This is a genomic window from Pseudomonas sp. B6(2017) (assembly GCF_002112765.1).
Taxonomy (GTDB): Bacteria; Pseudomonadota; Gammaproteobacteria; order Pseudomonadales; family Pseudomonadaceae; genus Aquipseudomonas; species Aquipseudomonas piscis.
On the sequence record NZ_NEIQ01000002.1, the window covers coordinates 109,048 to 165,278 of the forward strand.

General features: G+C 62.0%; 54 protein-coding genes and 1 other RNA gene (2 of these 55 only partly in view). 39 read left to right on the forward strand and 16 right to left on the reverse strand.

The features are described from left to right. The 5 genes from CAG11_RS03775 to CAG11_RS03795 all read left to right on the forward strand — a co-directional run. Window positions 1–218, forward strand: partial view of an MFS transporter gene (locus CAG11_RS03775; protein WP_085594810.1) — the final stretch only. It extends 967 nt beyond the left edge of the window; only the last 218 of its 1,185 coding nucleotides appear in the window; its start codon lies beyond the left edge, outside the window; the stop codon is at window positions 216–218. A 145-nt stretch (window positions 219–363) separates the two neighbouring features. Continuing rightward, the gene (locus CAG11_RS03780; protein ID WP_085594812.1) at window positions 364–2,046 is read left to right on the forward strand and encodes a fatty acid--CoA ligase; all 1,683 of its coding nucleotides are present in this window, start codon (window positions 364–366) and stop codon (window positions 2,044–2,046) included. A 337-nt stretch (window positions 2,047–2,383) separates the two neighbouring features. Continuing rightward, complete coding sequence (locus tag CAG11_RS03785; protein WP_085594814.1) at window positions 2,384–4,273, forward strand: DUF1302 domain-containing protein; 1,890 nt, start codon at window positions 2,384–2,386, stop codon at window positions 4,271–4,273. A gap of 30 nt (window positions 4,274–4,303) precedes the next feature. Further along, on the forward strand, window positions 4,304–5,668 hold the full coding sequence (locus CAG11_RS03790; protein WP_085594817.1) for a DUF1329 domain-containing protein: 1,365 nt from the start codon (window positions 4,304–4,306) through the stop codon (window positions 5,666–5,668). 311 nt (window positions 5,669–5,979) lie between these two features. Further along, complete coding sequence (locus CAG11_RS03795; protein ID WP_085594825.1) at window positions 5,980–8,715, forward strand: LuxR C-terminal-related transcriptional regulator; 2,736 nt, start codon at window positions 5,980–5,982, stop codon at window positions 8,713–8,715. Here the strand turns inward: CAG11_RS03795 and CAG11_RS03800 are convergent. The 3 genes from CAG11_RS03800 to CAG11_RS03810 all read right to left on the reverse strand — a co-directional run bounded on the left by CAG11_RS03800 (window position 8,712) and on the right by CAG11_RS03810 (window position 11,818). Next, window positions 8,712–9,638 carry a LysR family transcriptional regulator gene (locus CAG11_RS03800; RefSeq protein WP_085594828.1) on the reverse strand — a complete coding sequence of 309 codons (927 nt, stop codon included), beginning with the start codon at window positions 9,636–9,638 and terminating at the stop codon, window positions 8,712–8,714. The two genes, CAG11_RS03795 and CAG11_RS03800, sit on opposite strands and share 4 nt — an antisense overlap. A gap of 172 nt (window positions 9,639–9,810) precedes the next feature. Further along, window positions 9,811–11,151, reverse strand: coding sequence for a HAMP domain-containing sensor histidine kinase (locus tag CAG11_RS03805; RefSeq protein ID WP_085594830.1), 1,341 nt, complete (start codon window positions 11,149–11,151; stop codon window positions 9,811–9,813). Further along, the gene (locus CAG11_RS03810) at window positions 11,144–11,818 is read right to left on the reverse strand and encodes a response regulator transcription factor (protein ID WP_022640849.1); all 675 of its coding nucleotides are present in this window, start codon (window positions 11,816–11,818) and stop codon (window positions 11,144–11,146) included. The genes CAG11_RS03805 and CAG11_RS03810 overlap by 8 nt, the downstream gene beginning before the upstream one ends. Window positions 11,819–11,955: 137 nt before the next feature. Between CAG11_RS03810 and CAG11_RS03815 the strand changes: the two genes are divergently transcribed. From CAG11_RS03815 to CAG11_RS03835, 5 genes are all read left to right on the forward strand, one after another. After that, entirely contained in the window at window positions 11,956–12,138 is a 183-nt protein-coding gene (locus tag CAG11_RS03815; RefSeq protein WP_031320500.1) for a hypothetical protein, read from the forward strand. Continuing rightward, window positions 12,119–12,367, forward strand: coding sequence for a hypothetical protein (locus tag CAG11_RS03820; RefSeq protein WP_022640847.1), 249 nt, complete (start codon window positions 12,119–12,121; stop codon window positions 12,365–12,367). Before CAG11_RS03815 ends, CAG11_RS03820 begins: the two co-directional genes overlap by 20 nt. A 147-nt stretch (window positions 12,368–12,514) precedes the next feature. Next, a complete protein-coding gene (locus tag CAG11_RS03825) occupies window positions 12,515–13,015 on the forward strand; it encodes a methylated-DNA--[protein]-cysteine S-methyltransferase (RefSeq protein WP_085594832.1) in 501 nt (166 codons plus the stop codon). 55 nt (window positions 13,016–13,070) lie between these two features. Beyond that, window positions 13,071–13,715, forward strand: coding sequence for an MBL fold metallo-hydrolase (locus CAG11_RS03830; RefSeq protein WP_085594834.1), 645 nt, complete (start codon window positions 13,071–13,073; stop codon window positions 13,713–13,715). A 110-nt stretch (window positions 13,716–13,825) separates the two neighbouring features. Next, window positions 13,826–14,569 (forward strand): OmpA family protein, encoded by a 744-nt coding sequence (locus CAG11_RS03835; RefSeq protein ID WP_085594837.1) that lies wholly within the window; start codon window positions 13,826–13,828, stop codon window positions 14,567–14,569. Window positions 14,570–14,650: 81 nt separating this feature from the next. On the opposite strand, the gene CAG11_RS03840 is transcribed toward CAG11_RS03835, so the two are convergent. Continuing rightward, a complete protein-coding gene (locus CAG11_RS03840) occupies window positions 14,651–15,085 on the reverse strand; it encodes a YhcB family protein (RefSeq protein ID WP_011063336.1) in 435 nt (144 codons plus the stop codon). Window positions 15,086–15,229: 144 nt separating this feature from the next. On the opposite strand from CAG11_RS03840, the gene CAG11_RS03845 reads away from it, so the two are divergent. From CAG11_RS03845 to zapE, 3 genes are all read left to right on the forward strand, one after another. Then, window positions 15,230–15,859: an alpha/beta hydrolase gene (locus tag CAG11_RS03845; protein WP_085594839.1), complete on the forward strand. Its 630-nt coding sequence runs from the start codon at window positions 15,230–15,232 to the stop codon at window positions 15,857–15,859. A gap of 24 nt (window positions 15,860–15,883) precedes the next feature. Next, window positions 15,884–17,239, forward strand: a complete 1,356-nt coding sequence (locus CAG11_RS03850) for a tryptophan--tRNA ligase (protein WP_053131940.1) — start codon at window positions 15,884–15,886, stop codon at window positions 17,237–17,239. Window positions 17,240–17,327: 88 nt separating this feature from the next. Next, complete coding sequence (gene zapE, locus CAG11_RS03855) at window positions 17,328–18,422, forward strand: cell division protein ZapE (RefSeq protein ID WP_031320484.1); 1,095 nt, start codon at window positions 17,328–17,330, stop codon at window positions 18,420–18,422. Window positions 18,423–18,465: 43 nt separating this feature from the next. On the opposite strand, the gene CAG11_RS03860 is transcribed toward zapE, so the two are convergent. Next, the gene (locus CAG11_RS03860) at window positions 18,466–19,365 is read right to left on the reverse strand and encodes a GlxA family transcriptional regulator (protein WP_177409096.1); all 900 of its coding nucleotides are present in this window, start codon (window positions 19,363–19,365) and stop codon (window positions 18,466–18,468) included. A gap of 243 nt (window positions 19,366–19,608) precedes the next feature. Here CAG11_RS03860 and CAG11_RS03865 point away from each other — a divergent pair, with 243 nt between their 5' ends. Further along, window positions 19,609–20,745 (forward strand): acyl-CoA dehydrogenase family protein, encoded by a 1,137-nt coding sequence (locus CAG11_RS03865; protein WP_031320481.1) that lies wholly within the window; start codon window positions 19,609–19,611, stop codon window positions 20,743–20,745. A 68-nt stretch (window positions 20,746–20,813) separates the two neighbouring features. On the opposite strand, the gene CAG11_RS03870 is transcribed toward CAG11_RS03865, so the two are convergent. Further along, on the reverse strand, window positions 20,814–21,854 hold the full coding sequence (locus tag CAG11_RS03870; RefSeq protein ID WP_085594843.1) for an NADP(H)-dependent aldo-keto reductase: 1,041 nt from the start codon (window positions 21,852–21,854) through the stop codon (window positions 20,814–20,816). Between the two features lie 246 nt (window positions 21,855–22,100). Between CAG11_RS03870 and rplM the strand changes: the two genes are divergently transcribed. From rplM to CAG11_RS03905, 7 genes are all read left to right on the forward strand, one after another. Continuing rightward, window positions 22,101–22,529 (forward strand): 50S ribosomal protein L13, encoded by a 429-nt coding sequence (gene rplM / locus CAG11_RS03875; protein WP_022640822.1) that lies wholly within the window; start codon window positions 22,101–22,103, stop codon window positions 22,527–22,529. A gap of 14 nt (window positions 22,530–22,543) precedes the next feature. Further along, window positions 22,544–22,936 carry a 30S ribosomal protein S9 gene (gene rpsI / locus CAG11_RS03880; RefSeq protein WP_022640821.1) on the forward strand — a complete coding sequence of 131 codons (393 nt, stop codon included), beginning with the start codon at window positions 22,544–22,546 and terminating at the stop codon, window positions 22,934–22,936. Between the two features lie 254 nt (window positions 22,937–23,190). Beyond that, entirely contained in the window at window positions 23,191–23,784 is a 594-nt protein-coding gene (gene petA, locus CAG11_RS03885) for a ubiquinol-cytochrome c reductase iron-sulfur subunit (RefSeq protein WP_031320479.1), read from the forward strand. Beyond that, on the forward strand, window positions 23,784–24,995 hold the full coding sequence (locus tag CAG11_RS03890) for a cytochrome bc complex cytochrome b subunit (protein ID WP_053131929.1): 1,212 nt from the start codon (window positions 23,784–23,786) through the stop codon (window positions 24,993–24,995). Before petA ends, CAG11_RS03890 begins: the two co-directional genes overlap by 1 nt. Then, on the forward strand, window positions 24,995–25,777 hold the full coding sequence (locus tag CAG11_RS03895; RefSeq protein WP_085594846.1) for a cytochrome c1: 783 nt from the start codon (window positions 24,995–24,997) through the stop codon (window positions 25,775–25,777). Before CAG11_RS03890 ends, CAG11_RS03895 begins: the two co-directional genes overlap by 1 nt. 152 nt (window positions 25,778–25,929) lie before the next feature. Beyond that, complete coding sequence (locus tag CAG11_RS03900; RefSeq protein WP_085594848.1) at window positions 25,930–26,547, forward strand: glutathione S-transferase N-terminal domain-containing protein; 618 nt, start codon at window positions 25,930–25,932, stop codon at window positions 26,545–26,547. 16 nt (window positions 26,548–26,563) lie between these two features. Further along, window positions 26,564–26,977 carry a ClpXP protease specificity-enhancing factor gene (locus CAG11_RS03905; RefSeq protein ID WP_022640817.1) on the forward strand — a complete coding sequence of 138 codons (414 nt, stop codon included), beginning with the start codon at window positions 26,564–26,566 and terminating at the stop codon, window positions 26,975–26,977. Between the two features lie 49 nt (window positions 26,978–27,026). On the opposite strand, the gene CAG11_RS03910 is transcribed toward CAG11_RS03905, so the two are convergent. The 4 genes from CAG11_RS03910 to CAG11_RS03925 form a co-directional block, all read right to left on the reverse strand. Beyond that, window positions 27,027–27,605 (reverse strand): BON domain-containing protein, encoded by a 579-nt coding sequence (locus CAG11_RS03910; RefSeq protein ID WP_022640816.1) that lies wholly within the window; start codon window positions 27,603–27,605, stop codon window positions 27,027–27,029. Beyond that, complete coding sequence (locus CAG11_RS03915) at window positions 27,602–28,195, reverse strand: phosphoheptose isomerase (RefSeq protein WP_085594850.1); 594 nt, start codon at window positions 28,193–28,195, stop codon at window positions 27,602–27,604. Before CAG11_RS03915 ends, CAG11_RS03910 begins: the two co-directional genes overlap by 4 nt. A gap of 103 nt (window positions 28,196–28,298) precedes the next feature. Continuing rightward, a complete protein-coding gene (locus CAG11_RS03920) occupies window positions 28,299–28,670 on the reverse strand; it encodes a YraN family protein (protein ID WP_085594852.1) in 372 nt (123 codons plus the stop codon). Next, window positions 28,670–30,481 carry a penicillin-binding protein activator gene (locus tag CAG11_RS03925; protein ID WP_085594854.1) on the reverse strand — a complete coding sequence of 604 codons (1,812 nt, stop codon included), beginning with the start codon at window positions 30,479–30,481 and terminating at the stop codon, window positions 28,670–28,672. The genes CAG11_RS03920 and CAG11_RS03925 overlap by 1 nt, the downstream gene beginning before the upstream one ends. A 216-nt stretch (window positions 30,482–30,697) precedes the next feature. Here CAG11_RS03925 and rsmI point away from each other — a divergent pair, with 216 nt between their 5' ends. From rsmI to lpxC, 18 genes are all read left to right on the forward strand, one after another. Further along, window positions 30,698–31,552, forward strand: a complete 855-nt coding sequence (gene rsmI / locus CAG11_RS03930; RefSeq protein WP_177409095.1) for a 16S rRNA (cytidine(1402)-2'-O)-methyltransferase — start codon at window positions 30,698–30,700, stop codon at window positions 31,550–31,552. A 72-nt stretch (window positions 31,553–31,624) separates the two neighbouring features. Continuing rightward, window positions 31,625–31,978: RNase P RNA component class A (gene rnpB, locus CAG11_RS03935), an RNA gene on the forward strand. Window positions 31,979–32,287: 309 nt separating this feature from the next. Then, window positions 32,288–32,743: a division/cell wall cluster transcriptional repressor MraZ gene (gene mraZ, locus CAG11_RS03940; protein WP_011063319.1), complete on the forward strand. Its 456-nt coding sequence runs from the start codon at window positions 32,288–32,290 to the stop codon at window positions 32,741–32,743. After that, the gene (gene rsmH / locus CAG11_RS03945) at window positions 32,740–33,687 is read left to right on the forward strand and encodes a 16S rRNA (cytosine(1402)-N(4))-methyltransferase RsmH (protein ID WP_022640810.1); all 948 of its coding nucleotides are present in this window, start codon (window positions 32,740–32,742) and stop codon (window positions 33,685–33,687) included. Before mraZ ends, rsmH begins: the two co-directional genes overlap by 4 nt. Next, window positions 33,684–33,977 (forward strand): cell division protein FtsL, encoded by a 294-nt coding sequence (ftsL, locus tag CAG11_RS03950; RefSeq protein ID WP_003171871.1) that lies wholly within the window; start codon window positions 33,684–33,686, stop codon window positions 33,975–33,977. The genes rsmH and ftsL overlap by 4 nt, the downstream gene beginning before the upstream one ends. Further along, window positions 33,974–35,710, forward strand: a complete 1,737-nt coding sequence (locus tag CAG11_RS03955; RefSeq protein ID WP_022640807.1) for a penicillin-binding protein 2 — start codon at window positions 33,974–33,976, stop codon at window positions 35,708–35,710. Before ftsL ends, CAG11_RS03955 begins: the two co-directional genes overlap by 4 nt. Then, window positions 35,710–37,173, forward strand: coding sequence for a UDP-N-acetylmuramoyl-L-alanyl-D-glutamate--2,6-diaminopimelate ligase (locus tag CAG11_RS03960; RefSeq protein ID WP_085594858.1), 1,464 nt, complete (start codon window positions 35,710–35,712; stop codon window positions 37,171–37,173). The genes CAG11_RS03955 and CAG11_RS03960 overlap by 1 nt, the downstream gene beginning before the upstream one ends. Further along, window positions 37,166–38,548 carry a UDP-N-acetylmuramoyl-tripeptide--D-alanyl-D-alanine ligase gene (gene murF / locus CAG11_RS03965; RefSeq protein WP_085594860.1) on the forward strand — a complete coding sequence of 461 codons (1,383 nt, stop codon included), beginning with the start codon at window positions 37,166–37,168 and terminating at the stop codon, window positions 38,546–38,548. Before CAG11_RS03960 ends, murF begins: the two co-directional genes overlap by 8 nt. Then, window positions 38,548–39,630 (forward strand): phospho-N-acetylmuramoyl-pentapeptide-transferase, encoded by a 1,083-nt coding sequence (mraY, locus tag CAG11_RS03970; protein WP_022640804.1) that lies wholly within the window; start codon window positions 38,548–38,550, stop codon window positions 39,628–39,630. The genes murF and mraY overlap by 1 nt, the downstream gene beginning before the upstream one ends. A gap of 5 nt (window positions 39,631–39,635) precedes the next feature. Next, on the forward strand, window positions 39,636–40,982 hold the full coding sequence (murD, locus tag CAG11_RS03975; protein ID WP_085594862.1) for a UDP-N-acetylmuramoyl-L-alanine--D-glutamate ligase: 1,347 nt from the start codon (window positions 39,636–39,638) through the stop codon (window positions 40,980–40,982). Then, window positions 40,979–42,196 (forward strand): putative lipid II flippase FtsW, encoded by a 1,218-nt coding sequence (gene ftsW, locus CAG11_RS03980; RefSeq protein WP_022640802.1) that lies wholly within the window; start codon window positions 40,979–40,981, stop codon window positions 42,194–42,196. The genes murD and ftsW overlap by 4 nt, the downstream gene beginning before the upstream one ends. Further along, entirely contained in the window at window positions 42,186–43,256 is a 1,071-nt protein-coding gene (murG, locus tag CAG11_RS03985; RefSeq protein ID WP_022640801.1) for an undecaprenyldiphospho-muramoylpentapeptide beta-N-acetylglucosaminyltransferase, read from the forward strand. Before ftsW ends, murG begins: the two co-directional genes overlap by 11 nt. Further along, on the forward strand, window positions 43,249–44,706 hold the full coding sequence (murC, locus tag CAG11_RS03990) for a UDP-N-acetylmuramate--L-alanine ligase (protein ID WP_085594864.1): 1,458 nt from the start codon (window positions 43,249–43,251) through the stop codon (window positions 44,704–44,706). The genes murG and murC overlap by 8 nt, the downstream gene beginning before the upstream one ends. Beyond that, window positions 44,703–45,659, forward strand: coding sequence for a D-alanine--D-alanine ligase (locus CAG11_RS03995; protein ID WP_022640799.1), 957 nt, complete (start codon window positions 44,703–44,705; stop codon window positions 45,657–45,659). The genes murC and CAG11_RS03995 overlap by 4 nt, the downstream gene beginning before the upstream one ends. Window positions 45,660–45,663: 4 nt before the next feature. Next, window positions 45,664–46,530, forward strand: coding sequence for a cell division protein FtsQ/DivIB (locus CAG11_RS04000; protein WP_016966667.1), 867 nt, complete (start codon window positions 45,664–45,666; stop codon window positions 46,528–46,530). 14 nt (window positions 46,531–46,544) lie between these two features. Next, window positions 46,545–47,804 (forward strand): cell division protein FtsA, encoded by a 1,260-nt coding sequence (ftsA, locus tag CAG11_RS04005; RefSeq protein WP_053131918.1) that lies wholly within the window; start codon window positions 46,545–46,547, stop codon window positions 47,802–47,804. 102 nt (window positions 47,805–47,906) lie between these two features. Next, on the forward strand, window positions 47,907–49,103 hold the full coding sequence (gene ftsZ, locus CAG11_RS04010) for a cell division protein FtsZ (protein WP_022640798.1): 1,197 nt from the start codon (window positions 47,907–47,909) through the stop codon (window positions 49,101–49,103). Window positions 49,104–49,215: 112 nt separating this feature from the next. Next, window positions 49,216–50,127 (forward strand): UDP-3-O-acyl-N-acetylglucosamine deacetylase, encoded by a 912-nt coding sequence (lpxC, locus tag CAG11_RS04015; protein WP_011063304.1) that lies wholly within the window; start codon window positions 49,216–49,218, stop codon window positions 50,125–50,127. A gap of 69 nt (window positions 50,128–50,196) precedes the next feature. Here lpxC and CAG11_RS04020 read toward each other — a convergent pair whose 3' ends face one another. The 6 genes from CAG11_RS04020 to CAG11_RS04045 form a co-directional block, all read right to left on the reverse strand. Further along, window positions 50,197–51,720, reverse strand: a complete 1,524-nt coding sequence (locus CAG11_RS04020; protein ID WP_085594866.1) for a sensor domain-containing diguanylate cyclase — start codon at window positions 51,718–51,720, stop codon at window positions 50,197–50,199. Window positions 51,721–51,858: 138 nt separating this feature from the next. After that, window positions 51,859–53,190 carry an OprD family porin gene (locus CAG11_RS04025; RefSeq protein WP_085594868.1) on the reverse strand — a complete coding sequence of 444 codons (1,332 nt, stop codon included), beginning with the start codon at window positions 53,188–53,190 and terminating at the stop codon, window positions 51,859–51,861. 190 nt (window positions 53,191–53,380) lie between these two features. Next, on the reverse strand, window positions 53,381–53,605 hold the full coding sequence (locus tag CAG11_RS04030) for a hypothetical protein (protein WP_085594870.1): 225 nt from the start codon (window positions 53,603–53,605) through the stop codon (window positions 53,381–53,383). A gap of 175 nt (window positions 53,606–53,780) precedes the next feature. After that, on the reverse strand, window positions 53,781–55,145 hold the full coding sequence (locus CAG11_RS04035; RefSeq protein WP_085594872.1) for a heavy metal sensor histidine kinase: 1,365 nt from the start codon (window positions 55,143–55,145) through the stop codon (window positions 53,781–53,783). Beyond that, complete coding sequence (locus CAG11_RS04040) at window positions 55,135–55,812, reverse strand: heavy metal response regulator transcription factor (RefSeq protein WP_053131907.1); 678 nt, start codon at window positions 55,810–55,812, stop codon at window positions 55,135–55,137. Before CAG11_RS04040 ends, CAG11_RS04035 begins: the two co-directional genes overlap by 11 nt. A gap of 8 nt (window positions 55,813–55,820) precedes the next feature. Further along, window positions 55,821–56,231, reverse strand: partial view of a multidrug efflux RND transporter permease subunit gene (locus CAG11_RS04045; RefSeq protein WP_085594874.1) — the final stretch only. It continues 2,685 nt past the right edge of the window; only the last 411 of its 3,096 coding nucleotides appear in the window; the start codon falls outside the window, past its right edge — the gene reads right to left on this strand; it ends in the stop codon at window positions 55,821–55,823.

Below are 56,231 nucleotides of genomic sequence, written 5' to 3' on the forward strand. Positions count from 1 at the left end.
TCGTCGCCCCCCAGTGGCAGGCCCGGGTATTCGCCTTGCGTTACTGCCTGTCGTTCGGTGCCAGCGCCACGGCGATTCCGCTGATCGCCCTGGTGGAGCCACGCCAGGGCCTGGCCGGGCTGTACCTGATCCTGGGTGCGATCGCGGCGCTGACCTTCGTCGCCGCCCTGGCTTTCCCCCGCACGCCAGCCGAAGCGGCGCTGGGCCAGCAGGCGTGATGGCACGCGGGGCCGCGCCGATGCTGGCCTGGAGCTAGTATCAGGCGTCCCTGCAAATCATTCCTTTGGCTGATTTGGCTGGCGCGCAGGCACTCTAGAGTGAGTATTCTCCAGTTACGACCGAGCCGTCAGAAAAGGGATTCTTATGTTGCAGACTCGCGTTATCCCCCCTGCTGAGGGGGCCTACCAATACCCGCTCCTGATCAAGCGGCTGCTGATGTCCGGCAGCCGCTACGAGAAGACCCGCGAGATCATCTACCGCGACCAGCTGCGCTACACCTATCCGACCCTGATCGAGCGGGTGGCGCGCCTGGCCAACGTGTTGACCGCGGCCGGGGTCAAGGCCGGGGACGCCGTGGCGGTGATGGACTGGGACAGCCATCGTTACCTGGAGTGCATGTTCGCCATCCCGATGATCGGCGCGGTCATCCACACCATCAACGTACGCCTGTCGCCGGAGCAGATCCTCTACACCATGAACCACGCCGAGGACCGCTTCGTGCTGGTCAACAGCGAGTTCGTCGGCCTGTACCAGGCGATTGCCGGGCACTTGACCACGGTGGACAAGACCCTGCTGCTCACCGATGGCGAACAGAAGACCGCCGACCTGCCGAACCTGGTGGGCGAGTACGAGACCTTGCTGGCGGCCGCCAGCCCGCACTACCAGTTCGAGGACTTCGACGAGAACTCGGTGGCCACCACCTTCTACACCACCGGCACCACCGGTAATCCCAAGGGTGTGTACTTCACCCACCGCCAACTGGTGCTGCACACCATGGGCGTGTCCACCATCATGGGCGCCATCGACAGTGTGCGCCTGCTGGGCACCAACGACGTCTACATGCCCATCACCCCGATGTTCCACGTGCATGCCTGGGGCCTGCCCTACGTGGCCACCATGCTGGGCCTCAAGCAGGTCTATCCGGGGCGCTACGACCCCGAGTACCTGGTGGAGCTGTGGCGCCGGGAAAAAGTCACCTTCTCCCACTGCGTGCCGACCATCCTGCAGATGGTGCTCAATGCCAAGGCGGCCCAGGGCACGGATTTCGGCGGCTGGAAGATCGTCATCGGCGGCAGCGCCCTGAACCGCGCGCTGTACGAGGCCGCCAAGGCCAGGGGCGTGCAATTGACCGCCGCCTACGGCATGTCCGAGACCGGGCCGCTGGTGTCCTGCGCCCACCTCAACGATGAACTGATGGCGGGCAGCGAGGACGAGCGCACCACCTACCGGATCAAGGCCGGCGTGCCCGGGCCCCTGGTGGAGGCGGCGATCGTCGACGCCGAGGGCAACTTCCTGCCGGCGGACGGCGAATCCCAGGGTGAGCTGGTACTGCGCGCACCCTGGTTGAGCGAGGGTTATTTCAACGAACCGCAAAAGGGCGCCGAGCTCTGGGAAGGCGGCTGGCTGCATACCGGCGACGTGGCGACCCTGGACGGCATGGGCGTGATCGATATCCGCGACCGGATCAAGGATGTGATCAAGACCGGCGGGGAGTGGATCTCGTCCCTGGACCTGGAGGACCTCATCAGCCGCCATGGGGCGGTACGCGAAGTAGCAGTGGTGGGCATCCCCGATCCGCAATGGGGAGAGCGGCCGTTCGCCTTGCTGGTGGTCCGTGAAGGCCACGAGATCGGCGCCCGGGAGCTCAAGGAACACCTCAAGCCATTCGTCGAACTGGGGCACCTGAGCAAGTGGGCCATTCCCACCCAGATCGCCCTTGTTACGGAAATTCCCAAGACCAGCGTCGGCAAGCTCGACAAGAAGCGCATCCGCGTCAACATCAGCGAGTGGCAGGCCAGCAACAGCGCCTTTCTTTCCACCCTCTGAGTCTTTCCCGCCGTGTCCGTCCGGGCACGGCGCGCCCACCCTGCAAGCCTTTGCCTTGTACTCGCGGATTTTTCCGTCATCCTTGCCGGCCATTTTTCAGCGGTTATGGCAACGGGCCGTTCCAGCACGGCCGGATGGCTGCAAATCACACTTTAGAGGGATCAAGCAGTAATCCTTGCTGGCTATAGTCCGTTAACAGTCTTTTTCGAGGGACGGGGCATTGCGGGGTATTGGCGCCACGCAACCCCAGGGCCTGCGCCAGTGTGCTGGCGCCGCTACCCGGGGCGGTCTCGGAAAAACCAACTGCCATAACAATAATGCACATGGAGTAGCGTCGATGACATCAGCAAACCAGTTCTGGCGCCGGGCGAAACTGCCCCTGGCCGTCGGTCTCGCCTCCACGCTCGCCGGGCCCGCATTCGGCGTCACCTTCAACGTCGGTGAAATCGAAGGCAGCTTCGATTCGTCCCTTTCCCTGGGGGCCAGCTGGTCGACCGCAGGGCGCAACAAGGATCTGATCGGGGTCAACAACGGCGGCAAGGGCTTGTCCCAGACCACCGACGACGGCCACTTGAACTTCAACAAGGGGCAGACCTTCTCGAAGATCTTCAAGGGCATCCATGACCTGGAGCTCAAGTACGGCGATACCGGTGTCTTCGTCCGGGGCAAGTACTGGTACGACTTCAAGCTCAAAGACGAAGACATGGACTTCAAGAACATCAGCGACAGCAACCGCAAGGAAGGCGCCAAGTCCTCCGGCGGGCAGATCCTCGATGCCTTCGTCTACCACAACTACTCCATCGGCGATGAGCCGGGTTCGGTGCGCCTGGGCAAGCAGGTGGTGAGCTGGGGCGAGAGCACCTTCATCGGCGGCGGCATCAACTCGATCAACCCGATCGACGTCTCGGCGTTCCGCCGTCCCGGTGCCGAAATCAAGGAAGGCCTGATTCCGGTCAACATGTTCTACATCTCGCAGAACCTGACCGAAAACCTGTCGGCCGAAGCCTTCTACCAACTGGAATGGGACCAGACCGTCACCGACAACTGCGGGACCTTCTTCTCCCAGCCGGACAACATTTCCGACGGCTGCGATGACAATCTGCGCTTGCTGGCCAAGCGCTCGACCATCGCCGCCACGGCCCCGGGACGAGCTGCGCTGGCGGCGATGCAGGCCCGTGGCGTCGATACCAACGAAGAGGGCACCCTGGTACGCCGCAGCGGCGACCGCGATGCCCGTGACGGCGGCCAATTCGGCGTGGCCTTCCGCTACAACTTCGAGCCGCTGGACACCGAGTTCGGCGCCTACTTCATGAACTACCACAGCCGCGCGCCGATCTTCAGCGCTACCGCAGCACCGCAGTCAGCCTATGCCATGGCCCCGGGCTTCGGCACCCTGGCTCCGGTATGGATCGCCGGCAACTCGAAGTACTTCGTCGAGTATCCCGAGGACATCCGCCTGTACGGCCTGAGCTTCTCCACCACCCTGCCCACGGGGACCGCATGGAGCGGCGAGATCAGCTACCGGCCGAACGCGCCGGTTCAGCTCAACTCCACCGACATCCTGTATTCCGCCGTGCGTCCCTTGAAGGGAGCCTTCACCAACGCGTCGTTGCTGGAGGGGGTTGCAGGGCAGGACCTCAATGGCTATCGGCGCAAGGAAATCACCCAGTTCCAGACCACGCTCACGCATTTCTTCGATCAGGTCATGGGCGCCAGCCGCCTGACCCTGGTAGGTGAACTGGGCATCACCCGCGTGGGAGGCCTGGAGAGCAAATCGAAAGTGCGGTATGGCCGCGATCCAGTGTTCGGCCCAGGCAAGCTGCCGGCGACGTTCGGCCAGAACACCTGCGCCGGGCTCAACAACACTACCATCGCCGGGGCGGGTCCTGGCGCGGATGCCAGCAACGCCACCAGCAATTGCAACAACGATGGCTTCACCACGACCACCTCTTGGGGCTACCGCGGCCGGGCGATCTGGGAATACCCGGATGTGTTCGCCGGCGTGAACCTCAAGCCCAACGTGGCCTGGTCCCATGACGTCAAGGGTTACTCACCTGGTCCTGGCGGCAACTTCGAGGAAGGGCGCAAGGCCATCAGCCTGGGGCTGGACGCCGAGTACCAGAACACCTACACCGCGAGCCTGGCCTACACCAACTTCTTCGGTGGCGACTACAGCACCGTGGATGACCGGGATTTCCTCGCCTTGAGCGTTGGCGTGAACTTCTAAGCACATTGTATTTTCAGGAAGAACAACAATATGAAAATCACCAAGAGTCTGTTGCACGTCGGTGTGCTGGGACTGTCGCTGCTGGCTACCGCAGTCATGGCCGCGGTATCGGCCGACGAGGCTGCCAAGCTGGGCAGCAGCCTGACGCCGATGGGCGCCGAGATGGCCGGTAACGCCGCCGGCACCATCCCGGCCTGGAAGCCGCTGGCGACCAACGCCGGCAGCGTGGATGGCAAGGGTTTCCTGTCCAACCCCTATGGCAACGAACAACCGCAGTTCACCATCACTGCGCAGAACGTCGAGCAGTACAAGGACAAGCTGGCACCCGGGCAGTACGCGATGTTCAAGCGCTACCCGGACAGCTACAAGATGCCGGTATATGCCACCCACCGCGGCGCTACCGTGCCGGCTGATGTGTTCGCCGCCATCAAGCGCAACGCCACCAAGACCAACCTGGTCTCCGGCGGCAACGGCCTGGAGAACTTCGAGACGGCGATTCCGTTCCCTATCCCGAAAAGCGGGGTCGAGGTGATCTGGAACCACATCACCCGCTATCGCGGCGGCAGCGTGACCCGCCTGGTGACCCAGGCCACTCCGCAAGCCAACGGCTCCTATAGCCTGGTGTACTTCCAGGACCAGTTCGTGTTCCGCGACAAGATGAAGGACTACGATCCGAAGAACCCGGGCAACATCCTGTTCTACTTCAAGCAGAAGGTCACCGCCCCGGCGCGCCTGGCCGGTGGCGTGCTGCTGGTGCACGAAACCCTGGACCAGGTGAAGGAGCCGCGTTCGGCCTGGGTCTACAACGCCGGCCAGCGCCGCGTGCGTCGCGCCCCGCAAGTCTCCTATGACGGCCCGGGTACCGCCGCCGACGGCCTGCGTACTTCCGACAACCTGGACATGTACAACGGCGCTCCGGATCGCTACGACTGGAAGTTGGAAGGCAAGAAGGAGATGTACATCGCCTCCAACAGCTACAAGATCGACTCGCCGACCCTCAAGTACGCCGACATCATCAAGGCCGGCCACATCAACCAGGACCTGGCTCGCTACGAGCTGCGCCGGGTCTGGCATGTGGTCGCGACCCTGAAGGAAGGCCAGCGCCATATCTATGCCAAGCGTGACTTCTACATTGACGAGGACACCTGGCAGGCCGCGGTGATCGACCATTACGACGGTCGTGGCCAACTGTGGCGCGTGGCCGAGGCCCATGCCGAGGACTACTACGACAAGCAAGTGCCGTGGTACGCCCTGGAAACCCTCTACGACCTGCAGTCCGGCCGCTACTTGGCGCTGGGCATGAAGAACGAAGAGAAACAGGCGTATGACTTCGGCTTCACCGCCACCACCAGCGATTTCACCCCGGCCGCCCTGCGTCAGGACGGAGTTCGCTGATCCGCGTTACCCCTTAGAGGCCGCATCCTCGAAAATTGCCCCGGCTGGTTCGGGGCTTTTTTTTGCCTGTGGGATAGGTCCGGGCCGGCTGACGTAGAAATCAGTGGCAATGCGACTATCTTTCTCGGGACGAATTGGGAGCTTGTCTAAATAAGCAAACGAAATATCGCCCAATAATTGCGGAATATCTGACCGATTTGGTCATAGTCTTTTTCGCGCGAATGGTCGCAAAAATCTTCAACAGGTGGCCTTTTACCGCTAGTCTGCGGACATCTGCTACGCCGACAACCGTACACCAATAAGAGTTGGCCATGACTGATCTGTTCTTCCTCCAGCGGTCTGACAGTGCAGTGATTCCTGCACTGGAAGGGCGTTTCTATCGGCCCCCATTGCCGGATGGCTATGTGTCGCGGCCGCGCCTCTGTGAGCGCTTGAAGGGAGGGCTGAAAGGGCGCCTGTTGCTGGTCTGCGCACCGGCCGGGTTCGGCAAGAGCTCCCTGGCGATCGAGTTCTGCCAAAGCCTGCCCGGCAATTGGCAGAGCCTGTGGCTGGGCCTGAGCCGGCGGGATAGCGATCCGGGGCGTTTCCTCGAGCGCCTGCTGGCCGGCTTGCAGCAGTATTTTCCGCAGCTGGGCCGGCAGTCCCTGGGGTTGTTGAAAATGCGCCAGCGTCACCAGCCGTTCGCCTTCGAGGAGTGGCTGGACGGTTTGCTGGACGAGTTGGCGGAGCAGTTATCCAGTGCCAGCCCGGTGTTGCTGGTGCTGGACGACTACCACCTGGCCCAGGGGCCGGTGCTCGATCGTTGCCTGCAGTTCTTCCTCAACCACCTGCCCGATGGCCTGTTGGTGATGGTCACCAGCAGGCAGCGCCCGGATTGGCACCTGGCGCGCCTGCGCCTGTCACGGCAATTGCTGGAGCTGCATGAGCAGGACCTGCGGTTGACCCACGACGAGTCCCTGAGCCTGCTGGACCGACACAGCAGCGCCTTGCGCGGCGAGGCCCTGGAAAACCTGATCGAACGTAGCGAGGGCTGGGTCGCGGGGCTGCGCTTCTGGCTGCTCGCCGCCTCCGAAGCCGGTGCCGTGGGGACCTTGCCCCAGGGCTTGCATGGTGGCGAGGGGTTGATCCGCGATTACCTGCTCGAAGAAGTCATCGATTGCCTGCCCGCCGAGGTCCAGGCCTTCCTGTATGACACCGCCCCCCAGGAGCGCTTCTGCGCCGAGCTGTGCGATGCCCTGCGCGAGGCCCACGACAGCGCCGAGATCCTCGGCTTCCTGCAGGCGCACCAGGTGTTCCTGGTGCCGCTGGACGAGCATGGGCACTGGTACCGTTATCACCATCTGTTCTCCGACCTGTTGCGTAGCCGCCCAGCGGCCAGTGCCCTGGTGCCGGCCGCCAGCCTGCACTTGCGTGCCTGTCGCTGGTTCAACGCCCAGGGCCTGCTGGATGAAGCGGTGGAACAGGCACTGCGTGCCGGGCACCTGGACGTGGCCGCCAACCTGGTGCAGAACTTGTCCGAGGAACAACTGCTGGCGGAGCAGAACATCGGCATGCTGTTGCGCTGGAAGATGGACCTGCCCGACAGCTTGCTGGTCAGCACGCCGCGTCTGATCGTGCTGTATAGCTGGGCCCTGGGCCTGGCTTGCCAGCTGGATGCGGCCCAGGAGCTGGCGGCCCAGCTGAGCCGCTTCCTGCCGGCGCCTTCGGCGACGGCGCAAAAGTCGATGCTGGCGCAGTGGCTGGCCCTGAGCGGGATCATCGCTCGCGGGCGCGGCCAGCGGGAGCAGACCCTGGCCTATTGCAGCGAGGCCCTGGAGAGCCTGCCCCTCAAGCGTTATGGACAGCGGTTGATGTGCCTGTCGACCTTGTCCAACCTGGCCATCACCGATGCCGACCTGTGGCGTGCCCGCAGCCTCAATCGTGAGTCGCTGGAGCTGGCGCAGCGGGTCGGCAACCCGCTCTTCGAGGCCCTGGCCCACTACGACCGGGCGCGGGTCCTGCAGGCCCGGGGCGAAGTGCTGCGGGCGATGGATGAAGTGAAGCAAGGGCTGGCCCGCTTGCAGGGGCTGTCGGCCCAGCGGTTGTACGCGGTGCGGGCCCGGTTGACCTTGTATGAAGGCTACCTGCTGACCCTGAGGCTCGAGCCCGAGACCGGCCTGGCCAGGTTGCAGGCCGGGCTGGTGGAAGCTCGGGCCTGTCGTGATATCAGCGTGCTGATCGGTCATTGCGTGATCGCCAAGCAGGACGGCATGCGCGGCGAATTCGCCCGGGCCTTCGCCGAACTGGCCGAGGCCGAGCGCCTGATGCATATCTGGGACGTGCCGCCGATCTACTACCTGGCGATGATCACCCTGGTGAAATGCGAGCTTTGGTTGGCCCAGGGCCGTACCGACCTAGCCGAAGCCTGGCTGGCGCGCCTGGGGCAGACCTACACCGGCGGGCAGGCGGCGGCTCCGCCGGAATTCCATCCTCAACTGCCCTTGCATATCGAGTTGCAGCAGGCTCGCTTGGAAGTCATCAAGGGTGACGCTGCCCAGGCCGAGCTGCGCCTGGCGCGGTTGGTGGAGCATGGGCAGAACAGCGGCCGGCAGTTGCTGTGTGCCATGGCCCTGACCCAGAAGACCGCTCTGTTGCTGGCCCTCGGTCGAAGCCAGGAGGCACGCCAGGATCTGCTCCTGGCCCTGGAGGCGGCAGTGGGGGGAATCCTCCAGCCGTTCGCCGGGCTGATCCTCGACTATCCCGGCTGGATGCGCGAGCAACTGGAGCAGCGTACCGGCACCGCGTTGACCCAGGCCCTGCTCGCACGCCTGCCCTCGGCGCCCCGTGAGTTGCACGAAGCCGGCGCCCATAGCGAGAGCCTCAGCTCCCGGGAGCTGGCAGTGCTGCAACTGATTGCCCGAGGCTGCTCCAACCAGGAGATCAGCGAGCGTCTGTTCATTTCCCTGCACACCGTGAAGACCCACGCCAGCCACATCAACAGCAAGCTGGGTGTCGAGCGCCGGACCCAGGCGGTGGCCCGGGCCCAGGAGCTGGGCCTGCTGGGCTAGGGCTCGGCGTGCGGCTTGGCGACCAGGGCCAGGTGCTGCTTGCAGTAGTCGGCGAACAGGCGTGCCGGTTTGGTCAATTGACCACGCTTGAGCCAGGCCGCCACCAGCCCGGAGCCGGTCACCTCCTCGACTATCTCCACGCACACCACGGGCTTGCCGTCGTAGGAGCATTGGCAGTGGGGGCGGGTGACCAGGATCGAGAAGCCGAAGCCCTGGCCCACCATGCCCCGGACCATCTCGATGGACGGTGAGCTGAAGGCAATCTGCGGAGTCAGGCCCAGCTCCTCGAACAAGCTGACGAAGTAGGTCCGGCTCGGCTGCACATCCAGCAGGATCATCGGTTCCAGGCAGAGGTCGCGCAGCGAAACCCGGGCTTGCTGGGCGTAGCGGTGGTCGGCCGGTAGCAGGGCATAGGGACTTTGCGGCGGCATCAGCGGCTCGGTCTCGATGGTGCCGTCCAGCTCATGCTCGTACAGGATCACCAGGTCGTAGGCACCGCCGGTCAGGCCCTGCACCAGTTCCTGCTGCTCGCCATCGCGGATGCGGATCTCCACCCCGGGATAGAGCGCGCCGAAACCGGCGATCAATTGCGGCAGGTACAGCGGTGCCACGGTCTCGAAACAACCGATGTCGATCTGCCCGCAAACCACATCGTTGTCCGCCAGGGCGTTCTGCTCGAACTCCCTGGCCATGCGCAGCAGCTCCTGGGCCTTGCGGTAGAAGCGCGCGCCACTGGGGGTCAGGGAAACGCCCTGGGCGTGATGGCGGATCAGCAACTGCACGCCGAAGCTGTCCTCCAGGCCCTTGATCGCGGTGGAGATCGAGGGCTGGGCGATGTACAGCTTGCGCGATGCTTCGGCGACACTGCCGCATTCGACGGTGGTGATGAAGTACTTCAACTGACGCAGATTGTAGGCGGCCACGGCGAACCTCGTTCTTTGCCCGGGGCGCAAGGGGAGGGCAGGACCGGTGGCTGGCCTCCCGAGCGCGATTGTCGTGCGCCCACGATACCCACAAGCGATGCTGTACAGGGCCTGGGCGGCCGAGCTTTTTCATCGCCTGCGAGCATATTTTTCCTCGCTTGCCCAAGGCCGCCTAGGCCAGTGGCCCGGCCTCGCCGTCTTCTTCGGCAGGTGGCTGCTCGGCGACCGGTGCGGGCTCGAATGCCAGGGTGACGATGTAGCACTGTTCTTCGACTACCACCTCGATGTGCCAGCCCAGGCGTGCCGACAGCTGGCGCATCAACTCCAGCCCCAGGCCGTAGCCGAAATCGCTGGAGGTCTCGCTTTGCAGGGTTTCGCGGATGCGATTGACCAGGCGCAGTTGCGGGTAGCCGAAGCTGATCTCGACGACGCCGTCATCGGCGTACTGCAGGGCGTTGCGCAGGAAGTTGCCGACCACGATGCGGCAGGCCGTGAGTGGCAGGCGACAAGGCTCGTCGCTGATGTCGAGGATCAGCTCGATATCCCGGGTGCCGATCAGGTAACGATGTTCCTCGATCAGGTCGTTGACCAGCCCGCTCATGTCGATGGGTTCCTCGGGCAAGGGCTCGGGCAGTTCGCGGCTCATCCACAACAGGGTCTCGGCGATGCGCTGCATGTTCAGCACCGAGCGTTCGATCCTTTGCAATGGCGGCGGCAAGACCCCGCCGGACTGCAGGGCCAAGAGTTCGATGTTGGCCTTGAGCACCGCCAGCGGGGTGCGCAGTTCGTGGCTGGTGTAGCGCAGCAGGCGACCTTCGCGCACGCTGGCGGCCTGTACTTGTTGCACGCTCTGGGCCAGGGCATCTGCCAACATGTTGAACTCCTTGAATCCGAAATTCGGACGTTCGCCGGACACGGCTTCCGGGTCCTCGAGGGTGGTGGACCACTGGGCCAGTCGTCCCAGGGGGCGAACCACCCACCAGACCAGCAGGGCGATGATGATCAGGGCCGGTATGAACACCGCGAGGCTGATGAAGATGACGCCACGCAGTTCATGATCCAGGTAGGCATCGGAGCGTGGGGTTTCCACCTCTCCGCCTTCCTCCTGGTCATGATCGATGTCGTACATGTACAGGGTCTTGCCGTCGCTCAGGGGCTGGGCCAGGACCGCCCGGCCTTCGTCCTCGTCGTCGGAGTCCAGGTCGCCGAACACCTGTACCGCGCCGAAGGACATGCTCGGCGGGGTATCGAGCATGTGGCGGATCTTCTCCGGCAATGCTTCCTTGCCGATGACGCTGGTATAGAAATAGTTGCTCGGTGGCGGCGTGTTCGGATCCTTGGCGTAGTGCCTGGAGAAATACTGCGCCTCCTCTTCCATCATCGCGCTGGCGGTATAGAGCAGGCCGCGCACGCTGTATTCGGGCAGCAACAGGCTGTAGATCAGCAACACGATGGCGATCAGCAACAGGAAGCTGCCGCTGATCACCCATTTCAGAGCCAGGCGCTTACCCATGGGACCTCAACTGTATGCCGACGCCGGGGAGCGTGTGGATCAGCGGCTGGCCGAAGGACTTGTCCACGGTCTTGCGCAGCCGGTGCATGTGCACCTTGAGCGTGTTGCTGTCTGGCGGTTCGTCCCCCCAGATGGTCGCTTCCAGGCGTTCGCGGGTGACCGGCTCGGGACTGGCGCGCATCAGGCATTCCAGCAAGGTCCAGCAAATCGGCGACAGGTGCAGTTCCTGGCCGGCCCGACTGACCTTGCGAGTACTCAGTTCCATGACCAGGTCGGCCACCTGCAAACGGCTGGCCTGGCCACTGCGACGTAGGCTCAGGGCGCGGATCCGGGCGACCAGCTCGGCCAGTTCGAAGGGCTTGACCAGGTAGTCGTCGGCGCCGGCGGCGAAGCTGGCCAGCTTGTCCGGCAGGGCATCGAGGGAGGTGAGCATCAGGATCGGGGTCTGGCTGCCTTGCTGGCGCAGTTGCGCACAGAGCTGCTGGCCGTCCAGGCGCGGCAGCATGATGTCCAGGAGAATGACGTCGTAATGCTGGTTGAGGGCCAGATTGAGTCCGGCCTGGCCATTGCTTGCGTGATCGCAGACGATGCCGCTGATTTCCAGGTATTCGATGACGGTATTGGCTAGATCGAGATTGTCCTCGACCAGCAGCAGGTTAATGTGCACGGGAGTGTCCCTCAGGGCCTGTGTCGCTCATTGGTGCGAAGGATAGCGAACTCCATTCGGGCTCCGCCGATGTTTACCTGCTGTTAACCCGTGGCTCGCTAGTCTGCAATCCTACTTCTCTTGAGCGTGGCGCTGCCATGAACCTGTCTTCGGTAATCAGAGGTCTCTTGCTGGTCTTGATTCTTCTGGGCCTGATGGCCTCCGTCCTGCCCTCCAAGGCGCCTTTGGTGCGCCTGGGCGAGGGTGGCCCGCTGAGCTGGTTCCTGATTGGGCAGAGCGCCGAGCGTGCAGGTCCGGATTATGTTGCCAGCGCATTCTGATGACGCCAGCTACACCGATCAGTTGGTGTTGTGCCTGGTGTTGATTCTCTGTGTTTCGATTTCCCTGGGCGCCTACATCATGCGTTTCAATGCGCAGATCGATAAGCAGCGCGAGCTGTCTCCCGTGCACCTGCTCGAGTGTGGCAAGGGGCGTGGAGCCTTTATCGTCGACCCTTATGGCCAGCGCAGCAGCAGTGACAACTGCTACGTGATCGAAGACGATAACTAGCCCGGGGGGCGTATGGTTCTCCGTCGAGTTCGAGCGCAAGAATCGTAGTTCTTGCGCCCGAACCGCGATTTACAGTGAAGGCGTATCCAGGCTCGAACCCCGCAAGGGGCCGCCTGATTGCCTTGGTGGATTGAAGGAGACCCCGACATGTCCTGTGCATTCAAGATCATTCCCTCCCCTGTCGGCGAGCTGACCCTGGTAGCCAGGGGCGCGAAGCTGGCCGCGATTCTCTGGGAGCAGGAGCGCGAGAATCGGGTGCGCCTCGGCCCGCTCGAGCAAGCCCCCGAACACCCGCAACTGCTGGAGACCGAGCGCCAGTTGCAGGAATACTTCGCCGGCACGCGCAAGCGTTTCGAACTCGAACTGGATTTCGTCGGTACCGAGTTCCAGTGCAAGGTCTGGCAGGCGCTATTGACCATTCCCTTCGGTGAAACCCGCAGCTACAGCCAGATCGCCCAGCAGGTCGGCAGCCCCAAGGCGGTGCGTGCGGTAGGCGCGGCCAATGGGCGCAACCCGATTTCCATCGTCACTCCCTGTCACCGGGTGATCGGGGCTTCGGGCAGCCTTACCGGCTTTGCCGGGGGGCTCGAGGCCAAGCAGTTCCTGCTGGCGCTGGAAGGTGGGGAAACCCTGCCGCTGGGGTTCTGAGTGAGCGGTGGCGGTAGCTGTGCCAGAATGTCCCATCGTTTTTCTGGACATTCCCATGGACGCCGCCAAACCCAGCCTCATCCGCGAGACCTTCCCCGTCGGCCCGTTGCAGTGCAACTGCACCATCATCGGCGATCCGCTGACCAAGAAAGCCATAGTCGTCGATCCGGGCGGCAATCCGGACTTGATCATGGCGCGCCTCGATGCCCTGGGCCTGAAGGTGGTCAGCATCATCCACACCCATGCTCATCTGGATCATTTCCTGGCCTCCGGGCAGATGAAGGAAAAGACCGGCGCCACCTTGCACCTGCACAAGGATGACCAGTTCCTCTGGGACAACCTGGAGATGCAGTGCAGCATGTTCGGCGTGCCCTATGCCCCAGTACCAGCCCCGGACCGCTGGTTGGGCGACGACGAGGAGCTGGCCTGCGGCTGCGGCGTGGCCCTGCATACCCCGGGACATACTCCAGGTTCCATGAGCTTTTGGTTTTCCGAGGCTAAGCTTCTGATTACCGGCGACACCTTGTTCAAGCGTGGGGTCGGGCGCACGGATCTGTGGGGCGGCGACCAGGCCACCCTGGTGCGTTCGATCCAGCAGCGTCTGTATACCCTCGACGAAGACGCCACGGTGGTTGCCGGGCACGGTCCGGACACCCGGCTGGGCGATGAAATGCGTCAGAACCCGTTCGTGAGAGCTTGAGTTTTTGCTCGGCGTTCCACGGAATTTTTGCCGTTCTGTGTGTTCCAACGCCGGCACAGGTCCGTTGCCAACGTCCTCTGCATTACAGAATGCATATGTAGGAGCTTTCCATGTTCACCTCGCGTCGTTTGATTGTTGTCGCTACTGCTGTGGCCTTGTTATCCGGCTGCGCTTCGCCTAACCCCTATGACAACCAGGGGCAGGCCGACGGCGGTTCGTCGGGCATGAGCAAAACTGCGAAATATGGTGGCCTGGGTGCCTTGGCCGGCGCCTTGGCCGGTGCCGCGATCAGCCACAACAACCGTGGCAAGGGCGCGCTGATCGGCGCCGCGGTAGTCGGTGCATCCGCCGCCGGTTATGGCTACTACGCCGACCAGCAGGAGAAGAAGCTGCGCGCCAGCATGGCCAATACCGGGGTCGAGGTGCAGCGCCAGGGGGACCAGATCAAGCTGATCATGCCGGGCAATATCACCTTCGCCACCGACTCGGCGAACATCGCCCCAAGCTTCTATCAGCCGCTGAACAACCTGGCCAACTCCCTGCGCGAGTTCAACCAGAACCAGATCGAGATCGTCGGCTATACCGATAGCACCGGCAGCCGCCAGCACAACATGGACCTGTCCCAGCGTCGTGCGCAAAGCGTGGCCACCTACCTGACTTCCCAGGGTGTGAGTGGCGCCAACCTGTCTTCGCGCGGTGCCGGCCCGGACAATCCGATCGCCAGCAACGCCGACGTCAACGGGCGGGCCCAGAACCGTCGGGTAGAGGTCAACCTCAAGGCAATCCCTGGCCAGCAGTACCAGCAGCCAACCCAGCAGCAATATCAGCAGCCCTACCAGCAGCAGGGTTACTGATCGAACCGGCTTGAGCCGCAGGCATAAAAAAGCCCGCCCGATGAAGATCGGGCGGGCTTTTTGTTGGCTGGCTGTAGCCGCTTACTTCTTCAGGCCATATTGCTCGTCGAGCATGCCCGGGGCGTTCGGCGTCTTTGGCGCGTAGTCCCGTGGTGGTTCCTGGTCCCGTGGTGGGGTCAGGCGTTCACGTGGCGCCTGCACCGACTCGGAGTGCAGGGCGGCCAGCAGGCGCTGGCGGGTCAGTTCGTCCAGGGCCAGGCGATTGGCGCCTTCGGCCAGGTGATCCTGTACTTCCTGATAGCTCTGGGTGAGTTTTTTCACCAGGGTGGCGGTGCTGTTGAAGTGCGTCACCACTTCGTTCTGGTAATTGTCGAAACGCTCCTGGATATCGTCCAGCTGACGCTGCGTGCGGTTAGGCGCGGCGTTGGGCAGCAGGCGCGCGACCAGGAATCCAATGGCGACACCCGCGACCAGGGCAAGAGTCGGCAACAACCAAACTAAGAGCGAGTGTTCCACGAGTCCTTCCTCTATAAACGGCTTTGCTTTACGTTAACGGCTCGAACCTGCGCTGTATACCGCGATTCACTCGCAATAGATTGGCACAGACCATTTGCTAGACGAGTCGACCCCCTTCGAGGTCACGGAGTTCCTTCCTTGCTTATGCGTGAAACCCCTGTAGTGATTGCCGGCCCCGTGGGCCAACTGGAAGCCCTGTATCTGGAGGTGCCCGACGCCCGCGGCGTGGCCCTGATCTGCCACCCGAACCCGGTACAGGGCGGCACCATGCTCAACAAGGTGATCTCCACCTTGCAGCGCACGGCACGGGATGCCGGGCTGATCACCCTGCGCTTCAACTACCGTGGCGTCGGGGCCAGCGAAGGCAGCCACGACATGGGCACGGGTGAAGTCGACGATGCCGAGGCGGCTGCCCACTGGCTGCGGGCCAAGCATCCACAGCTGCCACTGACGCTGCTGGGCTTTTCCTTCGGCGGCTTCGTCGCGGCGAGCCTCGGTGGACGCCTCGAGGCCCAGGATATACGGCTCAAGCACCTGTTCATGGTGGCCGCGGCGGTGACTCGCCTGCGCGATACCGATACCTTGCCCCACGACTGCCCGCTGACCCTGATCCAGCCGGAGACCGACGAGGTCATCGATCCGCAGGCGGTCTATGACTGGTCCGCGGCCCTGGTTCGTCCCCATGAGCTGCTGAAAGTGGCAGAATGTGGGCACTTTTTTCATGGCAAGCTCACCGATCTGAAGGATCTGGTGCTGCCGCGACTTTCGAATTGATTGCAGTCTGATAAGCGATTACCCATGACTACTCGTACGCGCATCCTCACCGGCATTACCACCACCGGCACGCCGCACCTGGGCAACTATGCCGGGGCGATCCGTCCGGCGATCCTCGCCAGCCGCGATAGCAATGCCGATTCCTTCTATTTCCTGGCTGACTATCACGCCCTGATCAAGTGCGATGATCCGTTGCGCATCCAGCGTTCGCGCCTGGAGATCGCTGCCACCTGGCTGGCCGGTGGCCTGGATGTGGAGCGCGTGACCTTCTATCGCCAGTCCGACATCCCGGAAATCCCGCAACTGACCTGGCTCTTGACCTGTGTCGCCGCCAAGGGCCTGCTCAATCGTGCCCACGCCTACAAGGCCTCGGTGGACAAGAACGTCGAGGCCGGTGAAGACCCGGATGCCGGCGTCACCATGGGTCTGTACAGCTATCCGGTGCTGATGGCCGCCGACATCCTGATGTTCAACGCGCACAAGGTGCCGGTGGGCCGCGACCAGATCCAGCACGTGGAGATGGCCCGGGATATCGGCCAGCGTTTCAACCACCTGTTCGGCCAGGGCAAGGAGTTCTTCGCCATGCCCGAAGCGCTGATCGAGGAAAGCGTCGCCACCTTGCCGGGCCTGGACGGTCGCAAGATGTCCAAGAGCTACGACAACACCATCCCGCTGTTCACCAGCGCCAAGGACATGAAGGATGCGATCTCGCGGATCGTCACCGACTCCAAGGCACCGGGCGAGGCCAAGGATCCGGACAACTCCCACTTGTTCACCCTGTTCCAGGCGTTCTCCACTGCCGAGCAGGCCGCCGAGTTCCGTAGCGAACTGCTGCAGGGCCTGGGCTGGGGCGAGGCCAAGAGCCGCCTGTTCCAGTTGCTGGACGGCGAGTTGGGCGAGGCCCGCGAGCGCTATCACCAATTGATCGCCCGCCCGGCGGATCTGGAGGACATCCTCCTGGCTGGCGCGGCCAAGGCCCGTAGCGTGGCGACGCCATTCCTGGCCGAGTTGCGCGAAGCGGTAGGCCTGCGCTCCTTCGAAAACCAGGTCCAGGTGGCGGCCACCACCAAGAAGAAGGCGGTCAAGGCTGCACGTGTCGTGAGCTTCCGCGAGGACGATGGCAGCTTCCGCTTCCGTTTGTTGTCCGCCGATGGCGAGCAACTGCTGCTGTCGCGCAACTTTGCCGACGGCAAGGCTGCCGGTGCGGCGAGCAAGCAGTTGCAATCGGGCCAGGAGCTGGACCTGCGTGCCGAAGCCAACAGCTTCAGTATCTGGCTGGACGGCGCCAGCGTGGCTGACAGCCCGGTCTTTGCCGACGCTGCTGCCCGTGATGCGGCCATCGAAGAAGTACGGATCGCCTTGGCCCCGGCCCAGGATTGAGCGGAATCTTCCCGACCAAGGGCTGATTGCCATTCCCCAGGGCCGTCGCTAAAGTGACGGCCCGTTTTTGTTGCCTTGCTAACGAATTATGACGCCCCTAGAACGATACCAAGCAGATCTGAAACGCCCGGATTTCTTTCATGACGCTGCACAGGAAACCGCTGTGCGTCATCTGCAGCGCCTGTATGACGATCTGATCGCGGCCGAGCACAACAAGCCGGGTCTGCTCGGCAAGCTCTTTGGCAAGAAAGACCAGGCGCCGGTCAAGGGCCTGTATTTCTGGGGTGGCGTGGGGCGCGGCAAGACCTACCTGGTCGACACTTTCTTCGAAGCCTTGCCCTTCAAGGAAAAGGTTCGTACGCACTTCCACCGATTCATGAAGCGCGTCCACGAGGAAATGAAGACCCTGGGTGGCGAGAAGAACCCGCTGACCATCATCGCCAAGCGTTTCTCCCAGGAGGCGCGGGTGATCTGTTTCGATGAGTTCTTCGTATCCGATATCACTGACGCGATGATTCTCGGCACCCTGATGGAGGAGCTGTTCAAGAACGGCGTGACCCTGGTGGCCACTTCCAACATCGTGCCCGACGGCCTGTACAAGGATGGCTTGCAGCGTGCCCGCTTCCTGCCGGCCATTGCCCTGATCAAGCAGAACACCGAAATCGTCAACGTCGACAGTGGTGTCGATTATCGCCTGCGTCACCTGGAGCAGGCCGAGCTGTTCCATTATCCATTGGACGAAGTGGCCCACGAGAGCTTGCGCAAGAGCTTCCGGGCGCTGACGCCTGAGTGCACCCAGGCCGTGGAAAACGATGTGCTGATCATCGAGAACCGCGAGATCCGTGCGTTGCGCACCTGTGACGATGTGGCCTGGTTCGACTTCCGCGAGTTGTGCGACGGCCCACGCAGCCAGAACGATTACATCGAGCTGGGCAAGATCTTCCACGCGGTGCTGCTCAGCGGCGTGGAGCAGATGGGGGTCGCCACCGATGACATCGCCCGGCGTTTCATCAACATGGTCGACGAGTTCTACGACCGTAACGTCAAGTTGATCATCTCCGCCGAGGTGGAGCTCAAGGATCTCTATACCGGTGGCCGGCTGACGTTCGAGTTCCAGCGGACCCTCAGCCGTTTGCTGGAGATGCAGTCCCACGAGTTCCTGTCGCGGGCGCACAAGCCGTAAATCCCGACTCAATGAAGAAGGGCCTGCAATGCAGGCCCTTTTTTCATGCCGCCAGTTGCTGGAACTGCTGGCGGTACTGGTTGGGGGAAAGCTCGGTGTGCTGGCGAAACAGTCGGGCGAAGAAGCTGGCGTCGTCATAGCCGACTTCGTAGCTGATGGTCTTGATGCTCTTGCGTGTGCCTGACAGCAGGCCTTTTGCGGTTTCGATCCGCAGGCGCTGCAGGTAGTGCAGGGGCTTGTCGCCGGTGGCGGTCTGGAAGCGCCGCATGAAGTTGCGGATGCTCATGCCATGCTCGCGGGCGACGTCCTCGAAGCGGAACTTGTCGGCGAAGTGTTCTTCGAGCCAATGCTGGATCTGCAGGATGATCACGTCCTGATGCAGCTTCTGGCCGCCAAAACCCATGCGTCCCGGAGCGTAGCTGCGCTGGACCTCATAGAGAATGTCCCGGGCTACGGCCTGGGCCACGCTGGCGCCACAGAAGCGCTCGATGAGGTAGATGTAGAGGTCGCAGGCCGAGGTGGTGCCGCTGGCGCAGTAGAGGTTGTCGGCGTCGGTCAGGTGCTTGTCCTGGTTGAGCTGGACCTTGGGGAAGCGCTCGCTGAAGGTGTTGAAGAAGCGCCAGTAGGTGGTGGCCTCCTTGCCATCGAGCAACCCGGCCTCGGCCAGCCAGAAGACCCCGGTAGCCTCGCCGCATAGCACGGCGCCACGGGCGTGTTGGGCGCGTAGCCAGGGCAATATCTGGGGATAACGCTGGCACAGGGTGTCGAAGTCGTCCCAGAAGGCCGGGAGGATGATTACGTCGGCATCTCCCAGTGGGCCATCCACTGGCATGATCACATCGCTGAAGCTGCGCACCGGCTGGCCATCAGGGCTGACCAGGCGGGTCTCGAAGGCTGGCGTCAGGCCATGGCCCAGTTGTTTGCCGTAGCGCAGGCTGGCCAGGTGGAAGAAGTCCTTGGCTTGCATGAGGGTGGAAGCGAAAACCCGGTCGATAGCCAGGATGCTGACGCGCCGCAAGGGCGTGGAAGTTTGGTTAGACATAATTCGATTGTTCTTATAGGGGAAAGTGGTCACCAGACGGCTGGATCGTCTTATTTTTTGTCGGATGTGTCCAGTGTCCCGTGCCGGTGGCTGGGCTTAGGCTCTGGCAGCCAGACCCGATAAATGACAACCACAGGTGGCTGCATGATCCCCAGAACCTTGTTCAGTTCCGAGCACGAACTCTTCCGTGACAGCGTGCGTACCTTCCTTGAAAAAGAAGCGGTGCCTTTCCATGGCGAATGGGAAAAGCAGGGCTACATCGACCGCAAGTTGTGGAGCAAGGCCGGGGAAGCGGGGATGCTGTGCTCGCACATCCCCGAGGAGTACGGCGGGCTGGGGGCGGACTTCCTGTATAGCACGGTGGTGATCGAGGAGGTCAGCCGCCTGGGCTTGAGCGGCATTGGCTTCTCCCTGCACTCGGATATCGTTGCGCCTTACCTCCTGCATTACGGCAGTGAGGCGCTGAAGCAGAAATACCTGCCACGGATGGTCTCGGGCGAGCTGGTCACGGCGATCGCCATGACCGAGCCCGGAACCGGGTCCGACTTGCAGGGCGTGAAGACCACGGCAGTGCTCGACGGCGATGAGTATGTGCTCAACGGTTCCAAGACCTTCATTACCAACGGTTACTTGGCGGAGTTGGTGATCGTGGTGGCCAAGACCGATCCCAAGGCTGGGGCCAAGGGCACCAGCCTGTTCCTGGTTGAAGCCGATTCGCCAGGCTTCACCAAGGGCAAGCGCCTGGAAAAGGTCGGTATGAAGGCCCAGGACACCTCGGAACTGTTCTTCCAGGATGTTCGAGTGCCCAAGGAGAACCTCCTGGGCCAGGCCGGGATGGGTTTCGTCTACCTGATGCAGGAGCTGCCCCAGGAGCGCCTGAGCGTGGCCATCGGTGGCCTGGCCAGTGCCGAGGCGGCGTTGAAATGGACCCTGGACTACACCCGCGAGCGCAAGGCCTTCGGCAAGGCGATCGCCGACTTCCAGAACAGCCGGTTCAAGCTGGCGGAGATGGCCACGCAAATCCAGATTGGCCGGGTGTTCGTCGATCGCTGCCTGGAGCTGCACCTGAAGGGCAAGCTCGACGTACCGACGGCGGCCATGGCCAAGTACTGGGGAACCGACCTGCAGTGCAAGGTCCTGGATGAGTGCGTGCAGCTGCATGGCGGCTACGGTTTCATGTGGGAGTACCCGATTGCCCGGGCGTGGGCCGACTCCCGGGTGCAGCGGATCTACGCCGGGACCAACGAGATCATGAAGGAAATCATCGCCCGTTCTCTATGAAGGCGGGTGGAGCGCTTGCCGGCGAACGGGGCGGTTACCTGTTGGCCGGCAAGCGGAACGCCGGCTGCTTATGGGGCAGGGTTGGGCTGGTCCTTGTGGATGGCCTCGATTCCGGCCAGGACTTCTTCCGACAACTTCAGCCCGGCGCTGGCGATGTTGCTGTCCAGTTGTTCCAGGGTGGTGGCGCCGATGATGTTGCTGGTCACGAAGGGTTGTCGGGTCACGAAAGCCAGGGCCATCTGCGCCGGGTCCAGGCCGTGCTCGCGAGCCAGCGCCACGTAGCGGCTGCAAGCGACTTCCGACTGCGGATTGAAATAGCGGCTGAAGCGGCTGTAGAGGCTCAGGCGGGCCTTGGCGGGGCGGGCGCCATCTTCGTACTTGCCGGACAGGAAGCCGAAGGCCAGGGGTGAGTAGGCCAGCAAGCCGCATTGTTCACGGATGGCGATTTCCGCCAGGCCCACTTCAAAGCTGCGGTTGAGCAGGTTATAGGGGTTCTGGATCGACACCGCCCGTGGCCAGCCACGGCTCTCGGCCAGGGCCAGGAACTTCATGGTGCCCCACGGAGTTTCGTTGGACAGGCCGATATGGCGGATCTTCCCGGCCCTGACCTGTTCGTCCAGGGCTTCGAGGGTTTCCTCCAGCGGGGTGAAGTCTTCGTCTGCCTTGTGCTTGTAGCCGAGCTGCCCGAAGAAGTTGGTGCTGCGTTCCGGCCAGTGCAACTGGTAGAGGTCGATCCAGTCGGTTTGCAGGCGCTTGAGGCTGGCATCCACGGCTTCGACTATGTGCTTGCGGTTGTGCTTGAGCTGCTTGTCGCGGATGTAGTCGATGGTGTTGCCCGGGCCGGCGATCTTGCTGGCCAGGATCCAGTCGGCACGGTCCCCGCGCTCCTTGAACCAATTGCCGATGTAGCGCTCGGTGGTGGCGTAGGTCTCGGCCTTGGGGGGCACCGGATACATCTCGGCAGTATCGATGAAGTTGATCCCGGCCTGCTTGGCCCGCTCGATCTGGGCGAAGGCCTCGGCCTCGGTGTTCTGTTCGCCCCAGGTCATGGTGCCCAGGCAGATGGCGCTCACTTTCAGATCGGTCCGGCCCAGTTGGCGGTAGTCCATGGGTACTTCCTCGGTAAAACAATCATAAAAGCAGGTTGAATTTTTTTTCGCAATCTGGATAATTCTGCAGCTCTTTCTGCGGTGGAAGTGATGCCCCGCCTGCCGAAGATTCTTGCCGCATGCCAGGCGCGCTGACCCGAGCCCCCGAAAGCGTCTGTATTCGGCTGCCTTTGACCTTGTCAAAGTAAGCACTATTCAGTAAGATCCGCCGTCTATTTTGCTGGGCGGCCCCTGAGGCTATAAAGAATGAAAACTTTTACTGCTAAACCGGAAACAGTAAAGCGCGATTGGTTCGTCATCGACGCCGCTGGCCAGACCCTGGGTCGTCTGGCTACCGAAATCGCGAGCCGTCTGCGTGGCAAGCACAAGCCTGAGTACACTCCTCACGTTGACACCGGCGACTACATCGTCGTGATCAATGCCGAGCAGGTACGTGTTACTGGTGCTAAAACCACTGACAAAATGTACTACTCCCACTCCGGTTTCCCGGGCGGCATCAAGTCGATCAACTTCGAGAAGCTGATCGCTAAAGCCCCTGAGCGCGTGATCGAGACCGCGGTAAAAGGCATGCTGCCTAAGAACCCGCTGGGTCGCGACATGTACCGTAAGCTGAAAGTATATGCGGGCGCTGCTCACCCTCATACTGCTCAGCAGCCCCAAGAACTGAAGATTTAACGGAATAGTTCATTATGTCGGCGACTCAAAATTACGGCACTGGCCGTCGCAAGACTGCAACCGCACGCGTATTCCTGCGTCCGGGTACTGGCAATATCTCCATCAACAACCGTTCCCTGGATAGCTTCTTCGGTCGCGAAACTGCCCGCATGGTAGTTCGTCAGCCGCTGGAACTGACCGAGACCGTTGAGAAGTTCGATATCTACGTTACCGTTATCGGCGGTGGTGTAAGTGGCCAGGCTGGCGCAATCCGCCACGGTATCACTCGCGCCCTGATGGATTACGACGAGACTCTGCGCAGCGCCCTGCGTAAAGCCGGCTACGTAACCCGTGACGCACGTGAAGTTGAGCGTAAGAAAGTGGGTCTGCGTAAAGCGCGTAAGCGTCCGCAATACTCCAAGCGTTAATTCGCAACTGCGTTCAAAAAAACGCCCAGCCTCCTTTGGAGCTGGGCGTTTTTTATTGCTCAAAATTTGCCGTGTGACAACTTGCCACATCCGTGGAGGCCCTATACTACAAGGCCTGGCGCAGAGTCCGCCTGGTAATTACCTTGTCAGAATTGGGGGTTTTCATTACCATTCGGCAAAATTTTTATAAGTTCAGATTTTTACTTAGTAGATGCCTGATTTAACAGGCCACAAAGCTGATGGGAGAGGACTGAATGAGCAATGACGGCGTGAATGCAGGCCGGCGTCGCTTCTTGGTGGCAGCCACATCCGTGGTGGGTGCTGCTGGAGCGGTGGGGGCTGCGGTCCCGTTCGTGGGGTCATGGTTTCCCAGTGCCAAGGCGAAAGCCGCAGGTGCACCGGTGAAGGTGAATATCAGCAAGATCGACCCAGGTCAGCAGATGGTTGCTGAGTGGCGTGGTCAACCGGTATTCATCGTCCGCCGTACAGAGGAAATCCTGGGGAATCTTAAAAAGATCGAGGGCCAGTTGTCTGACCCTGACTCCAAGAACTCGGTACAACCAACCTACGTCGACCCCGAAGTGCGTTCGATCAAGCCAGAGATTCTTCTGTTGATCGGTATCTGCACCCACTTGGGTTGTTCTCCTACCTTCCGTCCTGAAGTGGCGCCTGCGGATCTGGGCAAGGACTGGGTAGGTGGCTATTTCTGCCCTTGCCACGGCTCCCACTACGATCTGGCTGGTCGTGTCTACAAGTCGCAGCCCGCGCCATTGAACCTGCCAGTACCCCCGCATTCCTATGAGTCGGATGACATCATCGTCATTGGCGTCGACACGGAGAAAGCGTGATGAGCAAGTTCATGGATTGGGTAGATGCGCGCTTCCCCGCCACCAAGATGTGGGAAGACCATCTGAGCAAGTATTACGCTCCGAAGAACTTCAACTTCTTCTATTTCTTTGGTTCCCTGGCACTGCTGGTTCTGGTCAACCAGATCGTTACCGGTGTCTGGCTGACCATGAGCTATACCCCTTCGGCAGAAGAAGCCTTCGCTTCCGTCGAATACATCATGCGCGACGTCGAGTACGGCGCGATCTTGCGTCTGCTGCACTCCACAGGCGCTTCGGCGTTCTTCATCGTGGTCTACCTGCATATGTTCCGTGGCCTGCTCTACGGTTCCTATCAGAAGCCTCGTGAGTTGGTGTGGCTGTTCGGCATGCTGATCTACCTGGCGCTGATGGCAGAGGCCTTCATGGGCTACCTGCTGCCGTGGGGGCAGATGTCCTATTGGGGCGCCCAGGTGATCATCTCGCTGTTCGGCGCCATCCCGGTCATCGGCGACGACCTGACCCAGTGGATCCGCGGTGACTACCTGATCTCCGGCATTACCCTCAACCGCTTCTTCGCCCTGCACGTCGTGGCCCTGCCTATCGTGATCCTGGGGCTTGTGGTGCTGCACATCCTGGCACTGCACGAAGTGGGTTCGAACAATCCGGATGGCGTCGATATCAAGAAGCACAAGGATGAAAACGGCGTACCGCTCGACGGCATCGCATTCCATCCGTACTACACTGTGAAAGATATCGTCGGCGTAGTGGTATTCCTGTTCATCTTCTGCTCGATCGTGTTCTTCTTCCCGGAAATGGGTGGTTATTTCCTCGAGAAGCCGAACTTCGAGCAGGCCAACCCGTTCAAGACGCCTGAGCATATTGCCCCGGTTTGGTACTTCACTCCGTTCTACGCAATCCTGCGTGCGGTGCCGGACAAGCTCATGGGCGTTATCGCCATGGGTGCTGCGATTGCCGTGCTGTTCGTGCTGCCATGGCTTGACCGCAGCCCGGTCAAGTCCATGCGCTACAAAGGCTGGCTGAGCAAGATCTGGCTGCTGGTGTTCTGCATCTCGTTCGTGATCCTGGGCGTGCTGGGCGTACTGGCGCCGACTCCGGGTCGTACGTTGCTGTCGCAGGTATGTACCTTCCTGTACTTCGCCTACTTCATTTTGATGCCGTTCTACACCAGGCTCGAGAAGACCAAACCGGTTCCGGAAAGGGTGACTGGCTGATGAAAAAGCTATTTGCTGTACTGATTCTTGCTGCTATGCCTGTATTGTCTTTCGCAGCCGAGCACGGTGGTCCTGAGTTGGAAAAGGTCGATATCGACCTGGCCGACAAGGCTGCAATGCAGGACGGTGCGCGTACCTTTGCCAACTATTGCATGGGCTGCCACAGCGCCAAGTTCCAGCGGTACGAGCGGGTTGCCGATGACCTTGGCATCCCTCATGACCTGATGATGAGCAAGCTGGTCTTCACCGGTGCGAAGATCGGTGACCACATGAACATCGGGATGCAGCCAGCCGACGCGAAGACCTGGTTCGGTGCTGCTCCGCCAGACCTGACCCTGGTGGCTCGTGTTCGTGGTACCGATTGGCTGTATGGCTACCTGAAGTCCTTCTACGAAGACCCAACACGCCCCTGGGGTGTGAACAACAAGGTATTCCCCAACGTGGGCATGCCTAACGTTCTGGTCGGACTTCAGGGTCGTCAGGTGATCGGTTGCAAGCAGGTGCAGATTGTCGAAGACGGCAAGAAGCAGTTCGACCCGCTGACCGGCACTCCGCTGACCCACGAGGCTTGCGATCAGTTGACCGTCAAGGAAAACACCGGGACCCTCAACGAGGCGCAATTCGATGAGAAGGTCAAGAACCTGGTGACTTTCCTGGCCTACTCGGCTAACCCGGTCAAGCTGCAGCACCAGCGTATCGGTACCTACGTGCTGTTGTACCTGGCCTTCTTCTTCGTATTCGCCTATCTGCTCAAGCGCGAATACTGGAAAGATGTGCATTGATAGCGTTTTAAGCATCAGTTGTTGAACGTGCGCGCCCAAGGGCGTCTCTGAAGCTGTAACAACCCTGTATCATTCGGGGGTTACCAGAGGCGCCCTCAGGGCGCGTTCGTTTTTTCTGCTTTCGATAATTTCAACACGCGAGGAGGATCGCCATGGGCGTGACCAATCGGTTGGCCTGTTACTCCGACCCCGCCGACCACTATTCCCATCGGGTGCGCATTGTACTTGCGGAGAAAGGTGTCAGCGCCGAGATCATCAGTGTGGAGGCGGGCCGTCAGCCGCCGAAGCTGATCGAAGTGAATCCCTACGGGAGCTTGCCTACGCTGGTCGATCGTGATCTTGCGCTGTGGGAGTCGAGCGTAGTGATGGAATACCTGGATGAGCGTTATCCACATCCACCATTGCTGCCGGTCTATCCTGTAGCTCGAGCCAACAGTCGCTTGCTGATGCATCGGATCCAGCGTGACTGGTGCGGGCACGTGGATCTGATACTCGATTCGCGGACCAAGGAAGCGGTGCGTGCGCAGGCGCGCAAGGAGCTGCGAGAAAGCCTGACCGGTGTTTCACCGCTGTTCGCCGACAAGCCGTTCTTCCTCAGCGAGGAACAAAGCCTGGTGGATTGCTGCCTACTGCCCATACTCTGGAGGTTGCCGGTCCTGGGTATTGAACTGCCGCGGCAAGCCAAGCCGTTGCTCGATTATATGGAGCGCCAATTTGCGCGTGAGGCTTTCCAGGCAAGTCTGTCTGGTGTCGAACGCGACATGCGCTAAGGCTTAAGGAGCCGTTATGAACTCCAGTCGACCTTATCTGGTCCGCGCGCTCTATGAGTGGATTGTGGACAATGATTGCACCCCGCATTTGCTGGTCAACTCCGATTATCCAGCGGTGCAGGTGCCTCAGGGGTTTGCCAGTGATGGACAGATCGTCCTGAATATTTCTCCCAGTGCCGTGCGTCATCTGCACATGGATAACGACGCAGTCACCTTTGAAGGGCGCTTTGGTGGCGTGCCTCATAGCTTGTTTGTGCCGGTTGGCGCGATTCTGGGAATCTATGCCCGGGAGAATGGCCAAGGCATGGTTTTCGACCTGGAGTCTCCTCTGGATGACGAAGAGGATGTCGAGCCGGATGACGATATGCCGCCGCCAGACAGTGAGCCGCCGCGTCCAAGTGGCAGGCCAAGCTTGAAGGTGGTCAAGTAATAAAAAAGGCGATCCGAGGGGATCGCCTTTTTTGTGCCTGTGGGCAGGCTTAGTCGATGTACTCGAACAGCTTGACGATTTTCTGTACGCCCGAGACGCCCTGCACGAGGTTCGTTGCCTGGGCCGCTTCCTGTTTGGTCAGCAATCCCAGCATGTAGACGATGCCGTTCTCGGTCACCACCTTGATGCGTGAGGCTGGGACGTTGGCATCGGCGAGCATCTGGGTCTTGATCTTGGTAGTCAGCCAGCTGTCGTTCTGTCGGGCCAGGAACCCGGAAGGAGGCAGTACTTGCAGCTCGTTGTGCACCTTCTTGACGCGCTGTACTTCGCTGGCGGCTTGTTCGGCCGTTGCCTTGAGGTCCGGGCGCGGCGTCTGGCCGGCCAGCAGCACTACGCCGTTGAAGCTGGTAACCACGATGTGCGAGTTGTTTTCCAGGTCCGGGTTGGCCTTGGCGACGTTCACGGCGACCTTGGTTTCGATCAGGGAGTCGTCGATCTTGCTGCCGAAGGTGCGGGTGCCGCGGTCGTCGTCGATGGGTTTGTCGCGGGTGGCGGTAATCACCGAGCTGCAGCCAGTGAGGCTCAGGCACAGGGTCAGGGCCAGGAGGCCGAGGCGATTAGGGGTCATTCTTCACTCCCGAACAATTGGCTGTCGATCAGGTCGCAGAGGCAGTGGATCGCCAGCAGGTGGACTTCTTGGATGCGTGCGGTAACGGTGGCCGGTACACGAATCTCCACGTCTTCAGGCAGTAGCAGGGAGGCCATGCCACCGCCGTCGCGACCGGTCAATGCTACGACAATCATTTCGCGATCATGTGCGGCCTGGATCGCCTGGATGATGTTCGCCGAGTTGCCGCTGGTGGAGATGGCCAGCAGAACGTCGCCAGGTTGGCCCAAGGCGCGGATCTGCTTGGAGAAGACTTCGTTGTAGCTGTAGTCGTTGGCGATCGAGGTGATGGTCGAGCTGTCGGTGGTCAGTGCTATGGCAGGCAGGCTGGGCCGCTCACGCTCGAAACGATTGAGCAGCTCCGAGGAGAAGTGCTGGGCGTCGCCGGCTGAGCCGCCATTGCCACAGGCAAGCATCTTTCCTTCGTTGAGCAGGGCGTTGACCATGACCTGGCTGGCTTGCTCGATGTGCGGTGCAAGTACGTCCATCGCCTGTTGCTTGGTGTTGATGCTGGCCTGGAAAAGCTGGCGAATTCGGGATTGCATGTCCATCTGTGTGACCTTAAGTAGCTGGGCTTGGTGGCACGTGAATGTGCAGCCCGCAGTGCAAAGAGCAAAGAAATTGGGTGGAAGTGGCGCGGCCTGCAGGCGTCTTTCAGCCGTCAAAGGCGTTGCGTAGCCAGTTCAACTGGGCCTGGGGGCCCGGGGTGCCGTCAATGGCGACCACGTCGAAGCGACAGGGGTGGTTGGACCAACGTGATTCGCTTTGCAGAAAGAACTGCGCGGCAAGGATCAGTTTTTGGCGTTTGCGCCCATCGATACTGCCCAGAGCGCCACCCCATTGTGTGTGTTGTCTGTAGCGGACTTCGACGAATACTACTGTATCGCCGTCAAGCATGACCAGATCAAGCTCGCCGCGCTTGCACAGCCAGTTCTGCGCCACCAGGCGCAGGCCCTGCTGTTGGAGATACCGAAGCGCAAGGCTTTCGGCATCTCTTCCGCTTTGCTGGCGTGATCCGGGGTGCATCAGCGCGGAGTATCGGGCAGGCGAGTGACCTGGCCGCTGACGAACTTGGCCCATGGCAGTTGGCGCTCGATCCGCTGGCCGGCGGCCATGCCCAGGCTGCCGGACTCACCGTCGATGCGGGTGTCAGGCAAGGCCTTGAGCTGGCCCAGGCGCGGGGCCAGGTGGTAGGCGTCGACACCCATGGCGTACAGGCGGCCAAGGCTGCCGCCGGCCTGCGGCCATTGGGCGGTGACCTGGCGCCGCATTGTGCCGTTTGCGTCCAGCAGCCATGGCGTCTCGCAGAACATGATGCCGTTCATGTCGTTGTACTGGTTCTGGTCGCCACTGGCGCTGAAGACGTTGGAGATGGCGTAGACAGGAACGTCACCGGCGTACTGGAAATTCAAGGTCGGCTTGATCTGCTGGGCCTGTTGCGGGGTGGATGCGAGGAAAATGAACTCGATATCCTGGCGACGCGACGGCTGGGCAGCCACCTGGCTGCCAACGGTGCTCTGCAGGCTCTTGGCGCGAGCTTCGCTTTGGCGCAACTGAAACAGGTTGGCAATTTGCTGGGCCAGGGCTACAGGTTGATCGATTCGCTCGATGGCCAGTACGCTGCCGCCGTTGCTTTCCCAGTCCTGGCGGAAAGCCTTGAATACACGATCGCCCCATTCGCTCTTGGGTACCAGTGCCGCGGCGCGATGCAGGCCGTCGGCGCGGGCACGCCGAGAAGCTTCGCGAGCTTCATCTTCGGCGGCAAGGCCGAATTGGAACAGCTGTGCGGGAGCTTGTTCGCCTTCGCTGTAGTTCAGGGCCAGAGTGGTGATGGGCAGTTGTGGGCTGGCGGCCAGTTGCTTGACCAGTGGTTTTTCCAGGGGGCCGACCACCAGTTGTACGCCGTCGGCTTGGGCCTTGCGATAGAACTCATCCAGGGACTTCAGGCGCGAGCTGTCATAGAACTCGATGCTGGGTGGTTTTTGCCCGGCTTGTTGTGCCTGGTAGTGGGCGGCCATGAAACCTTCGCGCAGGGCCTTGGAAACTGCTGCCAGCGGGCCTTCCTGCGGTAGCAGCAGGGCGATTTTCGAAACGGGCTGGCTGGCCAGTTCCTTGAGCTTGACCAATGGTTGTGGCAATTGAACCGCTGCTGGGTGTTTCGGATTCTGGGCGCGCCAGTTGTCGATGGCAGCTTGCTGCTGTTCCAGGGTGCCTGCGGTCTTGATTGCCAGGGCCAGGCTCAGCCAGCCGCTCAGGTCGTCGTTTCCGGCAGGTTGCAGTTGGTCGGTAGGCAGGGCGGCGATCAGGGACCAGATGGCTTCGTGGTTCTTAGCCGCAGCATCATCCTTGAGCAGGCGAGCCAGGGTAATCCGCTCCTTGGCTGCCGCCAGGGTCTGGCCATCGGCCTCCAGGGCGCGGGCGTGGACACTCAGGGTGCGTACCTGCTGGGCGGCGGGAAGCTCGCCAAGTTGTTGCAGGCTCGGATGGCCCAGGGCCGTCAACGCAGCCTTGGGCTGGTTGCGCGTCATGGCCAGTTCCGCCGCCAGGGTACTGGCGAAAATCTGCTGGGCAGGCTTGAGCTGCTCCAGTTGGACTTGCTGCAAGATCTGTCCGGCGCGTCCGGCATTGCCTTGGCGGTAGGCCAGGTCGGCGGCGCTCAGGCGTAATAGGGCGGCTTTGTCGGGGTTTTTGCTGGTGGCGGCCTCTTCGAGCAGTTGCTCGATGCTGGCATCCGGTGTCCGTGGAAGTTCGCCAAGGCTGGAGGAGGGCGAGCTGGCGCAAGCCACCAGAAGGGTAGCCAGGCAGAGGGCGATAAACAGCCGCAGGCAAGCGATCATGTAAGTGTTCCTGATACTCGATCAAATGAACGTTGAATTGTACCCAAGCACTGGCCGGGGCGCGATGTTGCTGGCGATAAACCGTCTATTTAGCGAATGCAAATGTTGCTGTGTCAGGCGCACTTGAGTGAACACGATACGCATTGATCAGCTGCCAGTGCGTACAATGGCGCTTTTGCTGATCGCGAGGTGTGCGCTTTGACTGCTCCAGGTTCCATGAATTCCGTTGCCGGCTCGCTTTATGTAGTGGCGACGCCTATCGGCAACCTGGACGATATAAGTGCCCGGGCCTTGAAGTTGTTGCGCGAGGTGTCCCTGATTGCCGCTGAGGATACCCGGCACTCCCAGCGCCTGATGCAGCACTTTGGCATTTCTACCCCCTTGGCTGCTTGTCACGAGCACAATGAGCGTGATGAGGGTAGTCGTTTCATTACTCGTCTACTGGCGGGTGATGATGTCGCGCTTATTTCCGATGCCGGCACGCCGCTGATCTCCGACCCCGGCTATCACCTGGTGCGCCAAGCCCGGGCCGCGGGAATCAATGTCGTCCCGGTGCCGGGGGCGTGTGCGCTGATAGCGGCGCTGTCCGCCGCAGGACTGCCCTCGGATCGTTTCATCTTCGAGGGTTTCCTGCCGGCCAAGGCCAGTGGGCGCCGAGCGCGCCTGGAGCAGGTCCGTGAAGAGCCGCGTACGCTGATTTTCTATGAGGCCCCCCATCGCATTCTCGAATGCCTGCAGGATATGGAGGCGGTGTTCGGTGGTGATCGCCCGGCGTTGCTGGCTCGCGAGCTGACCAAGACTTTCGAGACCCTCAAGGGGTTGCCGTTGGTCGAATTGCGTCAGTTCGTCGAATCCGATTCCAACCAGCAGCGTGGGGAGTGTGTGGTTTTGGTGGCGGGATGGACTGCTCCGCAGGGTGGTGAGGCCATCAGCAGCGAGACGATGCGAATTCTCGACCTGTTGCTCAAGGAGATGCCGCTCAAAAGGGCGGCGGCACTGGCTGCAGAGATCACTGGCGAGCGCAAGAACGTGTTGTATCAGCTCGCCCTGGAAAAACAGAAAGAGCAATAAATAGCGGAGCAGGGTGGCCAAAGGCTTTTATCGCTTGTCCTGAGGCCGCTCTGCCGTTAACCTGCGCGGCGGAGAGTCGATTGGACAGTCGCTGCCCTCTATGAAAATTAGAGGGGGGAGGAAAGTCCGGGCTCCATAGGGCGGAGTGCCAGGTAATGCCTGGGGGGCGTGAGCCTACGGAAAGTGCCACAGAAAATAACCGCCTAAGCACTTCGGTGCCGGTAAGGGTGAAAAGGTGCGGTAAGAGCGCACCGCACGTCTGGTAACAGTTCGTGGCTAGGTAAACCCCACTCGGAGCAAGACCAAATAGGGTTCCAAGGCGTGGCCCGCGCTGGAACCGGGTAGGTTGCTAAAGATGTCCAGTGATGGCCATCGTAGAGGAATGACTGTCCTCGACAGAACCCGGCTTACAGATCGACTCTCCACCCCCTTCCTTCCCTGCTTGATTCAATAGCAGAAGCGTTTTTGTAATACCGAAAAAATCTTACTCTTAATAAATTACTTTAACTTCGCGACGCAGTTTTCTGAGCGGTATGAAGTTGATGTCGTGGAATGTCTCTCGAATTCTCGTTACCCCTCCGCTAAGCCTCCTAAATCTCCGTTCTATAAGGGTTTTCCGTCGCCGCGTGCCTTGACGGTGGTGTGGGCGCATTCCTATAGTGTGCGCAAGTGGCGGAAAGTGGCACAAAGTGGGTTTTTTGAACGCAAAACGCTAAAATTTGGAGAAACGCTGACGTGTTTCGCGGAGCCAACGCTATCAGTCTCGATGCCAAAGGCCGGCTAGCCATGCCCAGCCGGTATCGTGACGAGCTCGTTTCGCGAAGTTCCGGACAGCTGATCGTCACCATCGACGCCGTTGATCCTTGTTTGTGCGTCTACCCCCTCGACGAGTGGGAGCTGATAGAAACCAAGCTGCGTGCCTTGCCTTCTCTACGTGAAGAGAACCGCCGGCTGCAGCGTTTGCTGATTGGTAATGCCGTCGATCTCGAACTCGACGGTAGTGGTCGTTTTCTGGTGCCGCCGCGCCTGCGTGAATATGCCAAGTTGGATAAGCGCGCGATGCTGGTGGGCCAACTGAACAAGTTCCAACTGTGGGACGAGGATGCCTGGAACGCTGTTTCTGCAGCTGACCTGGCAGCTATTCAACAACCGGGCGCCATGCCCGATGAACTGCGTGATTTGATCCTGTGACTATTGATAGCGGCTTTAACCACATCACCGTACTGCTTGACGAAGCCGTCGAGGCTCTCGCGGTACGTCCTGATGGCTGCTATCTGGATGGCACATTCGGGCGCGGGGGCCACAGCCGGCTGATTCTCAGCAAGCTCGGGCCAGGTGGGCGGCTCCTCGGATTCGACAAGGACCCCCAAGCGATTGCCACCGGGCAAGCGCTAGCGGCCGAAGACGGCCGCTTTGTCGTTGTACAGCGTAGTTTTGCCGAGCTGGGTTCCGAGGTCGCTGGACGTGGGCTGGATGGCAAGGTCAGTGGCGTGCTGCTGGACCTGGGCGTGTCCTCGCCGCAACTGGATGACCCTGAGCGCGGCTTCAGTTTTCTCAATGACGGTCCATTGGACATGCGCATGGATCCGAGCCGAGGCATCAGCGCTGCCCAGTTCATCGCCACCGCCCCGGTAGAAGAGATCGCCCGGGTATTCAAGGAGTACGGCGAAGAGCGTTTCTCCGGCCGCATGGCCCGAGCCGTGGTCGAGCGCCGCGAAGTCCAGCCTTTTGAACGCACGGCCGACCTGGCCGAAGTGCTCAAGGTGGCCAACCCTGCCTGGGAGAAGGGCAAGAACCCGGCGACCCGGGCGTTCCAGGGCCTGCGCATCCACGTGAACAACGAACTGGGCGACCTCGAGGCCGGCCTGGAAGCTGCGCTGGAGTCCCTGGAAATCGGCGGGCGTCTGGTGGTGATCAGCTTCCACTCGTTGGAGGACCGCATCGTCAAGCTGTTCATGCGTCGCCTGGCCAAGGGTGAAGCCGACAACCTGCCGCGCAACCTGCCAGTGCGCTTCGAAGCTTTCCAGCCAAAAATCAAGATCCACGGCAAAGCGCAGTTCGCTTCCGAAGCCGAGCTCAAAGCCAATCCCCGTGCCCGTAGTGCCGTCATGCGTGTCGCGGAGAAGCTTCGGTGAGCAAGCTTTTCGCCAAGCCACTTCCAGGCGGAAGCTTCTTCATGCTTCTGCTGTTCATCGGCGTTTTGGTTTCCGCGATCGCGGTGTCCTACAGCGCCCACTGGAACCGTCAACTGCTCAATACGCTGTACGGCGAGTTGAGCGTGCGCGACAAGGCCCAGGCCGAATGGGGTCGATTGATCCTGGAGCAAAGTACCTGGACCGCCCATAGCCGGATCGAAGTGCTGGCCACCGAACAACTGAAGATGCACATCCCCGGCGCAGCCGAAGTCCGAATGGTGGCGCCATGAAACTCGACGGTGCTCTTTATCCTTGGCGTTTCCGCGTGGTGCTGGGCTTGCTTGCTGTCATGGTGTCGGCGATCGCCTGGCGCATCATCGACCTGCAGGTGGTCGATCGTGACTTCCTCAAGGGGCAGGGTGATGCTCGTAGCGTGCGGCATATTCCGATTCCTGCGCACCGTGGACTGATCACCGATCGCAACGGCGAGCCGCTGGCGGTGAGTACCCCGGTGACCACTCTCTGGGCCAATGCCAAGGAAATGCAATTGGCCAAGGACCGTTGGCCAGCCCTGGCCATGGCGCTGGGCCAGGATCCCAAGGTCCTGACCGAACGTCTCGAGGCCCAGGCCAACAAGGAATTCATCTACCTGGTGCGGGGCCTGACCCCGGAGCAGGGCCAGGCGGTGCTCGATCTCAAGGTCCCGGGTGTCTACGGCATCGAGGAGTTCCGGCGCTTCTATCCGGCCGGCGAAGTGACCGCGCACATGGTGGGTTTCACCGATATTGACGACCGTGGACGCGAAGGCGTCGAGTTGGCCTATGACGAATGGCTGGCCGGGGTGCCGGGCAAGCGTCAGGTGATCAAGGACCGGCGCGGCCGGCTGATCAAGGATGTACAAGTCACCAAGAACGCCAAGGCCGGCAAGCCCTTGGCGTTGTCCATCGACCTGCGCCTGCAGTACCTGGCCAATCGCGAGCTGCGCAACGCCATCGTCGAGAACGGCGCCAAGGCCGGCAGCCTGGTGATCATGGACGTCAAGACCGGCGAGATCCTGGCCATGGTCAACCAGCCGACCTACAACCCCAACAACCGCCGCAACCTACAGCCGGCGATGATGCGCAACCGGGCGATGATCGACGTCTTCGAGCCTGGCTCGACCATGAAGGCCATCTCCATGAGCGCCGCTCTGGAGACCGGGCGCTGGAAGCCCAGCGATACCGTCGAGGTCTATCCGGGCACCCTGCAGTTGGGCAAGTACACCATTCGTGACGTATCCAAGACTGAAGGTCCGATCCTCGACCTGACCGGCATCCTGATCAATTCCAGTAACGTTGGCATGAGCAAGATCGCCTTCGATATCGGCGGCGAAACCATCTTCCGCCTGGCGCAGAAGATCGGCCTGGGCCAGGACACCGGCCTGGGTTTCCCAGGTGAGCGCGTTGGCAACCTCCCCAACTATAGGGAGTGGCGCAAGGCCGAGACCGCGACGCTGTCATATGGCTACGGCATCTCGGTGACCGCGATCCAGTTGGTGCACGCATTCTCCGCCCTGGCCAACAACGGGCGCATCGCCCCGCTGACGCTGATCAAATCCGACAAGGCGCCACAAACTGCCCAGGTGATCCCGGAGAAGGTCGCCAAGACCATGCAGGGCATGCTCCAGCAAGTGATCGAGGCCCCGCGCGGGGTGTTCCGTGCCCAGGTCCCGGCGTATCACGTTGCCGGCAAGAGTGGTACCGCGCGCAAGACTTCGGTGGGCACCAAGGGCTACGCCGAGAACTCCTACCGCTCACTGTTCGCCGGCTTCGGTCCCATGAGCGATCCGCGCTACGCCATCGTGGTGGTGATCGACGAGCCGAGCAAGGCCGGTTACTTCGGTGGCCTGGTGTCGGCCCCGGTATTCAGCAAAGTGATGTCCGGCACGCTGCGCCTGATGAACATCACCCCGGATAACCTGCCGACCACGCAACAGGCCAATGCCACCGGCACCCCTGTACGAGCCAATGGAGGGCGCGGCTGATGTCCCTTAGCCTGAACAAGATTTTTGCCCACGCCGGTCGTGACTTGCTGATCCGCGAACTGACCCTGGACAGCCGTAATGTACGTGCCGGTGATCTGTTCCTGGCCGTGCCGGGCGCCAGGTTCGACGGTCGTGAACACATCGCCGATGCGCTGCGGCGTGGTGCGGCGGCAGTGGCCTATGAAGTGGAAGGCGCCACAGTGCTGCCGCTGACCGACGTTCCGCTGATCCCGGTCAAGGGTCTGGCTGCGCAACTGTCGGACATCGCCGGGCGCTTCTATGGCGAGCCGAGTCGTCAACTGAACCTGGTGGGCGTGACAGGCACCAATGGCAAGACCAGCGTGACCCAGCTAGTGGCCCAGGCCCTGGATCTGCTTGGCCAGCGTTGTGGCCTGGTGGGCACCTTGGGAACCGGCTTCCATGGCGCGCTGCAAAGTGGCCTGCACACCACGCCGAACCCTATCGCTGTCCAGGCGGCCCTGGCCGACTTGAAGAGTGCCGGCGCCAAGGCCGTGGCCATGGAGGTTTCTTCCCATGGCCTGGATCAGGGCCGTGTAACCGCCCTGGCCTTCGATGTCGCGGTGCTCACCAACCTGTCCCGTGACCATCTGGATTATCACGGAACCATGCAGGCCTACGGCGAGGCCAAGGCCAAACTGTTCAACTGGACCGACCTGCGTTGCCGGGTGATCAACCTCGACGACGATTTTGGCCGCAAGCTGGCAGCCGAGGCCCACGAGTCGCGGCTGATTACCTACAGCCAGGAAGATGCCGGCGCCTATTTGTATTGCCGCGAAGCTCGCTTCGATGACGACGGCGTGCGCGCGACCCTGGTGACGCCGCAAGGTGAACATCACCTGCGCAGCAGCCTGTTGGGGCGCTTCAACCTGAGCAACCTGCTGGCCGCAGTGGGCGCCTTGCTGGGCCTGGAATATGCGCTGGACGAGATTCTCGCGGTCCTGCCCAAGCTGGAAGGCCCGGCCGGGCGCATGCAGCGCCTGGGCGGCGGTCGCCAGCCATTGGTCGTGGTCGACTACGCCCATACCCCGGATGCCCTGGAGAAAGTTTTGCTGGCCCTGCGGCCCCATGCCAAGGGGCGCCTGCTGTGCCTGTTCGGTTGTGGTGGTGATCGCGACCGCGGCAAGCGGCCACTGATGGCCGAGGTGGTCGAGCGCCTGGCCGATGGCGTGCTGGTCACCGACGACAACCCGCGTACTGAAGACCCTGCGCAGATTTTCGCCGATATCCGCGCCGGCTTCCTGAACGCGGACCAGGTCGAATTCATCGCTGGCCGTGGACCTGCCATCGCCCGCCTGGTCGCGTCCGCCTCGGCTGATGACGTGGTGGTACTGGCCGGCAAGGGGCATGAGGATTACCAGGAAATCAACGGTCAACGCCATGCCTTCTCCGATCTCGTCGAGGCGGGCAAGGCCTTGGCGGCATGGGAGGTGGCCAGTGCTTAAGCCCCTGAAGCTCAGTGAAGTAGCCGCTCCGTTGAACGCCCGCCTGATCGCGGGCGATGCCCGTTTTAGTGGCGTGAGCATCGATAGTCGCGCGATCCAGCCGGGCCAGTTGTTCGTGGCGCTCACCGGTCCGCGCTTCGATGGTCATGATTACCTGAACGAGGTGGCCGGCAAGGGCGCGGTGGCTGCGCTGGTAGAGCGTGAGATTCCCGACAGCACGCTGCCGCAGCTGCTGGTCAAGGACACGCGCCTGGCGCTGGGCCAGTTGGGGGCGCTGAACCGTGGCGCCTTCACCCATCCAGTGGCGGCCGTTACCGGCTCCAGTGGCAAGACCACGGTCAAGGAGATGCTGGCGAGCATCCTGCGTACCCGCGGACCGGTGCTCGCCACCCGCGGCAACCTGAACAACGACCTGGGCGCGCCCCTGACCCTGCTGGAGCTGGCTCCGGAGCACAGCGCCGCGGTGATCGAGCTGGGTGCCTCGCGGATTGGTGAAATCGCCTACACCGTGGCGATGACCCATCCCCAGGTGGCGATCCTCAACAACGCCGGTACCGCCCACGTCGGCGAGTTCGGTGGCCCGGAAAAAATCGTCGAGGCCAAGGGCGAAATCCTGGAAGGGCTGGATGCTTCCGGAATTGCCGTGCTGAACCTGGATGACAAGGCATTTTCGATCTGGAAGGCCCGCGCCGCCGGGCGCCAGGTACTGAGTTTCGCCCTGACCGACAGCGCAGCGGATTTCTACGCCTCCGATATCGGACGCGATGCCCGTGGCTGCCCGTCCTTCACCCTGCATAGCCCCAAGGGCACCGAGCAGGTCCAACTGAACCTGCTGGGCACCCATAACGTCGCCAACGCCCTGGCTGCTGCTGCGGCTGCCCACGCCATGGGCGTGTCGTTGTTCGGCATCGCCACTGGCCTGAACGCGGTGCAGCCGGTCAAGGGACGTACTGTCGCCCAGTTGGCCAGGAATGGCATGCGGGTGATCGATGACACTTACAACGCAAACCCCACCTCAATGTGCGCCGCCGTTGATATACTCGCCGGCTTTTCCGGTCGCACCGTCCTGGTGCTCGGAGACATCGGCGAGTTGGGCGATTGGGCGGAGCAGGGGCACCGCGACGTAGGTGCATATGCCGCTGGCAAGGTTTCGGCCCTCTACGCCGTAGGCCCGATGATGGCCCATGCCGTCACTGCCTTTGGCGCGCACGCGCGCCACTTCGCCAGCCAGGCTGAACTGATTGCCGCCCTGGACGTCGAGCAAGATCCAAACACCACCATTTTGATCAAGGGATCGCGCAGCGCGGCGATGGAAAACATCGTTGCGGCCCTGTGTGGCTCCCATCTTCAAGAAAAAGACGGAGTGAAACATTAATGCTGCTGCTGCTAGCGGAGTACCTGCAACAGTTCTACAAAGGCTTCGCGGTCTTCCAGTACCTGACCCTGCGCGGGATCCTCGGGGTGCTGACCGCCTTGTCTTTGGCACTGTGCCTGGGTCCGTGGATGATCCGTACTCTGCAGAATCGGCAGATTGGCCAGGCCGTACGTAATGATGGCCCGCAATCGCACTTGTCCAAATCCGGTACGCCGACCATGGGCGGCGCCTTGATCCTCTCGGCCATCGGTGTCAGCACCCTGCTCTGGGCCGACCTGCGCAACCACTATGTCTGGGTCGTGCTGCTGGTGACCCTGGCTTTCGGTGCCATCGGCTGGGTCGACGACTACCGCAAGGTGATCGAGAAGAACTCCCGGGGCCTGCCGAGCCGCTGGAAGTACTTCTGGCAGTCGGTGTTCGGCCTGGGCGCGGCGATCTTCCTTTACATGACCGCGCAAAGCCCGGTGGATACCACCCTGCTGATCCCGATGCTCAAGGACGTGAGCATTCCCCTGGGAGCCGGCTTCGTGGTCCTGACCTATTTCGTCATCGTCGGCTCGAGCAACGCAGTCAACCTGACCGACGGCCTCGATGGCCTGGCGATCATGCCGACGGTGATGGTCGGCGGGGCATTGGGGATCTTCTGCTACCTGTCGGGTAACGTGAAGTTCGCCGAATACCTGCTGATTCCCTACGTGCCGGGCGCAGGTGAACTGATCGTGTTCTGCGGCGCACTGATCGGTGCGGGCCTGGGCTTCCTGTGGTTCAACACTTATCCGGCCCAGGTGTTCATGGGCGACGTCGGCGCCCTGGCGCTGGGTGCGGCCCTGGGCACCATCGCGGTGATCGTGCGCCAGGAAATCGTGCTGTTCATCATGGGCGGCGTGTTCGTGATGGAAACCCTGTCGGTGGTGATCCAGGTCGCTTCGTTCAAGCTGACCGGCAAGCGGGTGTTCCGCATGGCGCCGATCCACCACCACTTTGAACTCAAGGGCTGGCCTGAGCCACGTGTGATCGTCCGTTTCTGGATCATCACCGTGATTCTCGTGCTGATCGGCCTTGCAACCCTGAAGCTGAGGTAGAACGAGTGTCCCTGATCGCTTCCGACCACTTCCGCATCGTTGTCGGCCTCGGCAAGAGCGGCATGTCCCTGGTTCGCTTCCTGGCGAGCCGGGGCGTTGCTTTTGCGGTGGCCGACACGCGGGAAAATCCACCGGAGCTGGCCACGCTGCGCCGTGACTATCCACAGGTGGAAGTGCGTTGTGGCGAGCTGGACGTCGACTTCCTGTGCCGTGCCGACGAGCTCTACGTGAGTCCCGGCCTGGCCCTGGCGACTCCGGCCCTGCAGGCTGCCGCCGCGCGTGGGGTGAAACTGTCCGGCGACATCGAACTGTTCGCGCGTAACGCGAAGGCGCCGATCGTCGCCATCAGCGGCTCCAATGCCAAGAGCACCGTGACCACCCTGGTGGGCGAGATGGCTGCCGCTGCCGGCAAGCGCGTCGCCGTGGGCGGTAACCTCGGAACCCCGGCACTGGACCTGCTTGGTGATGACGTCGAGCTCTACGTCCTCGAGCTGTCCAGCTTCCAGCTGGAAACCACCGACCAGCTCGGTGCCGAAGTGGCCACCGTGCTGAACATCAGCGAAGACCATATGGACCGCTACAGCGGCCTGCCGGCCTACCACCTGGCCAAGCACCGGATTTTCCGCGGTGCCCGGCAAGTGGTGTTCAACCGCCAGGACGCCCTGACCCGGCCGCTGGTGGGTGAGGGGCTGCCGTGCTGGAGCTTTGGCCTGGGTGCGCCGGACTTCAAGGCCTTCGGCCTGCGTGAGGAGAATGGCGAGAAGCACCTGGCTTTCGAATTCCAGAACCTGATGCCGGTGCGCGAGCTGAAGGTCCGTGGTGCCCATAACCAGTCCAACGCCCTGGCGGCCCTGGCCCTGGGACATGCGGTGGGCCTGCCGTTCGATGCCATGCTCGCGGCGCTGCGCAATTTCGCCGGGCTGGAGCATCGCTGCCAGTGGGTACGTGACCTGGATGACGTGGGTTACTACAACGATTCCAAGGCCACTAACGTGGGGGCCGCCCTGGCCGCCATCGAAGGCCTGGGCGCCGACATCAGCGGCAAGATCGTGCTGATCGCCGGTGGCGACGGCAAGGGTGCCGACTTCAAGGACCTGCGTGATCCAGTGGCGGCCAACTGCCGTGCCGTGGTCCTGATGGGCCGGGACTCCGAGCAGATCGGCCAGGCCATTGGCGATGGTGTGCCGCTGATCCGCGCCGCTTCGCTGCCTGACGCGGTGGCCCAGTGCCGAGCCGTTGCCCAAGCGGGCGATGTGGTGCTGTTGTCGCCTGCCTGCGCCAGTTTCGACATGTTCAAGAACTACGAAGACCGTGGTCACCAGTTCGTCCGCATCGTGGAGGAGCTGGCATGAACCTGAGGAACATCATCAAGCCGTATCCATCGCCGATCATCACCGGACGCGGCGTCGACCTCGACTTCCCGATGCTCGCCGGCTGCCTGACGCTGCTCGGCCTCGGGTTGATCATGATCGCCTCGGCGTCTACCGAGGTGGCCGCGGCCCAGTCCGGCAGCGCGCTGTACTACATGATCCGGCACCTGATCTACATCCTGCTGGGCCTGGGCGCGTGCATCGTGACCATGATGATCCCGATCGCCACCTGGCAGCGCCTGGGCTGGATGATGCTGATCGGCGCCTTCGGCCTGCTGGTGATGGTGATCGTCCCGGGCATCGGTCGTGAGGTGAACGGTTCGATGCGCTGGATCGGCTTCAGCTTCTTCAACGTCCAGCCTTCCGAGATCGCCAAGGTGTTCGTGGTGATCTATCTCGCCGGCTACCTGGTGCGGCGGCAGAAGGAAGTACGTGAAAGCTGGATGGGTTTCTTCAAGCCATTCATCGTGTTGTTGCCGATGGCCGGCCTGCTGCTGATGGAGCCCGACTTCGGCGCCACGGTAGTAATGATGGGTGCGGCTGCGGCGATGCTGTTCCTTGGGGGCGTCGGGTTGTTCCGCTTCTCCCTGATGGTGGTGCTGGCGGTGGCGGCGGTGGTGTTGCTGATCCAGATGCAGCCGTACCGGATGGCGCGCCTGACCAACTTCGCCGACCCCTGGGCCGACCAGTTCGGCGCCGGCTACCAGCTGTCCCAGGCGCTGATCGCCTTCGGCCGCGGTGAGTGGCTGGGCGTTGGCCTGGGCAACAGCGTACAGAAGCAGTTCTACCTGCCAGAGGCCCATACCGACTTCGTGTTCTCGGTGCTGGCCGAGGAACTGGGGGCGGTGGGCTCGCTATGCACCGTGGCGCTGTTCGGCTTCGTCTGTATCCGTGGCATGTACATCGGCTTGTGGGCCGAGAAGGCCCGGCAGTTCTTTGCCGCCTACGTCGCCTATGGCCTGTCGTTCCTGTGGATCGGCCAGTTCCTGATCAACATCGGGGTGAACGTCGGCCTCTTGCCGACCAAGGGCCTGACCCTGCCGTTCCTCAGTTATGGCGGCAGTTCCCTGGTGATCTGCTGTGCCTGCCTGGGCTTGTTGCTGCGTATCGAATGGGAGAGCAGGACCCACCTGGGCAGCGAAGAGATGGAGTTCAATGAAAGTGACTTTGCCGAGGAGCCGACCCATGGGCGCTAACGTGCTGATCATGGCCGGCGGCACCGGTGGCCACGTGTTCCCGGCGCTGGCTTGTGCCAGGGAGTTCCAGGCGCGCGGCTACAGCGTGCACTGGCTGGGCACCCCGCGGGGAATCGAGAACGACCTGGTGCCGGCTGCGGGCCTGCCCCTGCACCTGATCAACGTCACCGGGTTGCGTGGCAAGAGCAAGCTGTCGTTGCTCAAGGCGCCTTTCGTGCTGCTCAAGGCAGTGCTCCAGGCGCGGCGGATCATGCGCCAGCTCAAGCCGGTCTGCGTGCTGGGTTTTGGTGGTTATGTGACCGGGCCGGGTGGAGTGGCTGCCAAATTGTCCTCGGTGCCGGTCATCGTTCATGAGCAGAACGCGGTCGCCGGTACCGCCAATCGGCTGCTGGTGCCGTTGGCCGCCCGAGTCTGCGAAGCTTTCCCGGACACCTTCGGGGCCTCCGGTAGCCGCCGCACCACGGGCAATCCGGTACGCACCGAGCTGTTCCTCGAGGCACCGCGCGAGGCCCTGGCCGGACGCAAGGCACGTTTGCTGGTCCTGGGTGGAAGCCTGGGCGCAGAGCCGTTGAACAAGCTGCTGCCGGAAGCCCTGGCACAGGTCGCCCCCGAGCTGCGCCCGGAGGTGTTCCACCAGGCTGGCAAAAATCACGATGAGGTCACTGCAGAGCGTTACCGCGCCGCTGGCGTCGAGGCGCAGGTGCAGCCCTTCATCAAAGACATGGCCCAAGCCTATGGCTGGGCCGACCTGGTGGTTTGTCGCGCAGGTGCGCTGACCGTCAGCGAACTGGCTGCCGCCGGTCTGCCCTCGATGCTGGTGCCTTTGCCCCATGCGATCGACGACCACCAGACTCGCAACGCCGAATATTTGGCTCGTGAAGGCGCCGCCTTCCTGATGCCGCAAAGAACGACTGGTGCTGCGGACCTTGCCGCGCGCCTGACAGAGGTTTTGATGCAACCAGAACGACTCGACAACATGGCCCGTGCCGCACGCCGCCTGGCCAAACCCGAAGCGACCCAGGACGTGGTGAATATCTGCCTGGAGGTGGCCCATGGTTGAAAGCCAGAAAGCCATGCCGCAACCGGAAATGCGCCGCATCCGCCGCATCCACTTCGTCGGTATCGGCGGCGTGGGCATGTGCGGGATCGCCGAGGTGCTGCTGAACCTGGGGTACCAGGTATCCGGTTCCGACCTCAAGGCCTCGGCCGTTACCGAGCGCCTGGAGTCGTTCGGGGCGCAGATCTTCATCGGCCACCGTGCCGAGAACGCCGCCCATGCCGACGTGCTGGTGGTATCCAGCGCCGTGAACACTTCCAACCCGGAGGTCGCCACTGCCCTGGAGCGGCGCGTGCCGGTGGTACCGCGCGCGGAAATGCTCGCCGAGCTGATGCGCTATCGCCACGGCGTGGCCGTGGCCGGTACCCATGGCAAGACCACCACCACCAGCCTGCTGGCCTCGGTGTTCGCCGCTGGCGGCCTGGACCCGACCTTCGTCATCGGTGGCCGGCTCAATGCCGCGGGCACCAATGCGCAACTGGGTACCAGCCGCTACCTCATCGCCGAAGCCGATGAAAGCGACGCCAGCTTCCTGCACCTGCAACCGCTGGTGGCCGTGGTGACCAACATCGACGCCGACCACATGGCGACCTATGACGGTGACTTCAACAAGCTGAAGAAGACCTTCGTCGACTTCCTGCACAACCTGCCTTTCTACGGGCTGGCGGTGATGTGCCTGGACGATCCTGTGGTGCGCGAGATCCTGCCGCAGGTCAAGCGGCCGACCGTGACCTACGGTTTCAGCGAAGAAGCCGACGTACGCGCGATCAATGTTCGCCAGCAAGGCATGCAGACCTTCTTCACCGTGCTGCGTCGCGACCGCGAGCCACTGGATGTGTCGGTGAACATGCCGGGCAACCATAACGTGCTCAACTCGCTGGCGACGATCGCGATCGCCACCGACGAAGGCATCAGCGACGAAGCCATTGTCCAGGGCCTGTCGGGCTTCCAGGGCGTGGGCCGGCGCTTCCAGGTCTACGGCGAACTGCCGGTGGAAGGTGGCAACGTGATGCTGGTGGACGACTACGGGCATCACCCGACCGAGGTCGCCGCGGTGATCAAGGCCGTGCGTGGTGGCTGGCCGGAACGCCGCCTGGTGATGGTCTACCAGCCGCATCGCTACAGCCGCACCCGCGACCTGTACGACGATTTCGTACAGGTGCTGACCGACGCCAACGTATTGCTGCTGATGGAAGTCTATCCGGCCGGTGAAGAGCCGATTCCCGGAGCCGACAGCCGCCAGCTGTGCCACAGCATCCGCCAGCGTGGCCAACTGGACCCGATCTACATCGAACGCGGTGTCGACCTGGCGCCGCTGGTCAAGCCGCTGCTGCGTGCCGGCGACATCCTGTTGTGCCAGGGGGCCGGCGACATCGGCGGTCTGGCGCCCAAGCTGCTCAACAGTCCACTGTTCGCCGGAGCCGTGGCTGCTGGCAAGGGAGCGTCGAAATGACCGCTGCCTACGCCAAGCTGTTCTCCACCGTGCCTCCGGCCGACTTCGGTCGCGTGGCCGTGCTGTATGGCGGCAAGAGTGCCGAGCGTGAAGTGTCGCTGAAGTCCGGCAAGGCCGTGCTCGAAGCCCTGCAGGGCGGCGGTGTGGATGCCTTCGGCATCGACGTCGGCGATGACCTGCTGCAGCGCCTGTTGAGCGAGAAGATCGATCGCGCCTTCATCATCCTCCACGGTCGTGGCGGTGAAGACGGCAGCATGCAGGGCCTGCTGGAATGCCTGGGGATTCCCTACACCGGCAGCGGCATCCTCGCCTCGGCGCTGGCCATGGACAAGCTGCGGACCAAGCAGGTCTGGCACAGCCTGGGCATTCCGACGCCACGCCATGCGGTACTGAGCTCCGAAAGCGACTGTATTTGCGCGGCGGCGGAACTGGGCATGCCTTTGATCGTCAAACCGGCCCATGAAGGTTCCAGTATCGGTATGGCCAAGGTGACCACCAGCTCCGAGTTGATCGAGGCATGGAAGGCGGCCAGTACCTATGATTCGCAAGTGTTGGTCGAGCAATGGATCCAGGGTCCCGAGTTCACCATCGCGACCCTGCGCGGCCAGGTGTTGCCACCTATCGCCCTGGGCACTCCCCACACGTTCTACGACTACGACGCCAAGTACCTGGCTTCCGATACCCAATACCGGATCCCGTGCGGCCTCGATAGCGACAAAGAGCAGGAACTCATGGAACTCACGGCCAAGGCCTGTGAGGCGCTCGGTATCGCCGGTTGGGCGCGTGCCGATGTGATGCAGGATGCCCAGGGGCAGTTCTGGTTCCTGGAAGTGAACACCGCTCCAGGCATGACCGACCACAGTCTGGTGCCGATGGCCGCTCGTGCGGCCGGTCTGGATTTCCAGCAACTGGTGTTGGCCATCCTGGCAGCCAGTCTTGAGGCGCGAGGTTAAGTCCATGCAAGGCGCATCGCTTCGTCATCAGCAACCCGCACCCGGCCGCAAGCCGGTGCCGCGGGGTGCCAGCCGGATGGTGGCCAAAGAGCCGATGTCGGTGCGCCTGCCGAAAGCCAACTTCGGCTTCCTGAAAAGCCTGTTCTGGCCTGTGCTGCTGGTGGCATTGGGGTTCGGCACCTACGAAGGCGCCCAGCGTCTTTTGCCGTATGCCGACCGCCCGATCACCAAGATCGCGGTGCAGGGGGACTTGAGCTACATCAGCCAGCAGGCGGTGCAGCAGCGAATCGCGCCTTACGTCGCGGCGAGCTTTTTCACCATCGACCTGGCGAGCATGCGCACCGAACTGGAGCAGATGCCCTGGATCGCCCATGCCGAGGTACGCCGGGTGTGGCCGGACCAGGTGGTGATTCGCCTGGAAGAACAACTACCCGTGGCCCGCTGGGGCGACGAGGCGCTGTTGAACAACCAGGGCCAGGCCTTCACCCCGCGTGAACTGGCGAACTATGAGCACTTGCCGCAATTGTTCGGGCCGCAGCGGGCCCAGCAGCAAGTGATGCAGCAGTATCAGGTGTTGAGCCAGATGCTGCGGCCGCTGGGCTTCTCGATTGCCCGTCTGGAACTGCGCGAGCGTGGCAGCTGGTTCCTGACCACCGGTGCCGGCAGTGCCGGGCCGGGAATCGAGTTGCTGCTGGGTCGCGATCATCTGGTGGAAAAGATGCGCCGCTTCATTGCCATTTATGAAAAAACGCTGAAAGAACAGATCACGAACATCGCGCGCATCGATTTGCGCTACGCCAACGGCCTGGCCGTTGGCTGGCGCGATCCGGCGGCACCCACGACGGCGCAGCCCGCCGTCGCGAAGAATTAAGAAGAGGCAGGACCATGGCAAATGTGCAAAGCGGCAAAATGATCGTCGGCCTGGATATCGGCACCTCCAAGGTGGTGGCGCTGGTGGGCGAAGTCGCGGCCGATGGCTCGCTGGAAATCGTCGGTATCGGTACCCATCCGTCCCGCGGCCTGAAGAAGGGCGTGGTGGTGAACATCGAGTCCACCGTGCAGTCGATCCAGCGGGCAGTGGAAGAAGCGCAACTGATGGCGGGCTGCCGCATCCACTCGGCGTTCGTCGGCGTGGCGGGCAATCACATCCGCAGCCTGAACTCCCACGGTATTGTGGCGATCCGCGACCGCGAGGTCAGCTCGGCGGACCTGGAACGAGTCCTGGACGCGGCCCAGGCGGTAGCGATCCCGGCGGACCAGCGGGTCCTGCACACCCTGCCGCAGGACTACGTGATCGATAACCAGGAAGGCGTGCGCGAGCCCCTGGGCATGTCCGGCGTGCGCCTGGAAGCCAAGGTCCACGTGGTGACCTGCGCGGTCAACGCGGCGCAGAACATCGAGAAGTGCGTACGTCGCTGTGGCCTGGAAATCGACGACATCATCCTCGAGCAGTTGGCCTCTGCCTATGCGGTGCTCACCGACGACGAGAAGGAACTGGGCGTGTGCCTGGTGGATATCGGTGGCGGTACCACCGACATGGCGATCTTCACCGAAGGCGCGATTCGCCACACCGCGGTGATCCCGATCGCCGGCGACCAGGTGACCAACGACATCGCCATGGCCCTGCGGACTCCGACCCAGTACGCCGAAGAGATCAAGATCCGCTACGCCTGCGCCCTGGCCAAGCTGGCCGGTGCCGGCGAAACCATCAAGGTGCCGAGCGTCGGCGACCGTCCGCCGCGCGAGCTGTCGCGCCAGGCCCTGGCCGAGGTGGTCGAGCCGCGCTACGACGAGCTGTTCACCCTGATCCAGGCCGAGCTGCGCCGCAGCGGCTACGAAGACCTGATCCCGGCGGGCATCGTGCTCACCGGCGGCACCTCGAAGATGGAAGGCGCGGTGGAGCTGGCCGAGGAAATTTTCCACATGCCGGTCCGCCTGGGCGTGCCCCACAGTGTCAAGGGCCTGACCGACGTCGTGCGCAACCCGATCTATTCCACCGGTGTCGGCCTATTGCAGTACGGATTGCAGAAGCAGTCCGACGGCATCCAGTTCTCCGGCATCGGCAACCGCGACAGCTACAGCAGCGACGAGCCCAAGGCCGCCTTGCTCGATCGCATCAAGAGCTGGGTCCAGGGCAACTTCTGATACGCGGCTACAAGAACAGGTTTCAAGCGGTACGCAGTAAAGCAGCAGGCAACAAAGCAGTAGGCAGTAGGCGAAAAATTAGAGAATGAAAGGAGAGGGAAAATGTTCGAACTCGTAGACAACATCCCGCAAAGTCCGGTAATCAAGGTTATCGGCGTAGGCGGTGGCGGCGGCAACGCGGTCAATCACATGGTCAAGAGCAACATCGAAGGCGTCGAGTTCATCTGCGCCAACACCGATGCTCAGGCGCTGAAGAACATCGGCGCGCGGACCATCCTGCAACTGGGTACCGGTGTGACCAAGGGCCTGGGCGCGGGTGCCAATCCGGAAGTCGGTCGTCAGGCCGCCCTGGAAGACCGCGAACGTATCGCCGAAGTTCTGGCGGGCACCAACATGGTGTTCATCACCACTGGCATGGGCGGCGGTACCGGTACCGGTGCGGCGCCGATCATCGCCGAAGTGGCCAAGGAAATGGGCATCCTCACCGTTGCGGTGGTGACTCGTCCGTTCCCGTTCGAAGGCCGCAAGCGCATGCAGATCGCCGATGAAGGCATCCGCGCACTGAGCGAAAGCGTCGACTCGTTGATCACCATCCCCAACGAGAAGCTGCTGACCATCCTGGGCAAGGACGCCAGCCTGCTGTCCGCCTTCGCCAAGGCCGACGACGTGCTGGCCGGTGCCGTTCGCGGTATCTCCGACATCATCAAGCGTCCGGGCATGATCAACGTCGACTTCGCCGACGTTCGTACCGTGATGAGCGAAATGGGCATGGCGATGATGGGTACCGGCTGCGCCAGCGGTCCTAACCGTGCACGCGAAGCCACCGAGGCGGCGATCCGCAACCCGCTGCTCGAGGACGTCAACCTGGAAGGCGCTCGCGGCATCCTGGTGAATATCACCGCCGGTCCCGACTTGTCCCTGGGCGAGTACTCCGACGTGGGTAGCATCATCGAGGCCTTCGCTTCCGAGCACGCCATGGTCAAGGTCGGTACCGTTATCGATCCGGACATGCGTGACGAGTTGCACGTGACCGTAGTGGCCACCGGCCTGGGCGCGAAGATCGAGAAGCCTGTGAAGGTCATCGACAACACCGTTCAGACCTCCATGTCGTCCGCGCAGTCGCAAGCGCCAGCCCCTGCTCGCCAGGAGCTGCCGTCGGTGAACTACCGCGACCTGGATCGTCCGACCGTCATGCGTAATCAGGCGCAATCGAACGCGGCGACCGCAGCGAAGTTGAATCCGCAAGATGATCTGGACTATCTGGACATCCCGGCATTCCTGCGTCGTCAGGCCGATTGATGGAATGCATCAGGGGTATTAGGGTGATTGGTGTTCAGCAAAGGCGTGGTCTGCTATTATCGCCAGCCTTTGTTGATACCAGTTCGCAATTTGCGCTGAAGCGGCCCAAGCCATGATTAAACAACGCACCCTGAAGAATATTATCCGTGCCACAGGTGTAGGCCTGCATTCCGGGGAGAAGGTATACCTGACCCTCAAGCCTGCGCCCGTCGACACCGGCATTGTGTTTTGTCGTGCCGACCTGGACCCTGTGGTGCAGATTCCTGCTCGCGCGGAAAACGTTGGCGAAACCACCATGTCGACCACTCTGGTCAATGGTGACGTCAAAGTGGACACGGTGGAGCACTTGCTCTCGGCCATGGCTGGCCTGGGCATCGATAACGCCTACGTCGAGCTCTCCGCGTCCGAAGTCCCGATCATGGACGGTAGCGCCGGACCCTTCGTATTCCTGATTCAATCTGCTGGCCTCGAAGAACAGGACGCAGCTAAAAAGTTCATCCGCATCCTTCGTGAAGTGACAGTGGAAGACGGCGACAAGCGCGCCACCTTCGTGCCTTTCGATGGTTTTAAAGTGAGCTTCGAGATCGATTTCGATCACCCGGTTTTCCGTGACCGCACCCAGAGTGCAAGTGTGGACTTCTCCAGTACTTCGTTCGTAAAAGAAGTCAGTCGCGCCCGTACCTTTGGTTTCATGAGTGACATCGAGTACCTGCGCAAGCACAACCTCGCACTCGGCGGCAGCGTGGAAAACGCCATTGTGGTCGATTCGGATGGCGTGCTGAATGAAGACGGTCTTCGTTACGAAGACGAATTCGTCAAGCACAAGATCCTGGATGCAATTGGTGACCTCTACCTGCTGGGCAACAGCCTGATAGGTGAGTTCAAAGGCTTCAAGTCGGGCCACGCCCTGAACAACCAGCTCCTGCGCAAGTTGATTGAGCAGAAGGATGCTTGGGAAGTGGTGACCTTCGAAGATGCCAGCACTGCACCGATCTCTTACATGCGTCCAGTCGCGGCCGTGTAAGTAATACTCTCTTTCCTTTTGTTTTGAAGGCCATCCCCCCGGATGGCCTTTTTTTATGCCCGCGATATTTCAGGCGCTGCGCCTGGAGTGGCCCTGGGACATATTGGAGACCACGCGGTTGCGGCCGCTGGACTTGGCCTGGTACAGGGCCTTGTCGGCGTTGCCTATCCAGTCTTCCTGATGGGTGTCGGCATCGCCTGACCAGGTATTGATGCCGATGCTCACAGTCAAGGGCACGGCGTGCTCGGCCACGGCCGGCAGCGCCTCGATGCTGGAACGGATCTTCTCGGCCATGAGCGACGCCCCGGCGCTATCGGTCCCGGGCAGGACCACCGTGAATTCCTCGCCGCCATAACGTGCCGCCAGATCCGTCGGGCGGCCCATGCAGGCGGCGATGTTCTGGGCCACCAGGCGCAAGGCGTCATCCCCCAGCGGGTGGCCGAAATGATCGTTGAAGGACTTGAAGTGATCGACATCGATCATCAGCAGCGACAATGGCTGGAGCGAGCGCTGAGCCCGGGCCCATTCGTTTTTCAGGGCCAGGTCCAGGCAGCGGCGATTGGCCAGGCCAGTGAGGGGATCGATGGTGGCCAGGCGCAACAGCTCCTGTTCGGCGCGGTGGCGCCCCCGCAGTTCGCGACACAGCAGGCAGGTCAGCCATAGCAGGGCAATGCACAGCACTCCCGTGGCACCGCTGACCAGCAGCGCGGTACGGCGCCAGGAGCTGAAGACCTCATCGATGGACAGCGCGACAATCACGATCAGCGGCAGGTCGCCCACTTGGGAAAAGGTATACAGCCGGTGTGTCTGATCCACGCTGGACACCCCGCTGAAGCTGCCATTGCCTTCGTGCAGGATGCGTACGAAGTTGGGACGATTGCTGAAACTCTTGCCGATCAGGTCGTCGGCCAGGGGCGGTTGCTGGGCGAGCAGAAAGCCATCGCGGCTGATCAGGTTGATCGTGCCGTTGCGGCCGATGTCCAGATTCTTGAACAGCTCATTGAAGTAGCTCAGGCGCATGGCCGCTTCGGCTACACCGATGAACTCGCCATTCTCGTTGCTCAGTCGACGACTGAAGCTGATCCGCCAGTCATGCTCGACGGTGCGGGCGCGGAACGGAGGGCTGATCTTCATCCCCAGGTCCGGATTGTCGATATGCGGACGAAAGTACTCGCGATCGGCGAAATTGCCTTTGCGAGGCACGACCGAAGCCGAGTCGGCAAGCACATCGCCGTGCTTGTCCAGCAACAGGATATCGCCCTTGTACGGCGCGGCGGTGGCCCGGTCGAAGAGCGCCAGATGACGAATGGGCGCCGAAACGTTCTTCAGATCATTGCGTTGCGCTGCACTGATCAGCCCCTCGAGGGACAGGTCGTAGAGTTCGACGTTGCGCAATACGTCGGCGTCGATCAGTTGCACGATATTGTTGGCGGCACGGGTGGCGGCCTGTTCGGCAGCACCGTGTTCACGGATCAAAAGGGAGGTGACGATACCGAGAATGGCCACAACGGTCAGTGAACTGATCAGGATCAGCAGACGTTCAGGATTTGACGCGATTTTCCCTGTGCGGGGTGTCGCACTGCTCACGCTCATGATTTTGACTTCTGCTACGTCGACGGATTTAAGTCTAGTGTGGACGTGGGCTAAAGAAATCGGTCACGTCTGCGCGCTATATAAATCCCGACTGAATAAAAGGCCAGCAAAACCTCCTGGCCTTCTATTTATAGCGTCTTAGAACACATTGATCGGGTAGTCGACGATCACGCGGTATTCGTCGGTGTCGTTATCCACGGCGCCGTAGCCATTGCCGCCCCGGTTGGTTGCCCATTGCAGGCGCACCGCCAAGTCCTTGGCCTTGCCACCTTGCACCACATACTTGAGATCCAGGTCACGTTCCCAGTGCTTGGCATTCTTGCCATCGGCGCTGTACCAGTTGGCATAACCACGGCTGTCCGGGTTGACCTTGGTCAGGTCCAGCTCGCCGCGCGAATAGGACAGCGCCGAGGTCAGGCCGGGCAGGCCGATGCCGGCGAAGTCATAGGCGTACTTGAGCTTCCACGAGCGCTCGTTGGGGCCGTTGAAGTCCGAGTACTGCTGAGAGTTGTCCAGGTAGATGCTGTCACCCTGGGTAATGTAGTCGAACGGTGTATTGCCGTTGACCCGCTGGTAGGCGGCGGTGACGCTGTGGCTGCCTACGCCGACGGTGAAGTGCAGGCTGTAGGTGTTGTTGTCGATGTTGCCCAGCAGCGCCTTGCCGGTGTCCTGGGTGTGGTAGTAGTGCAGGCCCGGGTTGAGGCTGACCAGGTCGTTGACCGCGTAGGTGTAGTCCAGGTCGTAGTAGTACTGGTTCCAGATGTCCTTGAGCTCGGAAGCATAGAGGCTGCTGGTCAGCCCCGGCACGCCGCTCCAGGCCACCCCGGCCCAGTTCAGGTGGCGGCTTTCATCATTGCTGGGCAAGGTGCCGTAGGCGGTGCCGATGCGCTTGTGACCGCTCTGGTTGTAGAGCTTGGTGAAGCTGGCCTGGCCGCCTTCGATCAACCAGCCGTCGAAGCTGTGGTTGGTCAGGCTCACGCCACGGAAGGTCTGCGGCAGCATGCGGCTCATGCCACCGGCGATCACCGGGTTGTTGAGGAACAGGTCACCGGCTTTCAGTTCGGTGTCGAAGGCGCGCATCTTCAGGGCCGCGCCAGCGGTGGAGAAGGAGCCCGGGGCCTTGCCGCCGTCCTTGCCGCTACGGCTGATCGGCAGGATGCTCGAGCCATCGGTGCCGCCACCGCCATCGAGCTTGAGGCCGAGCATGGCATTGGCATCCACGCCGAAACCGACGGTGCCTTCTGTATAACCGGACTGGAAAACCCCAAGGAAGCCTTGGCCCCACTCGATATTGTCATCGTTGTGCTGCTGGCGGTTACGGTGCATGTAGTAGTTGCGAGCGTTGAGCTTGAGGCTCGAGCCGGCGACGAAACCTTCGGTCGCGCTGTCCTCGGCGGCTTGTCCAAGGCTTGGGATAGTTGCAGCGATTGCAATGAATAGCGGGCTGACCTTCAGTGAAGTCCTAAACAACGTATTGCTCCTTTGGTGGGTGAAGATGATTTTTTATTTTGAATTCGGTGCGTTCTTGTTCTGTAGATGACGAACGTGCCGCGGGTTTCTCCACGACAAAAAAAAGCCGCTGGATTCAGCGGCTTTAAGACAACTTACTCCGGTGTAGAGCGCAGAGAAGTTATCGAGGGAAACGAGTCGGTGGCTTGGATCAACTGTCCTTTCGGGCATCAGGCTTGCTGTGCTCGGCAGTGATCTTCTGGGCTTGCTGACTGTTCTGCTGCTGGGCCGCCTGGGCGATCTGTGCTTGTTCGAACGCGGCGGCGCGTGCGGCATTGCGTGCGATGAAAGCCTGGGATTCTTCGGCCATGGCGGCTGGCGCCACGAACAGGGAAGACAAGACGAACGCGCTGGCAATACCCATGCTGTTGGACATTTCTGAAGACCTTCTTGCAGTGCAAGTTCAATTCGGTACGACAAAAATATAACCACGATGAGGCTGGAAAAAGAGCCGAACAGGATAAGGACTGTTACCAAAAAAACAACAGTCAAGAGCGCGATGGTTGCAGGATTTTACTGCCTCTTGTCCCAGGTCAGGGGTCGTGGTGGTTTCAGCGGGGCAGGTAGAGACCGAAGGTATTGATGCCCTGGACGCTGTGCACGAAGACGTCGCCGCCATGCATAAGGGCGATGGCCTTGACGATGGCCAGGCCCAATCCATGGTTGGCGCCACTGTTGCTGCGCGAGGCATCCACTCGATAGAAACGCTCGAACAAGCGTGGCAGGTGCTCGCTGGCGATACCCTGTCCCGGGTTGCTGACGGCGATCGCCACTTGCCGTTCCTGAACCTCGATCCGGACCCGGATCACTTCGCCGGCGGCGGTGTGCTGCACGGCGTTGCTCAGCAGGTTGATCAGCGCCCGGCGCAGGTGGGCGATCTCGATGCGGACCTGGGCGTCGCCTTCCACCTCGACCCTGACCTGGGCGTCTTCGAGGATGAAGTCCAGGTAGTCCAGGGTGGTTGCCACCTCGGTGGCCAGGGAAGCGCTGGTGAGCTTGGTGGCCTTGCTGCCCTGGTCGGCGCTGGCCAGGAACAGCATGTCGTTGACGATCGAGCGCAAGCGCTCCAGTTCTTCGAGGTTGGATTGCAGCACTTCGAAGTAGTGTTCCGCCGAGCGTCCCCGGGTCAGGGCCACCTGGGTCTGGCCGATCAGGTTGGTCAATGGCGAGCGCAGCTCATGGGCCACATCGGCGTTGAACGACTCCAGGCGCGAGTAGGCCACCTCGACCCGCTCCAGGGTGGAGTTGAACGAGTTGACGAACTGGCTCAGTTCCGGCGGCAGCGGTGACAGCTGCAAGCGCCCGCAGAGCCGTGGCGGCGCCAGGCGCTGGGCCTCCTGGGACAGCTTGATCAGTGGCTTGAGGCCGATCCGCGCCACCCAGTAGCCCAGGGCCGAGGCCAGCAGCACGCCGACGATGGCCAGGCCGATCAGGGCCATCAACAGGTGGTGCTGGGTCTGGTGGAAGGTATCGGTATCGATGGCGATCAAAAAGCGCAGGGGCGGGCGCTGTTCCTTGGCAGGCAGTTGGCTGACCAGCACCCGCAACGGATAGGGATGTTCCTCCAGGGTCAGGTCGCGCATGCCCAGCGGGCCTTGGGCGAAGGCGCGGATCCGTGCATCGGGGTTGCCGTATTCATAGCCCGGGTCGCCACTGATGGCCCAGAAGCGGATGCGCTTGTCTTCCTCGCTGAGCAGCTTGAGCTTGGCGTTGATCTTGGCCCAGTGCTCCGGGTTCCCGTAGCGCGTCAGGGCCGACTCCAGCACGCTGTAGCGCGCATCCAGCTCGGCTTCCGGCAGCAGGCCCAGGCCCTTGTCCACCTGTTGATAGAGCGCCCCGCCGATCAGCAGGAAGATCAGCAGCGCCACCAGGGTGAACAGCCCGCTCAGGCGCAGGGCGATGGAATTACTCGGCACTGCGGTTCTCCAGCACATAGCCCATGCCGCGGATGGTATGCAGCAGCTTGTGTTCGAAAGGCCCGTCGAGCTTGGCCCGCAAGCGCTTGATCGCCACCTCCACGACGTTGGCGTCGCTGTCGAAATTGATATCCCAGACCATCTCGGCAATCGCGGTCTTGGACAGGATCTCGCCCTGGCGCCGGGCCAGCACGCTGAGCAGCGAGAACTCCTTGGCGGTCAGGTCCAGGCGGGTGCCGGCGCGGCTGGCCTTTCGGCTGATGAGGTCGATCCACAGGTCGGCGATGCCGATCTGCACCGGTTCGTGGCCGCCGCTGCGTCGGGTCAGGGCCTGCAGCCGGGCCACCAGTTCGAGGAAGGAGAACGGCTTGCCCAGGTAGTCGTCGGCGCCATCGCGCAGGCCCCTGATCCGGTCTTCCACCCTTTCGCGGGCGGTGAGCATGATCACCGGGGTCTGCTTGCGCGCGCGCAGGGCCCGCAGCACGCCGAAGCCATCCAGGCCCGGCAGCATCACGTCGAGCACTATCACTGCGTAGTCGCTTTCCAGCGCCAGGTGCAGGCCCTCGATGCCATCGCGGGCCAGGTCCACGGTGTAGCCTTGCTCGGTCAACCCGCGATGCAGGTAGTCCGCGGTTTTTTCTTCGTCTTCGATGATCAGGACGCGCATGACCCGCCTCAGGTATTGGTTGCTGGCGCCAGGGCCGGTCGTGGCCGGTGGAACAGCCGCTCGAGCCACAAGTATATGACCGGGGTAGTGAACAGCGTCAGCGCCTGGCTCACCAGCAGGCCGCCGACCACGGCGATGCCCAGGGGCTGGCGCAACTCCGCGCCGGTGCCGTAGCCGAGCATCAGTGGCAGGGCGCCGAGCAGGGCGGCCAGGGTGGTCATGATGATCGGCCGGAAGCGCGTGACGCAGGCCTGGTGGATCGCCTCATGCGCAGGCAAGCCGCCATGGCGCTGGGCTTCCAGGGCGAAGTCGATCATCAGGATGCCGTTCTTCTTGACGATGCCGATCAGCAGCACCAGGCCGATCAGCGCCATGATCGAGAAGTCCTGGCCACACAGCCAGAGCATCAGCAGGGCGCC

What these genes read in the sequence shown, in the direction of transcription:
- CAG11_RS03780 (WP_085594812.1), top strand. Translation starts at nt 364, where the DNA reads ATGTTGCAGACTCGCGTTATCCCCCCTGCTGAGGGGGCCTACCAATAC.
- CAG11_RS03785 (WP_085594814.1), top strand. Translation starts at nt 2,384, where the DNA reads ATGACATCAGCAAACCAGTTCTGGCGCCGGGCGAAACTGCCCCTGGCC.
- CAG11_RS03790 (WP_085594817.1), top strand. Translation starts at nt 4,304, where the DNA reads ATGAAAATCACCAAGAGTCTGTTGCACGTCGGTGTGCTGGGACTGTCG.
- CAG11_RS03795 (WP_085594825.1), top strand. Translation starts at nt 5,980, where the DNA reads ATGACTGATCTGTTCTTCCTCCAGCGGTCTGACAGTGCAGTGATTCCT.
- CAG11_RS03805 (WP_085594830.1), bottom strand. Translation starts at nt 11,151, where the DNA reads ATGGGTAAGCGCCTGGCTCTGAAATGGGTGATCAGCGGCAGCTTCCTG.
- CAG11_RS03815 (WP_031320500.1), top strand. Translation starts at nt 11,956, where the DNA reads ATGAACCTGTCTTCGGTAATCAGAGGTCTCTTGCTGGTCTTGATTCTT.
- CAG11_RS03820 (WP_022640847.1), top strand. Translation starts at nt 12,119, where the DNA reads ATGTTGCCAGCGCATTCTGATGACGCCAGCTACACCGATCAGTTGGTG.
- CAG11_RS03825 (WP_085594832.1), top strand. Translation starts at nt 12,515, where the DNA reads ATGTCCTGTGCATTCAAGATCATTCCCTCCCCTGTCGGCGAGCTGACC.
- CAG11_RS03830 (WP_085594834.1), top strand. Translation starts at nt 13,071, where the DNA reads ATGGACGCCGCCAAACCCAGCCTCATCCGCGAGACCTTCCCCGTCGGC.
- CAG11_RS03835 (WP_085594837.1), top strand. Translation starts at nt 13,826, where the DNA reads ATGTTCACCTCGCGTCGTTTGATTGTTGTCGCTACTGCTGTGGCCTTG.
- CAG11_RS03845 (WP_085594839.1), top strand. Translation starts at nt 15,230, where the DNA reads ATGCGTGAAACCCCTGTAGTGATTGCCGGCCCCGTGGGCCAACTGGAA.
- CAG11_RS03850 (WP_053131940.1), top strand. Translation starts at nt 15,884, where the DNA reads ATGACTACTCGTACGCGCATCCTCACCGGCATTACCACCACCGGCACG.
- zapE (WP_031320484.1), top strand. Translation starts at nt 17,328, where the DNA reads ATGACGCCCCTAGAACGATACCAAGCAGATCTGAAACGCCCGGATTTC.
- CAG11_RS03865 (WP_031320481.1), top strand. Translation starts at nt 19,609, where the DNA reads ATGATCCCCAGAACCTTGTTCAGTTCCGAGCACGAACTCTTCCGTGAC.
- CAG11_RS03870 (WP_085594843.1), bottom strand. Translation starts at nt 21,854, where the DNA reads ATGGACTACCGCCAACTGGGCCGGACCGATCTGAAAGTGAGCGCCATC.
- rplM (WP_022640822.1), top strand. Translation starts at nt 22,101, where the DNA reads ATGAAAACTTTTACTGCTAAACCGGAAACAGTAAAGCGCGATTGGTTC.
- rpsI (WP_022640821.1), top strand. Translation starts at nt 22,544, where the DNA reads ATGTCGGCGACTCAAAATTACGGCACTGGCCGTCGCAAGACTGCAACC.
- petA (WP_031320479.1), top strand. Translation starts at nt 23,191, where the DNA reads ATGAGCAATGACGGCGTGAATGCAGGCCGGCGTCGCTTCTTGGTGGCA.
- CAG11_RS03890 (WP_053131929.1), top strand. Translation starts at nt 23,784, where the DNA reads ATGAGCAAGTTCATGGATTGGGTAGATGCGCGCTTCCCCGCCACCAAG.
- CAG11_RS03895 (WP_085594846.1), top strand. Translation starts at nt 24,995, where the DNA reads ATGAAAAAGCTATTTGCTGTACTGATTCTTGCTGCTATGCCTGTATTG.
- CAG11_RS03900 (WP_085594848.1), top strand. Translation starts at nt 25,930, where the DNA reads ATGGGCGTGACCAATCGGTTGGCCTGTTACTCCGACCCCGCCGACCAC.
- CAG11_RS03905 (WP_022640817.1), top strand. Translation starts at nt 26,564, where the DNA reads ATGAACTCCAGTCGACCTTATCTGGTCCGCGCGCTCTATGAGTGGATT.
- CAG11_RS03910 (WP_022640816.1), bottom strand. Translation starts at nt 27,605, where the DNA reads ATGACCCCTAATCGCCTCGGCCTCCTGGCCCTGACCCTGTGCCTGAGC.
- CAG11_RS03915 (WP_085594850.1), bottom strand. Translation starts at nt 28,195, where the DNA reads ATGGACATGCAATCCCGAATTCGCCAGCTTTTCCAGGCCAGCATCAAC.
- CAG11_RS03920 (WP_085594852.1), bottom strand. Translation starts at nt 28,670, where the DNA reads ATGCACCCCGGATCACGCCAGCAAAGCGGAAGAGATGCCGAAAGCCTT.
- CAG11_RS03925 (WP_085594854.1), bottom strand. Translation starts at nt 30,481, where the DNA reads ATGATCGCTTGCCTGCGGCTGTTTATCGCCCTCTGCCTGGCTACCCTT.
- rsmI (WP_177409095.1), top strand. Translation starts at nt 30,698, where the DNA reads ATGAATTCCGTTGCCGGCTCGCTTTATGTAGTGGCGACGCCTATCGGC.
- CAG11_RS03955 (WP_022640807.1), top strand. Translation starts at nt 33,974, where the DNA reads ATGAAACTCGACGGTGCTCTTTATCCTTGGCGTTTCCGCGTGGTGCTG.
- CAG11_RS03960 (WP_085594858.1), top strand. Translation starts at nt 35,710, where the DNA reads ATGTCCCTTAGCCTGAACAAGATTTTTGCCCACGCCGGTCGTGACTTG.
- mraY (WP_022640804.1), top strand. Translation starts at nt 38,548, where the DNA reads ATGCTGCTGCTGCTAGCGGAGTACCTGCAACAGTTCTACAAAGGCTTC.
- ftsW (WP_022640802.1), top strand. Translation starts at nt 40,979, where the DNA reads ATGAACCTGAGGAACATCATCAAGCCGTATCCATCGCCGATCATCACC.
- murG (WP_022640801.1), top strand. Translation starts at nt 42,186, where the DNA reads ATGGGCGCTAACGTGCTGATCATGGCCGGCGGCACCGGTGGCCACGTG.
- murC (WP_085594864.1), top strand. Translation starts at nt 43,249, where the DNA reads ATGGTTGAAAGCCAGAAAGCCATGCCGCAACCGGAAATGCGCCGCATC.
- CAG11_RS03995 (WP_022640799.1), top strand. Translation starts at nt 44,703, where the DNA reads ATGACCGCTGCCTACGCCAAGCTGTTCTCCACCGTGCCTCCGGCCGAC.
- CAG11_RS04000 (WP_016966667.1), top strand. Translation starts at nt 45,664, where the DNA reads ATGCAAGGCGCATCGCTTCGTCATCAGCAACCCGCACCCGGCCGCAAG.
- ftsA (WP_053131918.1), top strand. Translation starts at nt 46,545, where the DNA reads ATGGCAAATGTGCAAAGCGGCAAAATGATCGTCGGCCTGGATATCGGC.
- ftsZ (WP_022640798.1), top strand. Translation starts at nt 47,907, where the DNA reads ATGTTCGAACTCGTAGACAACATCCCGCAAAGTCCGGTAATCAAGGTT.
- lpxC (WP_011063304.1), top strand. Translation starts at nt 49,216, where the DNA reads ATGATTAAACAACGCACCCTGAAGAATATTATCCGTGCCACAGGTGTA.
- CAG11_RS04020 (WP_085594866.1), bottom strand. Translation starts at nt 51,720, where the DNA reads ATGAGCGTGAGCAGTGCGACACCCCGCACAGGGAAAATCGCGTCAAAT.
- CAG11_RS04030 (WP_085594870.1), bottom strand. Translation starts at nt 53,605, where the DNA reads ATGTCCAACAGCATGGGTATTGCCAGCGCGTTCGTCTTGTCTTCCCTG.
- CAG11_RS04040 (WP_053131907.1), bottom strand. Translation starts at nt 55,812, where the DNA reads ATGCGCGTCCTGATCATCGAAGACGAAGAAAAAACCGCGGACTACCTG.